At 68.8% G+C, this 57,374-nt stretch carries 49 protein-coding genes and 1 pseudogene (1 of these 50 running past the window's edge); 30 read left to right on the forward strand and 20 right to left on the reverse strand.

What is annotated here, in order from left to right:
* Positions 1-234, reverse strand: a 234-nt coding sequence (locus ACGF5O_RS07665; protein WP_393808995.1) for a helix-turn-helix domain-containing protein, incomplete at its 3' end; no start/stop codon positions are given.
* A 374-nt stretch (positions 235-608) separates the two neighbouring features.
* Between ACGF5O_RS07665 and ACGF5O_RS07670 the strand changes: the two genes are divergently transcribed.
* Entirely contained in the window at positions 609-1,097 is a 489-nt protein-coding gene (locus ACGF5O_RS07670) for a PPOX class F420-dependent oxidoreductase (RefSeq protein ID WP_393808996.1), read from the forward strand.
* Positions 1,098-1,857: 760 nt separating this feature from the next.
* Here the strand turns inward: ACGF5O_RS07670 and ACGF5O_RS07675 are convergent.
* Together ACGF5O_RS07675 and ACGF5O_RS07680 are read right to left on the reverse strand one after the other, a co-directional pair.
* On the reverse strand, positions 1,858-2,352 hold the full coding sequence (locus tag ACGF5O_RS07675; protein ID WP_393808997.1) for a MarR family winged helix-turn-helix transcriptional regulator: 495 nt from the start codon (positions 2,350-2,352) through the stop codon (positions 1,858-1,860).
* Between the two features lie 176 nt (positions 2,353-2,528).
* The gene (locus ACGF5O_RS07680; RefSeq protein WP_393808998.1) at positions 2,529-3,755 is read right to left on the reverse strand and encodes an acyl-CoA dehydrogenase family protein; all 1,227 of its coding nucleotides are present in this window, start codon (positions 3,753-3,755) and stop codon (positions 2,529-2,531) included.
* Positions 3,756-3,818: 63 nt separating this feature from the next.
* Between ACGF5O_RS07680 and ACGF5O_RS07685 the strand changes: the two genes are divergently transcribed.
* Positions 3,819-4,646, forward strand: a complete 828-nt coding sequence (locus ACGF5O_RS07685; protein WP_393808999.1) for an SDR family oxidoreductase — start codon at positions 3,819-3,821, stop codon at positions 4,644-4,646.
* A 1,862-nt stretch (positions 4,647-6,508) separates the two neighbouring features.
* A complete protein-coding gene (locus ACGF5O_RS07690; protein ID WP_393809000.1) occupies positions 6,509-7,102 on the forward strand; it encodes a TetR/AcrR family transcriptional regulator in 594 nt (197 codons plus the stop codon).
* Between the two features lie 64 nt (positions 7,103-7,166).
* Here ACGF5O_RS07690 and lpdA read toward each other — a convergent pair whose 3' ends face one another.
* Positions 7,167-8,579, reverse strand: a complete 1,413-nt coding sequence (gene lpdA / locus ACGF5O_RS07695; protein WP_393809001.1) for a dihydrolipoyl dehydrogenase — start codon at positions 8,577-8,579, stop codon at positions 7,167-7,169.
* 159 nt (positions 8,580-8,738) lie between these two features.
* On the reverse strand, positions 8,739-9,914 hold the full coding sequence (locus ACGF5O_RS07700) for a saccharopine dehydrogenase NADP-binding domain-containing protein (RefSeq protein WP_393809002.1): 1,176 nt from the start codon (positions 9,912-9,914) through the stop codon (positions 8,739-8,741).
* 91 nt (positions 9,915-10,005) lie between these two features.
* On the opposite strand from ACGF5O_RS07700, the gene ACGF5O_RS07705 reads away from it, so the two are divergent.
* From ACGF5O_RS07705 to ACGF5O_RS07745, 9 genes are all read left to right on the forward strand, one after another.
* Complete coding sequence (locus tag ACGF5O_RS07705; RefSeq protein WP_393809003.1) at positions 10,006-10,629, forward strand: TetR/AcrR family transcriptional regulator; 624 nt, start codon at positions 10,006-10,008, stop codon at positions 10,627-10,629.
* 51 nt (positions 10,630-10,680) lie between these two features.
* Positions 10,681-11,175, forward strand: a complete 495-nt coding sequence (locus tag ACGF5O_RS07710; protein WP_393809004.1) for a winged helix-turn-helix transcriptional regulator — start codon at positions 10,681-10,683, stop codon at positions 11,173-11,175.
* 811 nt (positions 11,176-11,986) lie between these two features.
* Complete coding sequence (locus ACGF5O_RS07715) at positions 11,987-13,081, forward strand: zinc-binding dehydrogenase (RefSeq protein WP_393809005.1); 1,095 nt, start codon at positions 11,987-11,989, stop codon at positions 13,079-13,081.
* A gap of 27 nt (positions 13,082-13,108) precedes the next feature.
* On the forward strand, positions 13,109-13,639 hold the full coding sequence (locus ACGF5O_RS07720; protein ID WP_393809006.1) for a 2,4'-dihydroxyacetophenone dioxygenase family protein: 531 nt from the start codon (positions 13,109-13,111) through the stop codon (positions 13,637-13,639).
* Between the two features lie 50 nt (positions 13,640-13,689).
* On the forward strand, positions 13,690-14,418 hold the full coding sequence (locus ACGF5O_RS07725; protein ID WP_393809007.1) for an alpha/beta fold hydrolase: 729 nt from the start codon (positions 13,690-13,692) through the stop codon (positions 14,416-14,418).
* Positions 14,419-14,546: 128 nt separating this feature from the next.
* Entirely contained in the window at positions 14,547-15,494 is a 948-nt protein-coding gene (locus ACGF5O_RS07730) for a 3-hydroxyacyl-CoA dehydrogenase (protein ID WP_393809008.1), read from the forward strand.
* A 53-nt stretch (positions 15,495-15,547) separates the two neighbouring features.
* On the forward strand, positions 15,548-17,065 hold the full coding sequence (locus ACGF5O_RS07735) for a flavin-containing monooxygenase (RefSeq protein WP_393809009.1): 1,518 nt from the start codon (positions 15,548-15,550) through the stop codon (positions 17,063-17,065).
* Positions 17,062-17,949, forward strand: a complete 888-nt coding sequence (locus ACGF5O_RS07740; RefSeq protein WP_393809010.1) for an alpha/beta fold hydrolase — start codon at positions 17,062-17,064, stop codon at positions 17,947-17,949. Before ACGF5O_RS07735 ends, ACGF5O_RS07740 begins: the two co-directional genes overlap by 4 nt.
* A 28-nt stretch (positions 17,950-17,977) precedes the next feature.
* A complete protein-coding gene (locus ACGF5O_RS07745) occupies positions 17,978-19,588 on the forward strand; it encodes a 4-coumarate--CoA ligase family protein (protein WP_393809011.1) in 1,611 nt (536 codons plus the stop codon).
* A gap of 49 nt (positions 19,589-19,637) precedes the next feature.
* Here the strand turns inward: ACGF5O_RS07745 and ACGF5O_RS07750 are convergent, their stop codons facing one another.
* On the reverse strand, positions 19,638-20,513 hold the full coding sequence (locus tag ACGF5O_RS07750) for a TIGR03620 family F420-dependent LLM class oxidoreductase (protein ID WP_393809012.1): 876 nt from the start codon (positions 20,511-20,513) through the stop codon (positions 19,638-19,640).
* A 91-nt stretch (positions 20,514-20,604) separates the two neighbouring features.
* Here ACGF5O_RS07750 and ACGF5O_RS07755 point away from each other — a divergent pair, with 91 nt between their 5' ends.
* The 4 genes from ACGF5O_RS07755 (at position 20,605) to ACGF5O_RS07770 (ending at position 24,972) form a co-directional block, all read left to right on the forward strand.
* Positions 20,605-21,177, forward strand: a complete 573-nt coding sequence (locus ACGF5O_RS07755; RefSeq protein ID WP_393809013.1) for a TetR/AcrR family transcriptional regulator — start codon at positions 20,605-20,607, stop codon at positions 21,175-21,177.
* 127 nt (positions 21,178-21,304) lie between these two features.
* Complete coding sequence (locus ACGF5O_RS07760; protein ID WP_393809014.1) at positions 21,305-22,321, forward strand: NADP-dependent oxidoreductase; 1,017 nt, start codon at positions 21,305-21,307, stop codon at positions 22,319-22,321.
* Positions 22,322-22,683: 362 nt separating this feature from the next.
* Positions 22,684-23,382, forward strand: a complete 699-nt coding sequence (locus ACGF5O_RS07765) for an SDR family oxidoreductase (protein WP_393809015.1) — start codon at positions 22,684-22,686, stop codon at positions 23,380-23,382.
* Positions 23,383-23,520: 138 nt separating this feature from the next.
* On the forward strand, positions 23,521-24,972 hold the full coding sequence (locus ACGF5O_RS07770; protein ID WP_393809016.1) for a DHA2 family efflux MFS transporter permease subunit: 1,452 nt from the start codon (positions 23,521-23,523) through the stop codon (positions 24,970-24,972).
* Positions 24,973-25,064: 92 nt separating this feature from the next.
* Here the strand turns inward: ACGF5O_RS07770 and ACGF5O_RS07775 are convergent, their stop codons facing one another.
* Positions 25,065-25,943 carry an alpha/beta fold hydrolase gene (locus ACGF5O_RS07775; RefSeq protein ID WP_393809017.1) on the reverse strand — a complete coding sequence of 293 codons (879 nt, stop codon included), beginning with the start codon at positions 25,941-25,943 and terminating at the stop codon, positions 25,065-25,067.
* Positions 25,944-26,017: 74 nt separating this feature from the next.
* Here ACGF5O_RS07775 and ACGF5O_RS07780 point away from each other — a divergent pair, with 74 nt between their 5' ends.
* On the forward strand, positions 26,018-26,626 hold the full coding sequence (locus ACGF5O_RS07780) for a CGNR zinc finger domain-containing protein (protein ID WP_393809018.1): 609 nt from the start codon (positions 26,018-26,020) through the stop codon (positions 26,624-26,626).
* A gap of 80 nt (positions 26,627-26,706) precedes the next feature.
* Here ACGF5O_RS07780 and ACGF5O_RS07785 read toward each other — a convergent pair whose 3' ends face one another.
* Positions 26,707-27,180: a winged helix-turn-helix transcriptional regulator gene (locus ACGF5O_RS07785; protein ID WP_393809019.1), complete on the reverse strand. Its 474-nt coding sequence runs from the start codon at positions 27,178-27,180 to the stop codon at positions 26,707-26,709.
* 349 nt (positions 27,181-27,529) lie between these two features.
* On the opposite strand from ACGF5O_RS07785, the gene ACGF5O_RS07790 reads away from it, so the two are divergent.
* The gene (locus ACGF5O_RS07790; protein ID WP_393809020.1) at positions 27,530-28,543 is read left to right on the forward strand and encodes an NADP-dependent oxidoreductase; all 1,014 of its coding nucleotides are present in this window, start codon (positions 27,530-27,532) and stop codon (positions 28,541-28,543) included.
* A gap of 416 nt (positions 28,544-28,959) precedes the next feature.
* Here the strand turns inward: ACGF5O_RS07790 and ACGF5O_RS07795 are convergent, their stop codons facing one another.
* The 3 genes from ACGF5O_RS07795 to ACGF5O_RS07805 are packed head-to-tail and all read right to left on the reverse strand — an operon-like array spanning position 28,960 to position 32,646.
* Positions 28,960-29,952 (reverse strand): enoyl-CoA hydratase/isomerase family protein, encoded by a 993-nt coding sequence (locus ACGF5O_RS07795; protein WP_393809021.1) that lies wholly within the window; start codon positions 29,950-29,952, stop codon positions 28,960-28,962.
* A complete protein-coding gene (locus ACGF5O_RS07800; RefSeq protein WP_393809022.1) occupies positions 29,945-31,462 on the reverse strand; it encodes a CoA-acylating methylmalonate-semialdehyde dehydrogenase in 1,518 nt (505 codons plus the stop codon). Before ACGF5O_RS07800 ends, ACGF5O_RS07795 begins: the two co-directional genes overlap by 8 nt.
* A gap of 23 nt (positions 31,463-31,485) precedes the next feature.
* The gene (locus tag ACGF5O_RS07805; protein ID WP_393809023.1) at positions 31,486-32,646 is read right to left on the reverse strand and encodes an iron-containing alcohol dehydrogenase; all 1,161 of its coding nucleotides are present in this window, start codon (positions 32,644-32,646) and stop codon (positions 31,486-31,488) included.
* Positions 32,647-32,774: 128 nt separating this feature from the next.
* Here ACGF5O_RS07805 and ACGF5O_RS07810 point away from each other — a divergent pair, with 128 nt between their 5' ends.
* The 6 genes from ACGF5O_RS07810 (at position 32,775) to ACGF5O_RS07835 (ending at position 43,159) form a co-directional block, all read left to right on the forward strand.
* Positions 32,775-33,737 carry a LysR family transcriptional regulator gene (locus ACGF5O_RS07810; RefSeq protein ID WP_393809024.1) on the forward strand — a complete coding sequence of 321 codons (963 nt, stop codon included), beginning with the start codon at positions 32,775-32,777 and terminating at the stop codon, positions 33,735-33,737.
* 922 nt (positions 33,738-34,659) lie between these two features.
* Positions 34,660-36,297 (forward strand): transporter, encoded by a 1,638-nt coding sequence (locus tag ACGF5O_RS07815; protein ID WP_393809554.1) that lies wholly within the window; start codon positions 34,660-34,662, stop codon positions 36,295-36,297.
* A gap of 225 nt (positions 36,298-36,522) precedes the next feature.
* Positions 36,523-37,434 (forward strand): alpha/beta hydrolase, encoded by a 912-nt coding sequence (locus ACGF5O_RS07820; protein ID WP_393809025.1) that lies wholly within the window; start codon positions 36,523-36,525, stop codon positions 37,432-37,434.
* A gap of 189 nt (positions 37,435-37,623) precedes the next feature.
* A complete protein-coding gene (locus ACGF5O_RS07825) occupies positions 37,624-39,513 on the forward strand; it encodes a propionyl-CoA synthetase (RefSeq protein ID WP_393809026.1) in 1,890 nt (629 codons plus the stop codon).
* A 94-nt stretch (positions 39,514-39,607) separates the two neighbouring features.
* Positions 39,608-41,800 carry a SpoIIE family protein phosphatase gene (locus ACGF5O_RS07830; protein WP_393809027.1) on the forward strand — a complete coding sequence of 731 codons (2,193 nt, stop codon included), beginning with the start codon at positions 39,608-39,610 and terminating at the stop codon, positions 41,798-41,800.
* Positions 41,801-42,091: 291 nt separating this feature from the next.
* The gene (locus ACGF5O_RS07835) at positions 42,092-43,159 is read left to right on the forward strand and encodes an alkene reductase (RefSeq protein ID WP_393809028.1); all 1,068 of its coding nucleotides are present in this window, start codon (positions 42,092-42,094) and stop codon (positions 43,157-43,159) included.
* Between the two features lie 286 nt (positions 43,160-43,445).
* On the opposite strand, the gene ACGF5O_RS07840 is transcribed toward ACGF5O_RS07835, so the two are convergent.
* Positions 43,446-43,946 (reverse strand): PaaI family thioesterase, encoded by a 501-nt coding sequence (locus tag ACGF5O_RS07840; protein WP_393809029.1) that lies wholly within the window; start codon positions 43,944-43,946, stop codon positions 43,446-43,448.
* Positions 43,947-44,039: 93 nt separating this feature from the next.
* Between ACGF5O_RS07840 and ACGF5O_RS07845 the strand changes: the two genes are divergently transcribed.
* On the forward strand, positions 44,040-44,507 hold the full coding sequence (locus tag ACGF5O_RS07845) for a winged helix-turn-helix transcriptional regulator (protein ID WP_393809030.1): 468 nt from the start codon (positions 44,040-44,042) through the stop codon (positions 44,505-44,507).
* A gap of 124 nt (positions 44,508-44,631) precedes the next feature.
* Entirely contained in the window at positions 44,632-45,204 is a 573-nt protein-coding gene (locus tag ACGF5O_RS07850) for a TetR/AcrR family transcriptional regulator (protein ID WP_393809031.1), read from the forward strand.
* Positions 45,205-45,315: 111 nt separating this feature from the next.
* Here ACGF5O_RS07850 and ACGF5O_RS07855 read toward each other — a convergent pair whose 3' ends face one another.
* On the reverse strand, positions 45,316-46,167 hold the full coding sequence (locus ACGF5O_RS07855; protein WP_393809032.1) for an alpha/beta fold hydrolase: 852 nt from the start codon (positions 46,165-46,167) through the stop codon (positions 45,316-45,318).
* 839 nt (positions 46,168-47,006) lie between these two features.
* Positions 47,007-47,858, reverse strand: a complete 852-nt coding sequence (locus ACGF5O_RS07860; RefSeq protein WP_393809033.1) for an alpha/beta fold hydrolase — start codon at positions 47,856-47,858, stop codon at positions 47,007-47,009.
* A gap of 517 nt (positions 47,859-48,375) precedes the next feature.
* Between ACGF5O_RS07860 and ACGF5O_RS07865 the strand changes: the two genes are divergently transcribed.
* The gene (locus tag ACGF5O_RS07865) at positions 48,376-49,011 is read left to right on the forward strand and encodes a TetR/AcrR family transcriptional regulator (RefSeq protein WP_393809034.1); all 636 of its coding nucleotides are present in this window, start codon (positions 48,376-48,378) and stop codon (positions 49,009-49,011) included.
* 383 nt (positions 49,012-49,394) lie between these two features.
* On the opposite strand, the pseudogene ACGF5O_RS07870 reads toward ACGF5O_RS07865, so the two are convergent.
* Positions 49,395-49,784 (reverse strand): annotated as a pseudogene (locus ACGF5O_RS07870) (amidohydrolase family protein); the annotation flags it as partial.
* 50 nt (positions 49,785-49,834) lie between these two features.
* On the opposite strand from ACGF5O_RS07870, the gene ACGF5O_RS07875 reads away from it, so the two are divergent.
* The 3 genes from ACGF5O_RS07875 to ACGF5O_RS07885 all read left to right on the forward strand — a co-directional run bounded on the left by ACGF5O_RS07875 (position 49,835) and on the right by ACGF5O_RS07885 (position 51,754).
* Positions 49,835-50,536, forward strand: a complete 702-nt coding sequence (locus ACGF5O_RS07875) for a GntR family transcriptional regulator (RefSeq protein WP_393809035.1) — start codon at positions 49,835-49,837, stop codon at positions 50,534-50,536.
* A gap of 45 nt (positions 50,537-50,581) precedes the next feature.
* A complete protein-coding gene (locus tag ACGF5O_RS07880; RefSeq protein WP_393809036.1) occupies positions 50,582-50,809 on the forward strand; it encodes a hypothetical protein in 228 nt (75 codons plus the stop codon).
* A 147-nt stretch (positions 50,810-50,956) separates the two neighbouring features.
* On the forward strand, positions 50,957-51,754 hold the full coding sequence (locus tag ACGF5O_RS07885; RefSeq protein ID WP_393809555.1) for an MFS transporter: 798 nt from the start codon (positions 50,957-50,959) through the stop codon (positions 51,752-51,754).
* A gap of 133 nt (positions 51,755-51,887) precedes the next feature.
* Here ACGF5O_RS07885 and ACGF5O_RS07890 read toward each other — a convergent pair whose 3' ends face one another.
* The 5 genes in view from ACGF5O_RS07890 to ACGF5O_RS07910 are tightly spaced (at most 35 nt apart) and all read right to left on the reverse strand, a layout consistent with a single transcriptional unit that may run on beyond the window.
* Positions 51,888-53,318: a family 43 glycosylhydrolase gene (locus ACGF5O_RS07890; RefSeq protein WP_393809037.1), complete on the reverse strand. Its 1,431-nt coding sequence runs from the start codon at positions 53,316-53,318 to the stop codon at positions 51,888-51,890.
* 35 nt (positions 53,319-53,353) lie between these two features.
* Entirely contained in the window at positions 53,354-55,954 is a 2,601-nt protein-coding gene (locus ACGF5O_RS07895) for a family 78 glycoside hydrolase catalytic domain (RefSeq protein WP_393809038.1), read from the reverse strand.
* Positions 55,951-56,847, reverse strand: a complete 897-nt coding sequence (locus ACGF5O_RS07900) for a carbohydrate ABC transporter permease (protein WP_393809039.1) — start codon at positions 56,845-56,847, stop codon at positions 55,951-55,953. The genes ACGF5O_RS07895 and ACGF5O_RS07900 overlap by 4 nt, the downstream gene beginning before the upstream one ends.
* A 6-nt stretch (positions 56,848-56,853) precedes the next feature.
* Positions 56,854-57,249 carry a carbohydrate ABC transporter permease gene (locus ACGF5O_RS07905; RefSeq protein ID WP_393809040.1) on the reverse strand — a complete coding sequence of 132 codons (396 nt, stop codon included), beginning with the start codon at positions 57,247-57,249 and terminating at the stop codon, positions 56,854-56,856.
* A gap of 11 nt (positions 57,250-57,260) precedes the next feature.
* Positions 57,261-57,374 carry the final stretch of a carbohydrate ABC transporter permease gene (locus ACGF5O_RS07910; protein ID WP_393809041.1) on the reverse strand. Its footprint extends 363 nt past the window's final position, so the window shows 114 of its 477 coding nt (coding positions 364-477); its start codon lies beyond the right edge, outside the window; its stop codon occupies positions 57,261-57,263.

Genomic DNA, 57,374 nt, shown 5'->3' on the forward strand with positions numbered 1-57,374 from the left:
GTCACTGGCGCCGACCTTCGGCCGCTTGGCCGGCCCGGAGGGGAGCAAGGCCTGTCGCCCTCCCTCGCGCCAGCACCGGCGCCACCGTTCCACCGGTCGGACGCTGACCCGCAGTTCTCTCGCGATCACCGTGTTCTTCTCGCCCCGCGCAAAGCCATCGACGGCCAGCATGCGCACCCGCTCCCGCGCGGCCTGGCCCTGCGGAGTAAGACCACCGCCCTGCGCATATCTCATGCCCACGGCGTACCGCAGGGATCCAGCAATGTCAGCCCCGACAACTGAACGGAAAGGTCAGTAGGCAGTTGACTGAACCGAAAATTGGGCAGTTGACTAAACATGGCGTCCGGCGCGGGGACCGGCCGGTGGCGGTGCGCCCTGAGAGCGGAGGAGCCCATGTACATGGACAACAGTTCTGGCGGATTCGTCGCCGTGTCGGCCGGGCCTCGATGGCCGGTCAACCACTGTGCCGCAGGGTGCAAGCCCATGGGCAGCCGGATCGAAGGCGACGCCTCCCCCACACGCCGGACGGACGGACCACATGCGTACACCGCCCCTTGCAGGCGACATCCAGATACGGGATCGCACTGGTCCAACCAGGGATCGCGACCGTGAGGGCATCCGGCCAGAACGCACTCTGGGAGATCGTCGTCAATGCCCGCGAGGGCGTACTCGCCACCATCGGCCCTGATGGTCGACCGCACCTGTCGAACGTGTACTACGTCCCCGACGACGGACCCGGGGACGGCCCGCGGACCATCCACATCTCCACGACATCGGACCGGGCCAAGGGCAGCAATCTGCTGCGCGACCCCCGTGCGGTACTACATGTCCATGGGCCCGACTTCTTCAACTTCGCCGTCGTGGAAGGCACCGTGAGCCTGGGCCCGGCCACCGCGCCGGGCGAGCCGGCGATCGACCAACTGTATGCAGTGAACACGGTGTTCAACGGCGCTGCGGAGCGGCCGGCCTTCGACCACCGCATGATCCGAGACCGGCGGATGGTCGTACGGATCCAGGTGACGAACCTCTACGGTCTGGTCCACAGGAGCGTACGCCGACGCGACACCCCCGAGTCCTCCACGGGCCAGACGGACTAGGGTCTGCGTGAAGTTGTGATGAGTCGGCGGCCTTCGAGAAGGTCCTGACCACGCTGCTGGACGAGGCGTGGCGCCGCGGCGAGCAGCCCGCGCCGTGTCACTGCTCGCCGACCCGCCCGGGCGTCGGCTGCACCGAGGCCCGGTGTCTGCCGTGGCGGGCCCGGTCCGGCAATCACCGTGCGGTCATCAGGGACTGCCCGATCAGGACGGAGCCGGAGCACTCGACGTCCGGCTCACCGCCCTCGGCATGCCCACCACCGCCAGGTGACGCATGCTTCCCGACAGGTCCACCCGTCGGTGTCGGTGTCGAGGGGTGCTCGGCGTCAAAGCGTCAAAGGCCACATCCGCCACAATGCCCAGATCGTCCCGGCCTCCCCTTTCTACCCAGCTGTCGAAGGCGACCATCAAGCACCCCAGCGCAACCGTCACGCGTGTACACAAGGCGAGAGAGGACGCGCCGGGAGATTCGGTGTCGACCCCGGAACGCCCGACCAGGTGCTCGGCCGGCCGGGAACGTCAACCGGCCTGATTCTCGTGAAGGCGCCCGCAACGGCGGGAAGCCACCAGGGGCAGAAGAGCCAGGCTCTCGCCCGGCTCACGCACGAGCAGAGCGATGGCCGGATCGATACAGCGCGCCGGCATCAATGAAGCCCGAGGACACAGACATCATGGTCAGTGCCGCCGCGACCACGGCGCGGGCGCCGCAGCGGAAGCCGGTGGATCCTGACAGCTCCGGCCCGGGAAGGCCTCTTCCTGCTCGTCAAGCCCTCTTCGCTCCGCCCGGCTCCCTGACAGCATCGAACATGAAGGTGAGAGCGGGACTCTCGGCGAGGCTGCCCAGCAGGGCGTGAAGCGAGTGCCGTTCAGTGGTGCCCAGGTCGGCGAGGATTTCGCTGTCGAGACCGACGAGTGTGCGGTTGAGATCGGCCAGAACCTTGCGCCCCTCGTCGGTGATGTCGACGGCGTACCGACGCCGGTCCTGCGGATCGCGAGTTCGCTCCGCGTAGCCCGCCCGCTCCAGGTCGTCCAGACTCGTCACCATCGTCGCCGGGTCGATACGCAGGAACGCGCCGAGCGCCAGCTGCGGCATCGCCCCGTTGTCCACCAAGGCCTGCAGGACGCTGTAGTGGCGCACTCGCAGGCCGGTTCCGCTGATGCCGGACTCGGCGATCCTGAACGCCACCTGCCCTAGCTTGACCAGCAGGCAGATGGTGTGCTCGGCCACTGTTCCCGGAACCAGCGGAGCCTCGGACATCGTTTTTCCCGCCTATGGTTAGTTCTGCATATGGTCCGGGTCCATCGTACGAGAGGGTCCGGGGCGGCCGGAGTACGGGCGGGATCGGGGTACCTTGGGCCGGCGCGCCGAGTTGCCCTGCCTCTTCCGGCCTGGCCACACGTAGCGGTTCCCTGCGTCACAGCATGTCCGGGCCGTCAGCCGACGATGCTCCGGCCGAAGATCTGCCGGGCTATGACCCACTTCTGGATCTCGTTGGTGCCCTCGTAGATCTCGCCGATCTTGCTGTCCCTGTAGATCGCCTCCACCGGACCGGGGCTGCCGTCGGCACCCAGTTCGCGCGCGAAGCCGAGGCCTCCGAATGCCTGGACGGCATCGCGTGCCATGTCCACCGACAGCTTGGTGGCGTAGTACTTCGCCATCGCGGCCTCGGGCTCCGGGGACAGGGTGCCGGCGTCCAGACGCAGGGCGGCCTTGGTGTAGAGGGAGCGGGCGTTCTCGATCTCGGTGGCCCGCTCGGCGAGCAGGAACTGCCAGTGCTGGTTGGCGGCCACCGGCTTGCCGAAGGCATGTCGTGTCGACAGATGGGCCACGCTGTGGTCGAAGGCGGCCTGCGCCATACCGACCGCGGCGGCCGCGATGCCGATCCGGCCGTAGGTCAGCGTGGACAGCGCATGACGCAGCCCGTGCCCCTCGGCGCCGCCCAGGAGGTCGCCGTCGGAAAGGTGCACACCTGTGAACCAGATGTCCGCGGTGAGCTGGCCGCGGTTGCCCATCTTGCGGTCGGCGAGGCCGACTTCGACGCCCGGAAGCGTCGTGTCGATGATGAACATGCTCAGCCGGGTGCCGGTCCTGGCGAGAACCACCACGAACCCGGCGACGGGCGAGTTGGAGATCCATCGCTTGTGCCCGTTGAGCACCCAGCCGGTCTCGGTGCGTACGGCTTCGGTCTGAATCGCCTCCGGGGAGAGGTCGCTGGAGGCGTCGGGTTCGGTGGTCGCGAAGGCACCGACCACCGTGCCCTCCGCGACCTTGCGCAGCCATCGCTGCCGCTGCTCCTCGGTGCCCTGCCGCAGGGCGTTGCCCGCCAGGATGCAGTGCACGTCGAAGACTGCCGCGACACTGCTGGAGAAGTAGGCCAGTTCCTCGATGGCCGCGGCGGTGGCACTGGCCGGGTGGGTCAGCCCGTCACCGCCGACCTCGCCCGCGAAGGGGATCCGGAAGACCCCTGCCGTCGCGAGCGCGTCGAAGACCTGCCGGGGGAATCCGTCCGTGCGCTCGTCACCTCCGGCGATCGCCGCGGCGTGCGGTGCCACTTCGTGTTCCGCGATACGGCGCACGGCGGCGCGGACGGACTGTGTCTCTTTCGGAGCGAGGAGTTCGTGGTACAGCCGGTCGCTCTGGCGCTCTGGGGCAAAAGTCATACGTGGACGATATCATTAGCACTGCATATGATTAGCTCGACAATCAACTTTGGAGGTTCGACCATGACACAGACGCTGGCCGGCAAGACCGTCCTGATGTCGGGAGGCAGCCGAGGCATCGGGCTCGCCATTGCCGTGCGCGCGGCCCGGGACGGTGCGAACGTGGTGATGCTGGCCAAGACCGCCGTACCGCACCCGAAGCTCGAAGGCACGGTGCACACCGCGGTCGAAGAGGTTGAGCGCGCCGGAGGCAAGGCGCTGGCCGTTGTCGGTGACGTCCGCAACGAGGAGGATGTGCGTGCCGCCGTCAACGCGGCGGTCAGCGGCTTCGGCGGTATCGACATCGTGGTGAACAACGCCGGCGCGATCGACCTGTCGCCGTCCGAGCATCTGGAGATGAAGCGCTACGACCTGATGCAGGACATCAACACACGCGGCACGTTCCTGCTGAGCAAGGCCGCGATCCCGCACCTGCGCAAGGCGGAGAACCCGCACATCCTCACGCTCTCCCCGCCGTTGAACCTCGCACCGCACTGGGTGGGCAAGCACCTCGGCTACACGCTGTCCAAGTACGGGATGAGCCTGTGCACCATCGGACTCGCCGAGGAACTTACCGACGACGGCATAGCCGCCAACTCGCTGTGGCCGCGGACCCTGATCGACACGGCCGCCGTGCGCAACGTGGTCGGCGGCGCCGGTCAGGCCCGCAGTCCGCAGATCATGGCCGACGCCGCGCACGCCGTTCTCACCCGCGATGCACGGAAGTGCACCGCCAACCTGTTCATCGACGACGAGGTCCTGGCGGATGAAGGCGTCGCCGACCTCTCCGTCTACAGCCCTGCCGGCCTGGAGGGTGAGCTCGCGCTCGACATATTCGTCGATCCGGCCTGATTCCGCTCAGTCGCGAGGCGAGGGGCGACCTCAGCGCCACTCGATGGCCTGCCGCCCGGCGGACAGTTCGCCCTCCGAGCACTCCGCACCGCTGATCACCCGCGACGGACGGGGCTATCCGCCGGCGAGGCCACGCAGGCGGACGGGTTAGACGGACTCCGGGCAGGCCGCGTCGAGCAGGTCGCGCGCCGCCCGATCGGCGGCCTCGGCGGCATGGCCGGCACGCTCAAGGGACAGGCGGAAGCATGTCGCCCAAAATGCGATCGACCACCTGCACGGCGGACGACAGCCCGCTGAGGGAGTCCAGTTGGTCGCCGCCGTTCCCTTCCTCTGGTCGCACCACAGGTGCTGCGCGCCCGAGCGACCCGGCGCCCGCGCGAGGCCGCTCACTGCCGTGGAGCAACGAATTTCGTCGGCTCCGCCAAACCGGCCGTCAACGCCGACCGTCGACCAGGACGGACGAACCCATCAGGCGCCGCATTCTCGCCTGCTTCGCCGCCGCCGGCCGCATCTCCCGCGCCCCTTCAGCATGCTCGACGGCGCCTCACCCCCAGGCAACCCGGTTCGCGTCAGCCCGCACGAGGGGGCGCGTCCGACGGCAAACGGTCCATAAGAACACGGACAATGACGACTTGTCAGGCAAGCCGTCGATCTCATCGCGCACGGGACGGTGTGGCCGCTGTTGGGCGCGGTGGCACGTGAGGCCAACTCGCCGAAGAGCAGCGCAAGCCGCTCACCAAGGGTTTCCGGGTCCTAGACCCCGGTCCGCCGCGAGATGTCCGTGAGACGGCAGGCGAACTCCCTCTTGCACATCACTGCCAGCTGATGGGCGGGACGCCCAGGATCCGGGACCTCGACGCCGATGTGCAGGAACGGGCATTCCCGGAAGAGAGCAATCGTGTCCGGATTCTCGTCGAAGACAGCAAGGATCTGCCCACCCGGACCCGCCACCGGCCGGCCAGATGTCGCAGGCACGGGCGGGAGAGCACCCCTGCGGGACTGCAGGCATGCCTGGATGACCTCACCCTTGTCGGGAAGGTGCACATACAGTGCGCGCTTCGACACGTTCGCCACCGAGGACAATGGGCCCATTCCGGTCGCCTTGATCCCCTGCGTTGCCAACAGGCCGGTCGGCACGCCTGCTACACCGACATACACGGCTGATTTAGATCAAGGCCTAAGGATATCTATCCTTTTACATAAGCTGGAGTGCCAGTCGCGGTGAAGCGCCAAGTGAACCGATCGTCTTCCTTGACCAATCCCGGCGCCACACTGCACGCGACGGGTTGGGTTCGCAGGCGCCGCGCCCGTCCAGGGCGAGTCCGGCTCCCGATCGCTCCAGCCCGGCCGCCGACCGACCCGGCACTTCGGCACAACCTGGGGTGCCTGGGCGGAGCCGGACGAGGCGCGCCGGATGTTCGACCGATTCACCGAGGCCGGCGCCGCCGAAACGGCCGCAGACACGAGGGATCACGTGCCGCGAAGGCCCCACCGACCGCCGCACGGTCATGTCGGCGACCATTCCGGCGACCTGCGCCGGGCCTGCGGACCACGAACGTCGCCAACCCGCTTCGGACTGCCCCCTCTTGCCGCCACCACTACCCATCGCTTAACATTATGATCGTACGTTAACGACATGTGAAGGAAGTGCGCGGCGCGGACGACGGGCTTGCCACGACAGCCTGCCGCCTCGCTCACGACTGCGGCACGTTCACCGGAGCCCTGCCCCCAGAACCCATCCATCTTCCCAGCGACCTCGCGCGCACGGCGGCCGATCAACCCCGACAGCACCTCCCGCCGTTCCAGCAAGGCGACGGTGCCCCCTTTTCCCACCACAGAACAACCTGGACTCCCTCTGCATCATGTCGAGCCATGACACACCCAAACCCGCCCGCGCGGACGCGACCCGCAACCGCGCCCGTCTGCTGGACGCCGCGCGCATCGCGTTCGAGTCCGGGACGCCGGTCTCCCTGAAGCAGATCGCGCGGGACACGGGCGTGGGGATCGGCACGCTCTACCGGCACTTCCCGACGCGGGAAGCGCTGGTCGAAGCGATCTACCAGCAGGAGCTGGACCGGTTGTGCGCCGGCGCCGGATCCCTCCTCGACGCGCTGGAACCACCCCAGGCGCTGCGCAGTTGGATGGACCGCTTCGCCGAGTACGTCACGACGAAACGAGAGACGGCGGACGCACTCCGCGCGGTTCTCGCGTCCGACGTCGCGACCGCGTCCCGGGCACGCGAACAGCTCTGCACCGCGGTGCAGGCCATCCTCGACGCCGGAACGGCCACCGGGACGCTGCGCGACGACGTCCACGCAGACGACATCGTCGTGACCCTCGTCGGGATGTTCGCGGCGACCTCGCCGACCGGCGGGCGCGACCAACTGGGCCGGATGCTCGACCTGCTGATGGACGCCGTTCGGTCCCCGGCACATGGCGCGTGGCGGAGCCCCTGACAACCCGAGGCGGCGACACCGGTCCGCGCATCAGGGGCTCCGTCGCCCGTCCGTTGCCCGCCCGCTACATGTTGATCATGTGGCCCGAGAGACCGTGGACGGCCTCCTTGACCGCTTCGCCGAGCGTGGGATGGGCGTGGACGTTGCGGGCGACCTCGTGGACGGTGAGGTCCCACTGCTGGGCCAGGGTCAGCTCGGGGAGCAGTTCGGTGACGTCCGGCCCGATGAGGTGGCCGCCGAGCAGTTCGCCGTACTTCGCGTCACTGATCAGCTTCACGAAGCCGGTCGCGTCGCCCAGGCCGTGGGCCTTGGCGTTCGCCGTGAAGGGGAACTTGGCGACCTGGACGTCGAACCCCTTCTCCCTCGCCTGGGCCTCGGTGTAGCCGAAGCTGGCGATCTGCGGCTGGCAGTAGGTGGCGCGCGGGATCATCGCGTAGTCGAGCTCCATGGTCTCCGCGCCGGCGAGGGTCTCGGCGGCGATCACGCCCATGGCCTCGGCGGTGTGCGCGAGCATCAGCTTCGCGGTGACGTCGCCGATGGCGTACAGGTGCGGAACGGAGGTGCGGCAGCGGCCGTCGACGTCGATGTTGCCGCGGTCGGTGACCTTGACGCCGGTGTTCTCGAGTCCGTAGCCGGTGACGTTCGGTGCGAAGCCGATCGCCTGAAGGACCTTGTCGGTCTCCAGGACCTGCTGGGTGCCGTCCTTGGCCTTGACCGTGACGCGGACCTGCGGACCGGACTCGTCGATCGACTCGACACGGGTGGAGGTGAGCACGTCGATGCCCAGCTTGCGGTACTGCTTGGCCAGTTCCGCGGAGACCTCGACGTCCTCCAGCGGGGCGACGCGGTCCAGGAACTCGACGATCGTGACCTTCACGCCGTAGTTGTTCAGGACGTAGGCGAACTCGACGCCGATGGCTCCCGCGCCGGCGATCACGATGGAGTGCGGCAGGTCCTCCGCGAGGATCTGCTCCTCGAACGTCACCACCCGGGAGGTACGGCGGGTACCGGGCAGCAGCCTGGGAGTCGCTCCGGTGGCGATGATGCAGTGGTCGAAGCCGATGGTGCGGGTGTTGCCGTCGTAGCCGGCCACCTGAAGGGTGTGCGGGTCGAGGAACGTGCCGCGACCGCTGATTTCCGTGATCCTGTTCTTCTTCATCAGGTAGTGGACGCCCTTGACGCGGCCGTCCGCGACCTTCCGGCTACGACGGAAGGCCTCCCCGTAGTCGAAGGAGACCTGCCCGTCGACCCTGATGCCGAAGGTCTTCGCCTCGCGCGTGAAGATGTGTGCCAGCTCGGCGTTGCGCAGCAGGGCCTTGGTGGGAATGCAGCCCACGTTCAGACAGACACCGCCCCAGTACTTCTCCTCGACGACCGCTACGCGCTTGCCCAGCTGGGCGGCGCGGATGGCGGCCACGTAGCCGCCGGGGCCCGCGCCGAGTACGACGACGTCGAAGCGCTCACTCTGCTCGTCCATGGACGGTTCCTTTCTGCGGGGCGGCCGGCTCCCGCGTGGGGCCGCATCCCGCCCGATCGAACAATCTGTTCATCAACTCGACGACATCGACCTGAGCCGCCGCCCGTCGCCGGGGACGCCGAGGATGCGCGAACCCGCGAGCTCGTGCTCGCGCATCGGTCACCGGCGGCGGCCCGGTACCTCGTCGGCCTCGTGTACTCCGGCCTCGGCGGCCCCGGCCCCGAGCGTGTCGAGTCCGAAGGCGGCGACCGGACCGTGCGCGCCAGGGGGGAGGACGGTGTCCGGTGCCGCCGCACGGACGGCGCCCCACGCCAGGAGGGACCCCGTCATCTCGTAGGGATCGGGTCCCGTGAGGGCCGTCCCGGCCAGCGGTCGGCCCGACTTGTCACGGGCGACGGCGATCACCAGGGAACGGCCGTCGCCGTCCGGCTCGCGCCGCGATCCCGGCAGCCGCCCGGACATCCAGGTCACCGCGGCCCGTGCCCTCGCCGACCGCAGCAGGGGTGCCCGGATCGCGGCAGCGATCTGCACCGGACGCGTCCACCGCCCGAGCCACCCCAGGCCCACCTCCACACTCTCCAACCAGGGGAAGACCTGCGGCAGTCCGAGGTGTTCCGAACCGGGGACGGTCATGGCCGAGCGCTTCACACCGGCGAGGCGGAACACCCGGACGCGCTTGGCGGCACGCTCGTCGACCAGTCGGGACGGAGCCCCGGGACGCGGGGGCCGGTAGGCGAACCCGCTCTCCGCAGCCGCGCCGACCAGCGTCTGCCGGGTGCCCGCCGTACTCAGGGTGTACGCGTCGCGCAGGGTGCTCCGGTAGAGCAGTTCCTCCCCGTGTCCCGCACGCGTGATGAAGTAGCCGATCTCGACATGACGGGCACGTTCCCCCGCCCGTGACAGGACGAGCGCCCCGGCGAGGTTGCCCGGCACATAGTCGTAGCCGAACGCTGGCACGAGGGTCGCTCCCCGGCGGGCCGCGACGGAGTCCAACTCGAAGACACGCCGGACGAAGGTTCCCTCGCCCGTGGAGTCGAGATAGTGGGCGCCCGCCCGCGCCGCCGCGGTGACCGTCTCCCTGCCGAGTCGCATGAACGGGCCCACCGTGGAGACGACCACATCGCTCGGCTCCAGGAGCCGCGAGAGACCCGTGGCCGAGGTGACATCTGCCTCCGTCACCGGGAGATCCGCCGCAAAGCGGTCCGCCGCGGCGCGCAGTCGGGCGCGGTCGCGCCCGACCAGCGTCGGTTCCGCGCCCCGTCTCAGGAGCTCCCCGAGCACCCGCTGTCCGGTGTGCCCCGTCGCACCCAGCAGCACGATCCTGCGACTGTCCACGCGTGCGCCTTCCCGGTGGGTTGACATGGCGTCCAGTGGATGACCAGAAGTCATTCACTGACCTCAGGTCAACGAATATACGATGGTGGACATGAGAGGGCCAAACCGGCGACAGATGTACGCGGAGCAGACCCGGGCGGACCTGACGACGGCCGCCCGCAGGCTGTTCACGGAAAACGGGTTCGCCGACACGTCGGTCGAGGCCATCACCGGGGCGGCGATGGTGAGCAAGGGCACGTTCTACCACCACTTCCCGGACAAGAAGGCGATGTTCGCCGAGCTCTACACAGAGCTGCTTCAGCAGGTCGCCGCCCTGGGCGACGCCACGGCGGACGCGGTCGGCAGCACACCGGGCGCTCCCGCCCTCGACGAGGCCGGCGCCCTCGCACGCACGTTCCTGCGGCGGAGCATCGACGATCCGCTGCACCGCGAACTGATGGCGCAGGCACCTTCGGTCCTGGGCGAGCAGTACCGGCACATCAACGAGACGGTCGCCCAGCCGCCGATCGAGCGGCTGCTCACCGCCATGGCCGAACGCGGCGACCTGAAGCCGGACGTGCCCGTCGCCACCACCGCCCGACTGCTCCTGGCCGGGCTGTGCGAGGGCAACCACATCATCGCGACGGCGACGGACCCGGAGGACGCCCTGATCCGGACGGGCCGCGCACTCACGCTCCTGCTGTCCGGGCTGGCGGCCGACGGCTCCCCCGACTGACGCACGACCGACACCCGCCGGGCACCGGGGCGCCGACCATAGACTTCCATCATGGAACGGAAGAGCTTTCAGGACATGACCTGCCCGGTCGCACTCACCCTGGAGCGGGTCGGCGAGTGGTGGAGCATCCTCATCCTGCGCGATGCGACTCACGGCATCACGCGGTTCGACGAGTTCCAGAAGAGCCTGGGCATCGCACCGAACTCCCTGACCCGCCGGCTCGGCGCACTCGTCGAGGCCGGCCTGCTGGAGCGACGCCGCTACAACGACCGCCCCCCGCGGTACGAGTACGTCCTCACCGAGGCCGGGCGCGCGTTCCAGCCGGTGCTCACCGCCCTGTACGCCTACGGCATCGAGCACTTCCCGCCGGAGGCGCCGAACGTCCGCCTCGTGGACAGGGAGTCGGGCGTCGACGTCGAACCGCTGCTGATAGACCGCTTGACCGGCCGACCCATCGACGAGGAGCACACCATGTTCCTTCCGGGACCGTCCGCGGACGAACGACTCCGGGCGCTGCTCGAGCGGAGAAACGCGCAGACCGCGTGAACCGAGGGTGACCTCCATCACCACGGCCAGTTACTTGCATGATGATAGCTACCCTCCTACTGTTAGCGCCTGAGCCCGCGGAACAAGCGTGAACACGCGGGTGATCCGCTCGGACGACTTGGCCGGGCACCGCTCCACCGGCCGCCGCCGAGGCGGGGGCAGTCACACGACGAGGTGTGCCATGAGCGCTTCAGCAAGCATCCGAGCCGTCCGGCACCATCGCACGACGATCACGGCGAGCCGCCGAAGTGATCGGTTTCGATCCGGCCGAAGTGAACTGCCTGTCATCACACGGCAGTTCCTTCGCACCGTGGAAAGCGCCGAAAGGACCCGCACCGGGAACACCGCAGCCCGGGTCCGGCAGGTTCCCGGCGATCGGTCCCACACGCGGGCGCGGAACGGCTCGGACAGCCGTTTACCCGTACACCCCCTCCACCCCGGCCGCACCACGCCGGACAGCCGATCGCTCCCGCACCGGCACTCGTGGACATCTCACCTGCCCGCAGTGACCAGCAGGGACGACGTCAACGCCGCGACACGTCGGCATTGACAGGTAATCAACTTTCTTATCAAAGACAGTCGTTGAACGCGCCCCGCGCCAGGACCGGCTCGCTGCCGCTGTAGGTCGCGCAGGCGTGACACGCGGTCCTGCCCTGCTTCGGCACCCGCCCGGATCACCGGTCGTGGAGTGACCCGCGTTCCCCGGACACCACGGGCCGGCCCGGCGGGCAGCCCTGCCCAACGGCCGTACCCCACCGCCCCGTTCCTGCGGGGCACCCACCCGAACAACGTCAATCTGAGGGAATCACCGATGACGATGAGTGCCGTTGTCATGCGCAAGGGCGGGCTCGAACTGATCGAGACACCGATCCCCCGGCCCGGCCCGGGAGATGTCCTGGTCAAGACCCTCGCGAACGGAATCTGCGGCAGCGACCTGCACGCCGTCACCCATGGCGCCGAACTGGTCGACGGCTTCCGGGCGGTGACCGGAGCAGACCCGTTCGACCTCAACGGACAGGTCGTCCTGGGGCACGAGTTCTGTGCCGAGGTCGTCGAGAACGGCCCCGGCACGCGCGGAACGCACGCACCCGGCACCCGAGTCGTCTCGGCGCCGTTCCTGCTCAGAGAGCCGCAGCCGGTGCTGCTCGGCTTCGGCGGAGTCGACACCCCCGGCGGATACGCCGACTACATGCTCCTGTCCGAGGACCTCCTCATCCCGGTGCCGGACGAGGTGCCCACCGACACCGCCGCACTGACCGAACCACTGGCGGTCGCGCTGCACGCCGTCAACCGCGGCTCCCTCGGATCCGACGACGTACCCGTCGTCATCGGCTGCGGTCCGATCGGACTCGCGGTGATCGCGGTGCTCAGGATGCGGGGCATCGGCCCGATCATCGCCGCGGACTTCTCGCCCGCGCGACGGGCGATGGCCGCCACCCTAGGCGCCGACATCGTGGTCGATCCGCGCGAGACGTCGCCGTACGACTCCTGGCGCTCGGTCGCCGCGGTCTCCGACCCGGCGCGGTTCGGCCGCCAGACGGTGTCGTTCCCGGGCTTCGGGTTCCGTCCGTCGGTCGTGTTCGAGTGCGTGGGTGTTCCGGGAGTCATCCAGCAGATCCTCGGCGGCGCCGCCCCCTGCACCAAGGTCGTCGTCGCCGGCCTGTGCATGGAGCAGGACACCTTCTACCCCACCTTCGGTGTCCTGAAGGAGATCGACCTGGTCTTCTCCATCTCCTACACCCTCGAGGAGTTCGGGCAGGCCATCGGGCACCTGGCCGCGGGCGAACTGCGGGTCGATCCGCTGATCACCAGTCGCATCGGGCTCGCCGAAGTGCCCGACGCCTTCGCCAGGCTGGCCGACCCCGAGCAGGACGCCAAGATCATCATCACCCCGAACGCCCGCTGAACCCCGCCCATTCACCGGAGGAACTCCATGACCGCCACACAGACCGCCGACAAGGTCCCCGTCGTCTCGCTCCCGCAGACGGAGTTGCTCACGCTCAACGTGAACGACATCCCGCTGCTGAAGGACGCGCTCGGCCCGGGCATCAGCTTCCAGCCGCTGTTCCTCGACCCCGAGATGGGCATCTGGGCGATCATCGGCACCTTCGCTCCGGGTGTGGAGCTGCCCATCCATCTGCACACCGGTGGAGTGCACGGATACACCCTCAAGGGCGAGTGGATCTACAAGGAGTACCCCGACCAGCCGCAGACCGCGGGGTCGTACCTCTACGAGCCGGCCTCGTCGGTGCACACGTTCGCGGTGCCCGGGACGACCACCGAGGACACGGTCGTGCTGTTCATCATCAACGGCGCGAACGTCGGCTTCACCGAGGACGGCCAGTTCCATTCCGTTCTCGACGCGGTCACCGTGCAGGCGCTGGTCAAGCAGTGCGCGCAGGCGCAGGGCCTCGGCACCGTCAAGTACCTGACCGGCGGCACGGCGAAGTACACCACCGACTAGCCGAAACCCCTGAGCACCCACGAAGCAGAAAGACCGATCGGAGAAACCCCGTGCCCGCCGTATTCGTTCATGGAGTCCCGGACACCCACCATGTCTGGGACGACGTCCGCGCGCACCTGGCGCGGACCGACGTCGTAGCACTCGCCCTGCCCGGCTTCGGAAGCCCCGTGCCGGAAGGCTTCGCGGCCACCAAGGAGGAGTACGTCGGCTGGATCATCGGCCAGTTGGAGGAACTGGCCGGCCCGGTCGACCTCGTGGGTCATGACTGGGGTTACATCCTCACCTCCCGTGTCGCGGCGCTCCGTCCCGATCTGGTGCGGACGTGGGCCGGCGGCGGCGCTTCCATCGCCGGCCAGGTCGAATGGCACCCCATCGCGAGAACCTGGCAGACCCCTGAGGTCGGCGAGCAGTGGATGGCCGAGTTCAGCGCGCCGCAGTTGAACGCGCTGCTGCAGGCGAACGGCGTGCCGGCGCACCGCGCCGAGGAGAACGCCGGCCGGATGGACGCCGTGATGAAGGACAGCATCCTTCGCCTGTACCGCTCGGCGGTCAACCTGGCCGCGGAGTGGGAGCCCGGCCTGGTGAACATCACCAGCCCCGCCATCGTGTTCTGGGGCATCGCCGACCAGTTCGACCCGGTGGAGCGCGCCGACTTCGTCGCCAAGAGCGTCAGGGCCACGCGCCTTCTGAAGCTGGACAGCGGACACTGGACGCCGCTCCAGCAGCCACGGCAACTCGCCGACGTACTGACGCAGCACTGGGAAAGCGTCCCGGCGTAGCACGGGCACGGAGCGAGTGCGCCAGACCGGGCCGATGTGACCGGCGAACCCTGCCGGCCCTCGTCTCCGTGGATCCGTGGACCCCAGCCGCATACGAACGGAACAGACCGGCCCGAAGAAGGAGAGTCATGTCCCGACTCGACAGAGTGACCGTCCTGGGATCCGGTGTGCTGGGCGGACAGATCGCCTGGCACAGCGCGTTCAAGGGCAAGAGCGTCACCGTGTACGACATCTCACCGGACGCCGTCGAGCGCTGCCGGGGTGTGCACCACCGGTACGCCGCCCTCTACCGGTCGGACGTCGGTGCCGACGACGCGGACATCGCCGCCACCCGGAACCGCCTGACGTACGGCACCGACCTGGCCGCCGCAGTCGCGCAGGCGGACCTGGTGATCGAGGCGGTACCGGAGATCCCCGCGGTCAAGACAGCCGTGTACGAGGAGATGGCCCAACTCCTGCCGCCCGACACCCTCGTCGCGACGAACTCCTCGACGTTCCTCCCCCGGGACTTCGCCCGGGCCACCGGTCGTCCGGCGAAGTTCTGCGCCCTGCACTTCTCCAACACCATCTGGGCGATGAACTTCGTCGAGATCATGGCGCACCCGGGCACGTCGCCACAGACTCTCACCGAAGTGACCGAGTTCGCCGTCGAGATCGGCATGCTGCCGATCCCCTTGCGCAAGGAACAGAACGGCTACGTCGTCAACACGTGGCTGGTTCCCTTCCTCAATGCCGCGCAGACGCTCGTGACCAACGGCGTCGCCACCCCCGAGGACGTGGACCGTACGTTCCTGTACACCGGTGCCAGGTTCGGGCCGATGGGCATGATGGACATGATCGGCATGAAGACGGTGTTCGACGTCCTCTCCCACTGGGGGAGGACGGGCGGCGATGCCCAGATGATCGCCAACGCCGACTACGTCAAGGAGAACTTCCTCGACCGCGGACGGCTGGGAGTGCAGACCGGCAGGGGCTACTACGACTACCCCGACCCGGCCTACCGGCGTCCCGGCTTCCTCGACGTCCCCGAGATCTCTGCCGTACCGAACCTCGTGTCCGTGTTCTCGCCTCGGTGAGCAGGTCATCTCCCGGCCGGTCACCGACCACCCACACATCGAAGGAAACCGACATGAGCGCAGCCGCAGAGGTGGCACGGAGATTCGACCACGTCGACGTGCTGATCGTCGGAGCGGGCATCTCCGGCATCGACCTGGCGTATCACCTGAAGAAGAAGCAGCCGGGGCGGACCTTCGTCATCGTCGACGGCCGTGACGCCATCGGCGGGACCTGGGACCTGTTCCGCTACCCGGGCATCCGGTCGGACGCCGACATGCAGAGCTTCGGTCTCGGGTTCAAGGCATGGACCAAGGACAACGCCATCGCCGACGCCCATGAGATCCTCGACTACCTGCACGAGGCGGTCACCGAGAACGGTCTCGACCAGCACCTGCGTCTGGGCCACAAGGTGCTCCGCGCGGACTTCTCCTCCGCCGAGACACGCTGGACCGTCACGCTCGAACGCACCAGTGACGGCGAGCAGTTCGACGTCACCTGCGGGGTGCTGTTCTCCGCCGCCGGCTACTACGACTACGCCGGCGGATACACCCCCCGTTTCGAAGGGCGCGAGGACTTCCGCGGCCCGGTCGTCCACCCGCAGCAGTGGCCGGAGGATCTGGACTACACCGGCAAGAAGGTCGTCGTCATCGGCAGCGGCGCCACCGCCGTGACGCTCCTGCCGTCGATGGCCGAGAGGGCGGGCCACGTCACGATGCTGCAGCGCTCGCCGTCGTACGTGCTGCCGGTCCCGCGCCGGGACCCGATCGCCAACACCCTGCGCCGACTTCTGCCCGACGCCACCGCGTACCGGATCAGCCGACGGCTCAACACCAGGCGCCAGGGCCTGATCCTCGCCCTCAGCCAACGCTACCCACGGCAGATGCGCCGTCTGATCCGCAAGCTCAACGCCCGTGCACTGCCCGAGGGTTACGCGGTCGACACCCACTTCAACCCCCGCTACAACCCGTGGGACCAGCGGTTGTGCGTGGTCCCGGACGCCGACATGTTCAAGGCGATCTCCAGTGGCGCAGCGTCCGTGGTCACCGATCACGTCGTGCGGTTCACCGAACACGGCATCCTTCTCAGGTCGGGTGCGGAGCTGGAGGCCGACGTCATCGTCACGGCCACCGGCCTGAACATGCTGCCCTTCGGCGGGATGGCCCTGCACGTCGACGGAGAGGCCGTCGCACTCAACGACCACTTCATCTACAAGTCCATGATGGTCAGCGGCGTGCCCAACTTCGCGTTCGCACTCGGCTACACCACCAACGCATGGACCCTCAAGGTCGACCTGGTCGTCGATCACCTGTGCCGGCTGCTCGCCCACATGGACCGCCACGGCTACGCCACCGTCACCCCGGTCGCCGACGACCCGTCACTCACCGGACGGCCGTTCCTCGACATGGACACGGCCTACATCAACCGCGCCATGCACCTGTTCCCGCAACAGGGCTCCCACGGCCCGTGGACGGTGAGCCAGGACTACGCACTGGACCGTGCCCGGCTGGGCGGCCCGGTCGAGGACCCCGCTCTGCACTTCACCGCCGCCGCGGTGGACGCGCGGCCGGCACCCAGGGAAGCGGCGGCATGAGCTCCCCCGCCTTCCTCTCCGTCGACGGTCGCCGTACCCGCGTCCGGACAGCGGGCGACCCGGCAAACCCGCCTGTGCTGATGCTGCACGGCATCGGCCGCAGTCTTGAGGACTGGGCCCCGCAGTACCCGCGTCTCGCACGAGGTCATCGGCTGATCGCCCTCGACCTTCCGGGCTTCGGGTTCTCCGCCCGCTCCCCCGAACGCACCACGCTGAAGGTCCTGGCAGGCGCGGTTGTCGAAACGCTCGACGCCCTCGGCGAGCAGCGGCCGCTGTTCGTGCTCGGCAACTCTCTCGGCGGCGCGGTCGCGCAGCAGCTGCTCGTCCTCGATCCGGCGCGGGTGGCCGGTCTGGTGCTGGTCAACAGCGCCGGCTTCGGCGCCGAAGTCGCGCTCCCGCTAAGGCTGCTGGCCGTACCGGGCCTCGGCCGCATCGCCACGCGCCGCACCACCCGGGCCGGCGCGAGGATGGCCGAACGCATGCTCTTCGCCGACCCGGGGTCGGCCACGAGGGAGCGGATCGAGCACGCCCTGGCCATCGCCCGCCGGCCCGACCTGGGCGCCGTGCTGCTGGAGACCGTGCGCGAGCTCGCCACGCCACGCGGCACCAGGCCCGGATGGCGTGCCGAGTTGACCGCCGCGGTCGCCGGGCATCCCCGCCCCACCCTGATCGTCTGGGGCGACCGTGATCGTGTCCTGCCCGCCCGCCACCTCGACTCCGCCCGTCATCTCCTCCCGCATGCCGAGACCCACCTGTTCACCGGGATCGGTCACATGCCGCAGATCGAATGCCCCGACGAGTTCGCCGCCCGCGTCCTGACGTTTCTCACCGACACGGAACGTGCCCTGGGCTCCCTCCCGCGGAACACCGCGACCACTCCCTGATCGCTGCACGAGTAACGGAGATCAATTCATGTTCGCCAGCCCGTTCCCCGACGTCGACATCCCCGAAGCGAGCGTCTTCGACTTCCTCTTCGCAGACGTCGACCAGGATGTCCTGGATCATGTCGCGCTCATCGACACCGTCGGTGGTGCGCAGACCACCTACGGGGAGTTGATCGAGCGGGTGAACGCGTCGGCGGGCTGGCTGGCCGCCCGCGGGATCGGCGCCGGGGACGTGGTGGGCCTTCTGGCGCCGAACTCGTCCCTGTTCGCCGTGGCGTTCCACGGCATTCTGCGGGCCGGAGCCACCGCGACCACGATCAACGCCTTGTTCACCGCCCAGGACATCGCCAAGCAGCTCACCGATGCGACCGCGACGATGCTGATCACCGTGAGCGCCTTGCTGCCGCAGGCGCGGGAGGCGGCACGCACGGTCGGGATCACACCGGAGAACCTGGTCGTCCTCGACGGCGACGGCGCTTCCGCCACAGGTCATCCGAACCTCGACGACCTGCTCGCCCCCGGCGCCCCGGCCCCGCAGGTCGACTTCGATCCCGCCACACACCTGGCGGTGCTGCCCTACAGCTCCGGAACCACCGGCAACCCCAAGGGCGTCATGCTCACCCACCGGAACCTGGTGGCCAACATGGCGCAGATCCGGCTGTTGTTCGCGATGAGGTCCGACGACAACGTCCTCGCGGTGCTGCCGTTCTTCCACATCTACGGCATGACCGTGCTGCTCAACGCCGCGTTGCAGGCACGCGCGACACTCGTCGTCATGCCCCGGTTCGATCTGACCGCGTTCCTGGACACCATCCAGGAACACCGGGCCACCTACGGCTACATCGCGCCGCCGGTCGCGGTGGCGCTGGCCAAGCATCCTCTGGTCGACGAGTACGACACGTCATCGCTACGCGTCCTTCTGTCCGGCGCCGCGCCGTTGGACGCCGAGCTCGGAGCCGCGGTGGCCGAGCGGTTGGACGTACGGGTGCTCCAGGGCTTCGGCATGAGTGAACTGAGCCCGGTCAGCCACGCGATGCCCGTGGACGGCGGCCAGGAACACTTCGGTGAGGTCGCGCCGCTGAGTTCCTGCGGGTGGCCCGTCGCCAACACGGTCAACAAGATCGTCGATCCGGCCGACGGCAACGAGGTCGCCTACCCCGCGGAAGGGCTGAGCGAGCCGGGCGAGTTGTGGGTCAAGGGCCCCAACGTGATGGTCGGCTACCTCGGCAACGAGGAGGCGACCTCCGCCACGATCGACACCGACGGCTTCCTGCACACCGGCGACCTCGCCCGGGTCGACCACGCCGGCCGGGTGTTCATCGTCGACCGGCTCAAGGAACTGATCAAGTACAAGGGCTACCAGGTGCCGCCCGCCGAACTGGAGGCCCTGCTGCTGACCCACCCGGCCATCATCGACGCCGCGGTCGTCGGGGTCACCGACGTCGACGGCGAGGAGATCCCCAAGGCCTTCGTCGTCCGCCGGTCCGACGCCGACCTCACGGGGGACGAGGTCATCGATTTCGTCGCGCGCCAGGTCGCCCCGCACAAGAAGGTCCGGCGCGTCGAGTTCATCGACGTCATCCCGAAGTCCGCGTCGGGCAAGATCCTCCGCAAGGATCTCCGCTCCCCGACCGCGTGACCCGCACGGCCGGGCAGCTCCGACGGATGACGGATCAGGCGCTGCCGCCTCAGGGCAGGAGCGCCTCGCCGAGCATGCGCCAGTACGGCACGGCGGACTCGCCCGGCTTGATCCCGATGACCTGCACGGCGACATGATCGGCGCCGGCCGTGACATGGCCGTGGAGCTTCTCGACGACGGTGTCGAGGTCGCCCCAGAACACTAGGTCGTCGACGATGCGGTCGCTGCCGTCGGCGATCTCCTGCTCCGTGTATCCCAGTCGACGGAACTTCGCGATGTTGTAGGGCGAGTTCAGATAGATGTGCAGATGCTCACGCGCGATCGCTCGCGCCTTGTCGGGGTCGGACTCGAACAGCACCGCGTGCTCGACGCCGAGGAACGTGTCCGGCCCGAGGATCTCGCGTGCCTGGGCGGTGTGGGCCACGTTGACGTGATAGGTCTGCGCGCCGCCGGTGCGTCGGCCGGCCAGTTCGAGCATCTTGGGTCCGTAGGCGGCCATGATGCGGCGCATCGGGGTCCTCGGCAGAGGGTTGGGCGTCTGGAGCGCGTCCATCTCGTCGAGATAGGCGGTCATGGCGGCCAGGGGCTTGGTCCCCGGCCCCTGCCCGCCGCCGAATCCCAGCCCGAGCACATGCCGGTCGGGGTAGGCGTCGGCCAGCAGCAGACCGGCACCGTAGGCCCACCGGGCTCCGCGTGACCAGATCTGCGCGATGCCGTTCACGACGCGCAACCGCTCCGTGGAGGAGAGCAGGTAGCCGGCGTGCGTGAACGCGTCCCGTCCGAGGAGTTCGGGAATCCACAACGCCTGCCAGCCCTGCTCTTCCAGCTCCAGGACCGATGCGCGGACCTGCGCGGCCGGCTGGACCTCGAAGTCGAAGGTGTAGATCCCGAACTTCCCGAGATCCAGACCGTCAATGCTGCCCATGAACATCTCCCAGTGGTGGATTACAGACATCGGACAGACAGGTCTGTCTTTCCCTTGCCCGCAGACAGACCTGTCTGTTAACTTACACGCCATGAGCACCGCAATCGAGCGACGCCCGGCCAGGGAGCGCATCCTCGACACCGCTCGCGAGCTGTTCTACGCGCACGGCATCCACGCTGTGGGTGTGGACCGGCTGATCGCCGAGTCGGGGGTCGCCAAGGCCACGCTGTACAAGCAGTTCCCCAGCAAGGACGACGTGGTCGCCGCCTACCTGAGGCAGATGGACGACAGCTGGCGGCGCCAGTTGCGTTCGGCGGCACTGGCGGCCGGGGACGACCCGCGCGAGCAGCTCTTCGGTCTCTTCGTCGCCATGGAACAAGCGGCGCGAGCAGGATCATTGGGCTGCGCGTTCATCAACGCGGCGGCCGAGTACCAGCCCGGCAGCACCGCGCACGCCATCACCGCCGAGCACAAGGCCGCGGTCCGCGCCTGGGTGCGCGACCTGGCCGCCGCAGCCGGCGCCACGGACCCCGACACACTCGCATACCAGCTCACTCTGCTCATCGACGGCACACTGGCGGCGACACGCGTCGAGCATGCCGACGTCGCCGCCGAGGCCGCCAAACGAGCGGCGCGCCTCCTGCTCGACTGCGCCTGCCCATAGAGCCATTCCCCTCGTCGGCCCTGCACTGACCGAGGACCAATATAGACAGACCTTTCTGTCTGCCAGACAGACCTTTCTGTCTGGCAGGTAAAGCACTACGCACACCCACTGAAGGGACTTGACCCACATGTCCGAGCAGATCCTGCCCACCACCGCACACGCATGGCACCTGGACGTCCGCCCCGCGGGCCGGCCGGAGGCGTCCGGCTTCTCGCTCCGCGAGGTGGAACTCCCCACGCCCGGCCCCGGACAGCTCCTGGTCGCCAACGAGTACCTCTCGGTCGACCCCTACATGCGCGGCCGGATGAGCGACAAGAAGTCCTACATCGAGCCGTACGAGGTGGGCGCACCCATGGACGGCCCCGCGGTCGGCCGCGTCCTGGTCTCCAACGCCGAGGGCTTCGCGCCCGGCGACCATGTGGTGCACGTCCTCGGCTGGCGTGACTACGCGGTCGTCGACGCGGCGACCGCCCAGAAGGTGGACCCGGATCTGGCACCGCTCACCGCCTACCTGGGCGTGCTCGGTGTCACCGGCATCACCGCGTACATCGGACTGACCCGTTTCGCGAAGGTCAATGAGGGTGACACGGTCTTCGTCTCCGGCGCCGCGGGAGCGGTCGGCAGCGTGGCCGGCCAGATCGCGAAGCTGCAGGGTGCCGGACGGGTGATCGGCAGCGCGGGATCCGAGGAGAAGGTCAAGCTACTGGTCGAGGAGTACGGCTTCGACGCCGCGTTCAACTACAAGAACGGGCCGGTCGCCGAGCAGCTGGCACAGGCAGCACCCGACGGCATCGACGTCTTCTTCGACAACGTCGGAGGCGAGCACCTGGAGGCGGCGATCGGCGCCCTCAAACTGCACGCGAGGATCGTCCTGTCCGGCATGGTCTCCCAGTACAACGACGAGAAGGTCGTGGGGCCACGCAACCTGTGGAACCTGTCCGTGACACGTTCGGACATCCTGTCGTTCATGGTCACCGAGGAACTGGACCTCCAGCCCGACTTCGTCCGCGACGTCGGCGGCTGGCTCGCCCAGGGCAAGCTCCACTACCGCGAAACCGTGAAGGAGGGCCTCGACAACGCCCTCGACGCCTTCCTCGCGATGATGCAGGGCGCGAACATCGGAAAGATGATCGTCAAGCTCTGAGCCCACCCGCGTCAGACCGCGCGAGGGGCCTGCCGTCCGCACGGCAGGCCCCTCGCGCGTTGAGTGGCGGCCCCGGTCGCGATGGGACCCGGAGGCGGAGTGCGTCACAACCACCCGTACCGGTTGTGATCAGCCACCTCCGGCACTTAGTATTATGATCATAATTCCAAGTCGCGAGTCCTCATCGCTGATGACTCGACCGGCCGCCCCCTCGGACAGGCCACGCCACCGGCCGGATTCTTCTTCCGACCCTCGCCCGCGTTGCCCGGTGACCGCCCCGGACGCCCGAGGCTCGGTCGACCCGCTCAGCACGCCTTCAACGCCCCCACTCCTCCATTCCTCTACTCCGCCAGGAACTTCCCATGGACCTCACCACCAGCACCGCTCTGGTCACCGGAGCCAACCGCGGCTTCGGCCGGGCCCTCGCTGCCGAGTTGCTCAGCCGCGGCGCCACCGTCTACGCCGCCGCCCGCAACCCCGACCAGGTCGACCTGCCCGGCGCCAGACCGATCGCACTCGACATCACGGACCCCGCCTCCGTCGCCGCCGCCGCCGAGGCCACCGGCGACGTGACCGTCCTGATCAACAACGCGGGGTCCGCCACCGGTGCCGACCTGCTGGCATCCGACCCGGATGACATCCGGCTGGAGATGGACACTCACTGTTTCGGCACCCTCTCGGTGGTCCGGAACTTCGCACCCCAGATCGCGGCCAACGGCGGTGGGGCGATCCTGAACGTCCTGTCCGGCCTGTCCTGGGTCAGCTTCCCGGAGATCGGCGCCTACTGCGTCGCCAAGTCCGCGGAGTGGGCGCTCACCAACGCCCTGCGCCTGCAACTCGCCGACCAGGGCATCCGCGTGGCCGGCCTGCACGTCGGCTACATGGACACCGACATGGTCCGGGACGTCGACGCGGCCAAGTCCGACCCCGCCGACATCGCCCGGATCGCCGTCGACGGCATCTCCGCCGGCGCCTACGAGATCCTCGCGGACAACGCCGCCCGCCAGGCGCAGGCCGCCCTGTCCGGCGGCGTCTCCGCGCTGTATCCGCAGCTTCCCTGAGGGCTCGCCGTCCGGGACCACCCTGGAATCCGCACCGGCCCGGTGGTTACCGGCGCCCGGTGTCACATGCCGCGTCCCCGCGTACCGGTGCCCAGATCCACTGATCAATCGTCAAGTACATCCGTCAAGGGAAACGTTATGCACGAGCACCGCAAGCCACCGGCTCGGCGCGGCAGCGCCGTCTGGGCCGTGGTCATCACCAGCATGGCCGGATTCATCACCGCACTCGACAACCTGATCGTCACCACCGCTCTCCCCTCCATCCGCAAGGACCTCGGTGGTGGCCTCGAAGACCTCGAATGGACCGTGAGCGCCTACACCCTCACCTTCGCGGTCCTGCTCATGTTCGGTGCCTCCCTCGGCGACCGCTTCGGCCGCCGAAGACTGTTCGCCACAGGACTGGCGATCTTCACCGCGGCCTCGGCTGCGGCCGCACTCGCCCCCGGGATGGGCGAACTGATCGCCGCCCGCGCGGCGCAGGGCGTCGGAGCCGCGATCGTGACGCCTCTGACGCTCACCCTGCTGGCGGCGGCCGTGCCCGCCGAACGGCGCGGCGTGGCCTTCGGCGTCTGGGGAGCGGCCAGCGGCATCGCCGTGGCCACCGGACCGCTCATCGGCGGGACGCTCACCGAACACCTCTCCTGGCAGTGGATCTTCTGGGTGAACGTTCCGCTCGGCCTGGCGCTGATTCCGCTGGCCCTGCTGCAGTTGGGCGAAAGCCACGGCCCGCACCCGAGCCTCGATCTCGTCGGCACGGTCCTGGTGAGCCTCGGCCTGTTCGGCATCGTCTACGCCCTGGTACGCGGCAACGCCGACGGCTGGACCAGCACCCCGGTGCTGGGCGGTTTCTTCGCGGGTACGGCCCTGCTCATCGGCTTCGTCCTCTACGAACTGCGCGCCAGGCACCCGATGCTGCCGATGCGCCTGTTCCGGCACCGCTCCTTCAGTGCCATCAACGCCGCCAGCCTGCTGATGTTCCTGGGGATGTTCGGGGCGATCTTCCTGCTCAGCCAGTACCTGCAGACGGTCGGCGGCTACTCGCCGATGGAAGCCGGCGTACGGATGCTGCCCTGGACCGCCATGCCCATGATCGCCGGGCCGCTGGCGGGGGCACTGTCCGACCGGATCGGCGGCGCGCCCGTCGTCACGGTGGGCATGGCCCTGAACGCCGTCGGCCTCGGACTCTGGGCGCTGGCCGTCGAGCCGCAGGTGTCGTACACCTCGCTGTTGCCGGCACTGATCGTCTGCGGAACCGGCATGGGCATGTTCTTCGCGCCCAGCGCGAACCTCGTCATGAGCACGGTGCGCCCGGAGGAACAGGGCATCGCCTCCGGTGCCAACAACGCGATCCGCGAGGTCGGCGGCGCCATCGGTGTCGCTTCGCTGGCGGCGGTCTTCTCCGCCCAGGGCGGCTACGGATCCGCCTCGCTCTTCGTGGACGGGCTCCGGCCGGCACTCTGGGTCGGGGCCGGTGCGGTCGGCCTGGCGGCGGCCGTGGCCTTGCTCATGTCCCGCGACCGCACGGTCGACGGCCCGGCCGCGGGCCTCGCCGCGGGGGACGCTCCGGCCGGCGCCCCGGTCGCGACCTGAGGCCCGCACGGAGGGGCGCGTCCCAGCCGGTTGCGACTGGGACGCGCCCCTCTGCCGTATCCCGCTGCCGGGCTCGTCGCCGGCCGCGGACATCACAGCGCGGTCGAAACCCCGCCGGCGAGGAAGGGCCGCAACCGAGCCAGCAGTGCCTCCGGCTGCTCCTCCGGTATGAAGTGGCCGCATTCCGGAATCTCCGCACCGGTGACGTCGTCCGCGTACGCGCGCCAGATCTCCAGCGTCGGCAGCCGGGAGGGCAGTCCGTTCGAACCCCAGAGCGCGAGTACCGGCATGGCGAGGCGACGGCCCTCGGCGGCATCCAGGTCGTCGAGGGCGACGTCCTGCTCCATGGCACGGTAGTCGTCGAAACTCGCCCGCATGGCGCCCGGGCGGGAGAAGGCACGGACATATGCGTCGACCGCTTCGGGTGTCAGGCCGTGGCGGTTGTAGGTCCACCGCTCGAAGAAGTACTCGAGATACCCGCGGATGTCGGGCCCCACTAGACGCTCGGGCAGATCGGGCTGCATCTGGAACAGCCAGTGCCAGTACCCGGAGGCAAGCGAGGCGTCCAGTCGGCGGAACATCTCCCGGGTGGGCACGATGTCAAGTACCGCCAGCCGTTCCACCTGCTCCGGGCGGTCCAGCGCCCAGCGGTGTCCCACCCGGGCGCCGCGGTCGTGGCCCACGACCGCGGCCTTCTCGAAGCCGAGCGCGTCCACGAGGCCCGCCATGTCAGCGGCCATCCGCCGCTTGTCGTAACCGGTCGTGGGCTTGTCGCTGAGGCCGTAGCCACGAAGGTCGGGTGCCACGACGGTGTGGTCGGCGGCGAGATCCGCCAGCACGGGCCGCCAGCAGTCGGAGGTCTGCGGCCAGCCATGGAGCAGCACGAGCAGAGGGCCGGATCCCGCTCGGAGGTAGTGCAGGCGGACCCCGTCCACCTGTGCCACGCCGGTCGTCGCTGTCGGCTGTCCCATGGATGTGCCTCCTCGATGCCCGCCAACCACCACTAACCCCCTTAGAGGGTTAAGCTAACGTGCAGAATGGAGGCGTGGCAACAGACGACGACATGTGGATCTGGGACGGCGGACGGGCCTGTCTGGACTTCGTCAACACCCTGCGCAGCCGCTGGCGTACCACGCCTGTGGAAACGCTCCGCAGTTCGGGCGACCTCACCCTCTGGCTCCAGAAGGCCGGCCTGCTCGCACCCGGCGTCCAGGCCCCCGCCGCAGCGGCGGCCCTGGCGACCGGACGGCGACTGCGTGAGGCGGTCGACCGGGCCGCACTCGCGGTCGCGGACGGCCTGTTGCCCTCATCGGCCGACATCGCACTGCTCAACGTGTCAGCAGCTGTAGCCCCTCACCCCGCCCCGCAGATCGTCCTCACGGACGGACACCTGACGCGCGCCGGCACCGCGAGCCTCGCCGCCGACCCCGCGGCGGCCCTGGCTCTCGTCGCCCAGGACGCCGTCGAACTGCTTCTGTCCGCCGAGATCCGGCGGGTGCGCGTCTGCGGCTCGGACACCTGCGCCCTGCGCTTCGTGGACCGATCCCCGGCCCACAACCGCCGCTGGTGCTCCATGTCCCGCTGCGGGAACCGCGCAAAGGTCCGCCTCCACCAGGCCCGGGCCCGGCGGGGCGAGCCCGCCCCGGAAGGCTGAGCCCCTCACGCGAGACCGGAGAAAGGCTCGCGTCGGTCAACTGACGCGAGCCTCTCCCAGCCCGCCCAACGGGCTTCATGTCACTCGGCGGACCTCATGCGAAACGCGGGACCTGGGACACTCTCGATGCCCTCCGCCTCCACGGAGTGGCCTTGTTCGCAGCGCACCTGCACGTTGACGTGCGCACCGCATTCCCGGTGCCGCGCCAGCATGGCGGGCCCTTCCGGGTCGGCGAGGTATCGGTCGCCCCACTGCAGGAGCCCCAGCACCGCCGGCACCAGGTCCATGCCCTTGGGGGTGATCACGTACTTCGGCCGACCCCGCGAGCCGGGCTCCCGGTAGGTCTCGGTGGCCAGGATCCCCTCCTCCACGAGCATCCGGAGCCGGGTCGCGAGGAGGTTGCGAGGACAGCCGAGGACGCGTTCGAAGTCGCTGAAGCGGGACGAGCCGTACCAGACCTCGCGCAGGATCAGGATCGTCCACTTCTCGCCCACGACCTCAAGAGTCCGCCCGATGGAGCAGTTCGACGTGTCCCGGTCGAGACGGGGATCCATACCGGCAATCCGAAAAGCTTCGGTCCGCTCATCCATGCCGGTGATTCTAACCTCACCTGAGTTTACTTTTCCATACTCAGCCAGTAGCGTCATGTCCGCGCATCACAACGGGCCACCCATGCGACGCGGCCACGCTGGCTTCGACGTCACTTCCCAGGTCCGTCCGCCACCCGAAGGACAGCGCTCGTGCGCCTCGGGGCGCGGACCGCACCCCGGGGTCGACCAGGCCGTCCGGCAGACGGACCAGCCGCTCTGCCGACAACCCGGCGGGTGAACAGAAGCACCGCACCGAACCACCACCCCGACCACCGAGAAACCACCGCGAAGATCACACGGAAGGCTGGCTGACATGAAGGCATTCGTCGTCGAGAAGTACGGCAAGGACGGCGCACGCGCCGCGGAGGTACCCGAGCCCACTGTCGGAGACCGCGACGTTCTGATCAGAGTGAGCGCCGCCAGCATCAACCCGCTGGACAAAATGGTCCGCAACGGGGAGTTCAAGCAGCTCCTCAAGTACAAGACCCCCTTCGTGCTCGGCCACGACGTGGCCGGCGTGGTGACCCGGGTCGGCTCCGCCGTACGCGCCTTCAAGGTCGGCGACGAGGTCTACGCCCGTCCGCGCGACCTGCGGATCGGGGGCTTCGCGGAGTTCATCGCGATCGACCAGGACGACGTCGCGCCCAAGCCGGCCTCGCTCACTCCCCAGGAGGCAGCCGCGGTGCCGCTGGTGGCCCTGGCCGCCTGGCAGATCCTCGTCGACCGTGGTCGTGTGAAGCCAGGTCACAAGGTGCTCGTCCACGCGGGTGCCGGCGGCCTCGGATCGACGGTCGTCCAGCTCGCCAAGCATCTCGGTGCCACGGTGGCCACGACGACGGACACCGACACCGAGAAGCTGGTACGGAGCCTCGGCGCCGACGTCGTCGTCGACTACACCAAGGAGGACTTCTCGAAGGTCCTGTCCGGCTACGACCTGGTGCTGGACTCCGTGGGCGGGGCGAACCTCGAAAAGTCCCTGACGGTGCTGAAGCCCGGCGGCCTGGCCATCGGCGTCGTCGGCCCGCCGGACGCCGGGTTCGCCAAGCAGCTCGGCGCACCCTCGCTCCTCGGCCTGGTCATGAACACACTCAGCCGCAAGATCCGCAAGCAGGCCAGGGCGCTCGGCGTGCGCTACCAGTTCTTCTTCATGCAGGCCAACGGCTCTCAGCTGCGCAAGCTCAGCGCCCTCTACGACAGCGGGAAGCTCCGCCCCGTCATCGACAGCACCTTCCCGTTCGACCAGACGCTCGAGGCGATGGCATATGTCGAGCAGGGCCGCACCAAGGCGGGCAAGGTCGTGGTTTCCATGACGGACGACAACGGCTGAGATCAGGTCGGCCGTATGCCTTCCGCCCGGCGTGGTTGCCCGAGGGACGACGACGCCGTCGGCGACCGGTGTCGCTGGCTGCTGCGCTGTGGGCATCGCGCGTGCCCGGGCCCAGCCGGGCCGAGTGGTCCAGAGGTGAGCCCTTGGTCCACCCCCAACGCACATCAGCGCGCCGGAACCGTTCCTTCCCGCGCGCAGGTCGAACAGCTCCCCCGGGCCACGGCACCGGCGCGGGCGCACGACGGCAGGGAAGCGCTGTGGCAGGCCCCTCAAGAGCAACGGTTTCCGGCCCGGCGTGACGACGGTCGTCCTCGCATCGCCGTACCCGACGAGATCGGACGCTGCACGGCCACGAACGGACAGGCTTGCAGGGGCACACGGCTGAAGCGAGTCCTCGCTCAGGCCGGCAGCCGTCCTCAGCCCCTCGACGCGCCCTGCCATACGGGGCGTCGGTCCTTGTCGACCAGGGCCGCTCGGACGCCCTCCAGGAAGTCCGGCGTGCGGATGGTCGTGCGCGTGAGGGCGAGCTCGGTGTGCAGACACTGGCGCAACGTGTGCTGCCTGCCTCGGACCAGCAGGGCGTGGGTGATCTCCAGACTCTGCGGCGAGACGGCCTCCCAAGCCGCCAGCGCGGCCTCCGCCCACGGAGTGCCGAGCCGGCGCAGGCGCTTCTCCATCTCGCCGAGGTCAGGGGCGCCGAACACCCGGTCCAGGTCCCCACGGACCGCGGCCAGCGCGCTCCGCGCCACCGGGGACCGGCCGCCGAGACGGTTGAGGACCGTGTCCACCGGGTCGCCGGGGCTGTCGGCCAGAGCGTCCGCGACGGCGTGGAGCCCGTCCGCAGGGACGAAGTGCGTGGCCAACCCCGTGTACAGAGCGTCGGCCGCGTCCAGCCGGTACCCGGTCAGTCCCAGGTACATGCCGATCGCGCCGGGCAGCCTCGGCAGGAAGTAGCTGGCCCCGACGTCCGGGAAGAACCCGATCGCGGTCTCGGGCATGGCCAGGACCGCGTGCTCGGTGACAACACGAAATGCCCCGTGGACGGACAGGCCGAGGCCGCCGCCCAGGCACAGGCCGTCGATGAGCGACACGATCGGGACGGGAGATTCGGCGATGCGGGCGTTGAGCCGGTACTCGGAGGCGAAGAACCGTTCACTGGCCTCGGTGTTCCCGGCGAGGCTGTGCTCGCGGACCGTGCGGATGTCTCCGCCGGCGCAGAACGCCTTCGTGCCGGTGCCGGCGAGCACCACGGCGGACAGCGGCTCGTGCTCCCACGCGGCGAGCGCACGGTCGATGGCGGCGATCATGTCTGTCGTCAGAGCGTTGAGCGCCCCGGGGCGATTCAGCAGGATCCGGCCGACGCCCCGCTGGACGTCGGCGAGAACCTCGGCCGGGGCCGCATCAGCCATGGGTGGGCATCGCGTAGTCCGCGCGGACCTGGCTGTCGTTCGGCCAGCGCGTGGTGGCGGTCTTGTAGCGGGTGTAGAACCGCACGCCTTCGGGGCCGTGGATGTGATGGTCGCCGAACAGGGACCGCTTCCAGCCACCGAAGGAGTGGAAGGCCATGGGCACCGGGATGGGCACGTTGACGCCGACCATGCCCGCCTTGACCTCGGCCAGGAAGGTGCGGGCCGTGTTCCCGTCGGCGGTGAAGATCGCCGTACCGTTGCCGAACTCGTGGTCGTTGACCAGCTTCAGCGCCTCGGCGAAGGACTGGGTGCGGACCATGGCCAGCACCGGTCCGAAGATCTCCTCACGGTAGATCCGCATCTCCGGGGTGACGTGGTCGAAGAACGAACCGCCCAGGAAGAAGCCGCCCTCGTTCCCCGGGAAAGCGGTCTTGCGGCCGTCGACGACCAGGTCGGCACCTTCCGTCGTGCCCACATCGAGGTAGCCGGCGACCTTGTCCCGGTGGATCTTGGTTACCAGCGGGCCCATCTCGACTCCGGCCGCGGTGCCGGGGCCGACCTTGAGGTCGGCGAGGGCTGCGACGAGTCGCTCGCGCAGGGCGTTCGCGGTGTCCTCTCCGACGGGGACGACCACCGAGATCGCCATGCAGCGCTCACCTGCCGAGCCGTAGGCGGCGCCCAGCAGCGCGGCGACGGCCTGGTCGAGGTCGGCGTCGGGCATGACGACCATGTGGTTCTTGGCGCCGCCGAGCGCCTGGACGCGCTTGCCGTGCGCGGTGGCGGTCCGGTGGACGTACTCGGCGATGGGGGTCGACCCGACGAAGCTGACGGCCTCGACGTCGTCGTGCGCGAGGAGTGCGTCCACAGCGGTCTTGTCTCCGTGGACGACGTTGAAGACGCCCTTGGGCAGTCCGGCTTCGGCGAGCAGTTCGGCGAGTTCGACGCTGAGGCTGGGGTCCTTCTCCGACGGCTTCATCACGAAGGTGTTCCCGCAGGCGAGCGCGACGGGGAACATCCACATCGGCACCATGGCGGGGAAGTTGAACGGCGAGATGCCCGCGACCACGCCGAGCGGCTGGCGCAGGGACACCGCATCCACCGCGCGGGCGACGTTCTCGGAGAACTCCCCCTTGAGCTGCTGAGGGATGCCACAGGCGAACTCCACGACCTCCAGCCCTCGGACGATCTCGCCCCGGGCGTCGTCGAGGACCTTGCCGTGCTCGGCCGTGATGATCGCGGCCAGCCGGTCCGTCTCCCGTTCCACCAGGTCCCGGAACCGGAACAGGATGCGGGCCCGGATGTGCGGCGGGGTGACGGACCAGGTCCGGAACGCCTCGGCGGCCGCCCTGACTGCCGCGTCCACGTCCTCGGCGGTCGCCATCGCGACAAGGCCGGTCACCTGGCCGAGGGCGGGGTTGTAGACCTCGCCGCGGGTCTCGGCGCCGCGGCCGTCGACGCGACCGTCGATGTAGTGGTCGATGTGCGCCGGAGCGGCGACTGCCGTGACCATCAGGACTCCTTGCTCGCCCGGTGTCAGGCGTAGATCTGCGCGTAGAGATCCTGGATCTCTTCCGCGGTGGGTACGACGGGGTTGTTGGCGGGGGAGCCGGACGCGAGCGCCTGCTCGGCCATGAGAGGCGACAGACGGAACCACTCGTCCTCGCCGATGCCGTGGGCCCGGGGGGTGGGCACCCCCAGGTCCTTGCACAGGGTGCGCAGCGCCGCCACGAACTTCTCGGCGGCCTTGTCGTCGCCGTCGGTCTCGGTGGCGGCTCCGAGTGCGCGGGCGCAGTCGGCATACCGGCTCTCGGCCGCGTGGACGGAGAACGCCGTCACCGCGGGGAAGAGCATCGCGTTCGACAGGCCGTGGGCGACGTGGAAGTGAGCGCCGATGGGGCGGCTCATGCCGTGCACGAGGGCCACGCTGGAGTTGGAGAAGGCGATACCGGCCTGGGTCGCGGCGAGCATCATCGCCTCGCGGGCCTCGGTGTCCCCGCCGTCCGCGTAGGCGCGGCGGAGGTGCTCGCCGATGGTCCGGATCGCGTTCAGCGCAAGGCCGTCGGAGAACGGATTGGCCTTGCGGCTCACGTACGCCTCGACGGCGTGCGTGAGCGCGTCGACTCCGGTGTCGGCGGTCAGCCTCCGCGGCATCGACAGGGTCAGTTCGAAGTCGACGACGGCGGCGACAGGCAGGAAGGCCGGCCCCGGGCAGAGCATCTTCTCGTCCGTGACGCTGTCCGTGATGACGGTGAACTGCGTCGCCTCCGAGCCGCTGCCCGCGGTCGTCGGGACCGCGATCACCGGAAGCGCCGGACCGATGTTGACGCGCGGGGCCTTGTAGTCCCGCATCCGCCCACCCTGGACGCCCAGCAGGCCGAGCGCCTTGGCGGTGTCCATCGGGCTGCCGCCGCCGAATCCGATCACCGAGTCCGCTCCGTGCTCCCGCAGGACGGCCAGGCCCTCGCCGAGCGAGTCGGTCGTCGGATCCGGGACGGTGCCGGCGAACAGGCGCGGCTGGAGCCCGGCGCCCCTCAGCGTCTCCATCAGTCGTTCCGCCGCACCGGTCCCGGCGAGGAACGCGTCCGTCACCAACAGGGGGCGGCGCAGGCCCAGTCCGGCGACGACGTCGCCCAGCTCGCCGACGGCGCCGCGGCCGACGCGCATGATCCTCGGGAGGGAAAGGTTGGCAGTCATGGCGGCCCTTCGGCATGAACGGCGGGGCATGTCGCACCCGGTGACCCGACTGTGCGACCCACCATCGTGTGCAATCAACCACCAATGATGCACACCAGATGTGCAGAAATGCAGATACGGTGGTGTCCGTGCACCCCGATTCCCCGGAGGAAAGCTCTGCCCCGCGGCCGACCGGCACGCGCCGGGCCGTCGATCCGCGCAGACTCCGCGCGGACGACCTGCGCTACCTCCTCGCGGTCTCCCGTACCGGGCGTCTGGTCACCGCCGCCGACGCCCTCGGTGTGGATCACACCACTGTGTCACGCCGTATCGCCGCACTGGAGAAGACCGTCGGCGTGCGCCTCGTGGAACGCGGCACGGACGGATGGACGCTGACGGACATCGGACGGGCCGTCTCGGAGGACGCGCGCGCGATCGAGGAGGCACTCAACCGCGTCGTCGACCGTGCGGCGGGCCAGGACTCGCCGTCCCTGCACGGTACGGTGCGCGTCAGTGCGCCCGACGGATTCGGCACCGTCTTCGCCACGCCGGCCCTGGTGCGGGTGCGTCGCCGACACCCCCGTCTCCAGGTCGAACTCATCACCGCGACACGACAGCTCGCGCTGCACCCGTCCGGCTTCGATCTCGCTCTCGTCATCGGCGTTCCCTCAAGCAGCGGCCTGGTGACCGAGCACCTCACCGACTACACGCTGGGGCTCTACGCCTCCGACGACTACCTCGCCCTGCACGGCCGGCCGAGGACGGTGGCCGAATTGCGGGAGCACTCGCTCATCTTCTACATCGAGTCCCTGCTGCAGGTCGGCGACCTCGGCATCGAGCGCCACCTTCCAGGCATGTCCCCGGCGTTCTCCTCGACGAACGTCTTCGCGCAGCTCGAAGCCACCTGCCAGGGGGCCGGTATCGGCGTCCTGCCCGCGTTTCTGGCCCAGCGGGCACCGTTGCGCCGGCTGCTCGCCGACGAGATCGACATCCGGCTCCCCATCACCGTGGCCGTCCGCCGCGAGGCGGTGACACACCCCGCCGTAGGTGTCGTACGGGCCGCTCTGCGGCATGAGGCAGCCGAGCGGGCTGCCGAACTGACGCCGGAATGAACGCCACGGGATGTCCGGTGCCGTGAACGCCCGGCACGGGTCTCGGCACAGAGGACACTCCCCGACTCGGATGGCCCGTCAGGCAAACGGTGCCGCGGTGGTGTTGCCATCACGGACGTCCGCACCGGGTGCGGCACCCCTGGGTTTTCGGTGACTTGGCACACACACCTCACAGGCTGTTGACAGGTCATCACGGACACCGCGATTCTCTTGATCGCGACATCGCGTATCACGGCGACAGCGGCTCGTGAGCGCGTGTGCACTTCTGCGAGGTACTGCCGCGGTTTCGCGGCCTCTGCTCAGCCTCGCGTCCACCATCGTTCGCAAGCACCCGACACAGCACCCTGTGCATCGAGTGGCGACAGTTGCGAGCAGTGCATCCCCGTACCCGCACTGCCTGCGGTGCTCCGGCTGGGCGTCCACATCCCCTGGGCCTCTGCTCATCACCGCCCCCGTGCCGTCGGTCTGATCCCCACCCCCGCGTCACCGCGCGCTGCGCCGTTCCCGCCCTCACTGCCTGGAGGTTCCGTGCATCCGCAGTTCCCCCCGACTCCGCCCGGCCGCCCACCGACGCCGCTCCCCGCACGTGATACCGCGCAGTTGAAGGGCATCGACGCACTTCGCGAGACCACCCATCGTGAGCAGCGCGTCTTCCTCGTTGTCAACGCGGTCCCTTTCACTGTCGGCGCTGCGCTTTCCTGCTTCACCGATGTGCCCGCGGTGGCGGTACCCGGGAAGTTCACGCTGGGCATGGTGTGGGGCACCCTGCAGTGCGCCCTCTTCGTCGCCACCGCGTGGTGGTACGAGATTCGAAGTACACGGACGTCCGATCCCATCGAACGGTCCTTGACATCCGACATGCCCTCCGCCGGAGTGCCGTGGACAGCCCCCGTCAACGGGTCTTGGCGGTGAAGCGGTGACGATGGACATCCTGGGCTCAGGCGCGCTCGACCCCATCGGCCCGGACGGGAGACGCCCGGTGATCGTGGCCTTCCTGGTCTTCATCGGAGTGTCTCTGCTGTGGCTCTTCACGCTCGCCACGGCGGAGGAGGAAACCCCGGAGAAGCTCTATGTCGCCGACCGGTCACTCACCCCGCTCCTCAACGGATTCGCCCTGGCCGGCGAGCAGATCTCGGTCGTCACCCTGTTGACGGTCTCCGGAGGCGTCGCCCTCTTCGGCTACGACGGGTTCGCCTACGCCCTCGACGGCCTGATCATGCTCGGCGTACTGCTGCTTCTCGCACAGAAGATACGCAACAGTGGCCGTTACACCCTCGGCGACCTCTTCTCCCTGCGGGCGTCGGGTTCGGGCCCGCGCATCGCCGCGACCGCGGTGACCCTCGCCATCACGATTCCGCTCCTCATGATCCAGCTGCGTGCCGCCGGCATCAGCACGGCGCTCCTGATCGGCCTGTCGTCCGACGGCGCCCAGGTCCTGTGCACGGTGTTGATGGGCTGCCTCGTCGCCTGCTTCGCCGCGGTGGCGGGCTTGAGGGGCAACAGTTTCCTGCACGTCGCCAAGGTACCGATCACCTTGGCGGCGCTTGCGGTGATCACACTGCTGGCCCTCAGACGGTTCGACTGGAATCCCGACTCCCTGCTCTCGGCCTCGGTGGCGAACAGCATGGCGCCGGACGCCTACCTGAGGCCGGGGCTCTGGCCGTACACGGCGAGCCTCGGATCTCTCAACACATTCGGCAATCACATGGTCTTCATCCTCGGTACGGCCGTGATGCCACACCTGATCCTGCGGGTCGGCGCCTCCCGGACCGGACGAGCGGCCCGGCGGTCCATGAGCATCGCCGCGAGCCTGGTCGGGGTCTTCGTCCTCCTCCTGGTCACCACCGGCTTCGCATCGGCGGCCTTGGTAGGCGCGGCAGGCATCACCACGGCCGACACCACCGGGCAGTCGTCCTCGGTCCTGCTGGCCTCGGACGTACTGGGCGACGGTTCGACGGGGCGCGTCGTGCTCATCACCCTCATGGCGTGCGTCGTCTTCCTCACCGTGCTCACCACCGTGACCAGCGTGACCTTCGCTGCCGCGGTCTCCTTCACCCACGACGTGTACGCATCGGGCAAGCGCCGCCGCACCGACGCGGAAGAGGTGCGGGCACTGCGTGTGGCCGCCGTCGTCCTGTGCACGGTGGGCCTGTCGCTGGCCGCCGCCGTCCACAGGTATCCGACCGATTTCCTGGTCTCCTTCTCGATCAGCGTCGCGGCTTCATGCATCTTCCCCGCACTGGTGTACTCGTTCTTCTGGCACCGGTTCAACCGCAGAGGACTGCTGTGGTCCGTCTACGGGGGACTCCTCCTCTGCACCGTCCTCACGGTCTTCTCACCCATCGTCTCGGGGACCGAGTTCGCGGTGTGGCCGGCAGCGAGTTTCGACTGGTACCCGTACCAGACTCCAGGGCTGGTCTCCGTGCCTGCGGCGTTCGTCCTCGGATGGCTCGGCAGCATCACCTCGCCCAGGGATTCCGAGCACGCACTTCGGCGCCTGCAGTACACGATCCTGACGGGACGAACAGCCGGATCCCCCGCCACCGATCCGCAGCGGTAGCAGTTCGGGCCGCCGACTTACCTCACCGGCGCGTCGCCCCGGCGGCGACCATGCGGGCGGCCCGGCCGACAGCACCCCGACGAGCCTCGGTCCACACATCCGCGGAGTGATTCCACCCACCTGAGTTTACTTTCCAATACTCAGCCAGTAGCGTCACGGCCAGCACATCGACCCGCCCGCCGCACGGGAAGCCGTGACGGCACCCATCGTGTAAGGAGCGCCATCATGGGAGTCAGCCCAGAGGCAAAGCAGTTCGCGGAGTTCCTCGCGAGCGTGAGCGCCAAGTCGTCGACACCGGGGCTCGACCTCGCCATCATCCGCGACATCGTCGACTCGAACCACAAGGCTTCCACCGAGCCGGAGGGCGTCACCTACGCCGAGGTGGACGCGAACGGTGTCCCCGCCCTGTGGTGCATCCCCGAGGGCGCCGACCCCGACCGGGCCCTGCTCCACTTCCACTTCGGGGGCTCGGTCACCGCGTCGATGCACTCCGACCGCAAGGCCGCCGGCCACATCGCGAAGGCGGCCGGTGCCCGCTCGCTCGTGGTCGACTTCCGTCTGGCGCCCGAACACCCCTACCCCGCGCAGCTCGACGACGCCGAGACGGCTTACCGGTGGCTGCTCTCCCAGGGATACGAGCCCCGGAACATCGGCAGCACGGGCCACTCGATCGGCGGCACCCTCGCGGTGCTGCTGCCGCTGCGCCTGCTCGCGAAGGGCGAGGCGACCCCGGGTGCGATCGTCAGCGTCTCACCGTGGACCGACCTCACCATCCAGAACGCGTCGGTCGACGAGAACGAGGACAACGACAAGATGCTCAGCAGGGGCACCCTCGAACTCTTCCGGGGGGCCTGGCTCCAGGACCCCGCGGTGGACTTCGCCGACCCCGAGGTCAGCATCGCCAACGCCGACCTGACGGGTCTGCCGCCCACGATCGTCTTCTACGGCGCGTACGAGACCCTCGCCGACGACGGTGCCGAGCTGGGGCGCCGGCTCGCGGACCACAAGGTCACCTCCCAGGTCCACTCGGTGCCCGAGGGACAGCACTCGTTCGTCCTGGGCGCGGGCCGTGTGCCCGAGGTCGACGAGGCGATCGGGCAGATGGGGCAGTGGCTCCGCCGGCACCTCGGCGCCTGACCAGCACCACCGCTCGTTGACGCAGGGGTCCGGCAGATCCGGCCGCAGCCCTGTCCAGCAGCAGCCGGTCGGGCAGGGCTCCCCGGAATCCTGCCCGCCCATGGCGGCCGACATGGAGTATGCGTACCCGACACCGTTCCGCAGGCCGCCGCCGCAGCCAGGTCCCCCGATGAGACAAAGGAGTCCGCGATGGGAATCTACGAGGATGTGTTCCGCGCCAGTACCGACGACCCGGAGAGCTTCTGGCTGAAGGCGGCGGAGGGCATCGACTGGGATGTCGCTCCGCGACGCGCCCTGGACTCCTCGGCCGCACCCTTCTACCGCTGGTTTCCCGACGGACGGCTCAACGTCTGTTTCAACGCCCTCGACCGACACGTCGAAGCCGGCCGGGGCGAACAACCCGCACTCGTCTACGACTCACCGGTGACCGACAGCCGACGCACCTACACCTTCGCGCAGCTGAGGAACGAGGTCGCGGCCTTCGCCGGAGCGCTCGCGCAGCTCGGCGTGGTGCACGGCGATCGGGTGGTCATCTACATGCCGATGGTGCCCGAGGCCGTGGTCGCGATGCTGGCCTGCGCACGCATCGGCGCGGTCCACTCGGTCGTCTTCGGCGGGTTCGCCCCGCACGAGCTGGCGGTCCGTATCGACGACGCGGCACCCAAGGTCATCGTCTCCGCCTCCTGCGGCATCGAGGGCAAGCGGGTCATCGCGTACAAGCCCCTGCTCGACCGGGCGGTCGAACTCGCGGCTCACAAGCCCGAAAAGTGTGTGATCCTGCAACGCCCGCAGCAGACGGCCGCGTTGGGGCCCGGCGATCTGGACTGGGACGAACTGGTCGCCGCCGCGACGTCGGCCGACTGCGTGCCCGTCCCCGCCACCGATCCCCTCTACATCCTCTACACGTCCGGAACGACCGGGAAACCCAAGGGAGTCGTGCGTGACTGCGGCGGCTACGCGGTCGCCCTCCACTGGTCGATGGGAGCCGTCTACGACGTGGGCCCGGGCGAGACGATGTTCACCGGATCCGACGTCGGCTGGGTCGTCGGGCACTCGTACATCGTCTACGCACCCCTGCTGGTCGGCGCCACGACGGTCCTGTACGAAGGCAAGCCGGTCGGCACGCCGGACGCCGGCCAGTTCTGGCGCGTTGCCGCCGAGAACCGGGTCAAGACCATGTTCACGGCGCCCACCGCCTTCCGGGCCATCCGCAAGGAGGACCCGGAAGGAACACTCACCGCGGACTGCGACCTGACCGGCCTGCGCCACCTCTTCCTGGCCGGCGAGCGCCTCGACCCCGAGACCTATCACTGGGCGAGCCGTCTTCTGGGAGTGCCCGTGATCGACCACTGGTGGCAGACCGAGACCGGCTGGCCCATCGTCGCCAACCCCGTGGGCATCGAACTCGCTCCCCTCAAGCCCGGCTCCCCGACCCGCCCGCTGCCGGGCTGGGACGTCCGCGTCCTCGACAGCTCGGGCGGTCAGATGCCGGTGGGCGTCGACGGCGCGATCGTCGTGAAGCTCCCTCTGCCGCCCGGCGCTCTCCCCACCCTCTGGAAGGACGACGACCGCTACGTCGCCTCCTACCTCTCCGCCTACCCGGGCTACTACCTCACCGGAGACAGCGGCCACATCGACGAGGACGGCTACGTCTTCGTCATGGGCCGCACCGACGACGTCATCAACGTCGCCGGACACCGGCTGTCCACCGGCAGCATGGAGGAGGCCCTGGCCGCCCATCCCGATGTCGCCGAATGTGCCGTCATCGGCGTGGCCGATGCCCTGAAGGGACAGATCCCGCGCGGCTTCGTCGTTCTGAAGGCCGGCACCTACCGCGAACCGGGCGAGGTCGAGGCCGAACTCGTCCGGCTCGTGCGCGAACGCATCGGCGCCGTCGCGTCCCTCAAGGACGTCACCGTCGTGGCCGCCCTGCCCAAGACCCGCTCGGGAAAGATCCTGCGCAAGACGATGCGCGGCATCGCCGACGGGCACGACGAACCCATCCCCTCCACGGTGGACGACCCCCGCGTGATCGATGTCCTGCGCCCTGTTCTCCGCCGCCCCGGCCACACTCAGTGAGCGGAACGCGTACGTACTGTCGCCGAAGGGCGGGCACGTCCGTCGCGCTGTGCGGAAGACGGCCCACCCACCGGGGTGGGCGTACCTTTTCACTATGGGGACCGACACCCATGCCTACCTCAGCGAAGTCGCTCGGGGCCTCGCACCCCGAGCGGATCAGTTGGTCGACGTCGTGCTGCAACACCTGCGCGCCGAGTTTCCCGAGGTGTGGAAGTACGAGGACATCGCCGCCGCCGCGCCGGTGTCGCTGTCCCAACACATCACCACCAGTCTGGATTTCCTGGCACGCGGTCTTGATTCGACCGAGGTCAGGACACCACCGGCCGCCATTGACTTCGCTCGGCTCCTGGCCGAACACGGGGTTCCGATCAGTCAGCTCCTGCGGATCTATCGGCTCGTCCACGCGGATCTGCTCCAGCACCTCAATGCGGAGACAGCTCGTGTCGCCGGGTCCCAGGAGTTGATCAACGAGATGACGGTGACGCTGAGCGCGTTGGCCTTCGAGTACGTCGATCGCACGTCGGAACAGACCGTCGCGGCGTACCAACGGGAACGCGACCGCTGGCTCCAGCGTCGCCTTCTCACGATCAACGAGGCCGGGACACGGATCGGGACGACCCTGGACACCACCCGCACCGCTCAGGAACTGGCGGACGTCGGTGCCGACCATCTCGCGGATCTTGTCACCGTCGACCTGCTTTCCTGCGCTCTCCAGGAGGACGAGACCCACCCGGCAGCCGGTTCCTTGACGCTCCACCGAGTCGCCCGGGCGGTCTCGGACACCTGGACGGACCCGACGGTCGACCCGGGTCGGACACATACGCACCCGGAGGGCTCCGAACCGGCTCGCGTGCTGGCCACCGGACAGCCGGTGCGGCTCCGCATCGCGGCCGACGACGTCCCCACCTGGCTGGCGATGTCGACGGACCGCGGGCTCGCCGAGCACGCCCCGGGCCCGCGTTCCATGTTGCTGGTCCCCCTCTGGGCCCGCGGAAGCCCACTGGGACTGGCCCAGTTCGTCCGCAGCCACACCGCGGAACCCTTCGACGACGACGAACTGCTGCTGGCCAGGGAGATCGCGTCCAGAGCGGCGGTGAACATCGACAACGCCCGTCGCTACACCCAGGAGCGTGCCACCGCGCTCACCCTGCAACGCAGCCTGCTGCCGCAGGACGTGCCGGAGGAGTCCGCCGTCGAGACGGCATCGCGCTACCTGCCCAGTGGATCACGAGCGGGCGTGGGGGGCGACTGGTTCGACGTGATACCGCTCTCCGGGGCCCGCGTCGCCCTCGTCGTGGGCGACGTGATCGGCCACGGCCTGCACGCCGCGGCCACCATGGGACGCCTGCGGACGGCCGTACGTACCTTGGCGGACATCGACCTGACCCCCGACGAACTACTCACACACCTCGATGACGTGGTCATCCGCCTTCAGCGCGAGAAGGAGCGGGGCGCGGACGAGATCAGCGCCACCTGCCTGTACGCGGTCTACGACCCCGTCTCCGGCACGTGCGCCCTGGCCAGCGCCGGACACATTCCGCCGGCCGTGGTGACGCCCCTGACCGGCGACGGCGATGCACCCGCATCCCGCGCGGTCGACTTCCCGGAAATGCCGATCGGCCCGCCCCTGGGGCTGGGCGGACTCCCTTTCGAAACCGCCCAGTTCGAAATGCCACCGGACGGCCGGCTCGTGCTGTACACCGATGGTCTCGTCCAGAACCGCTCACGTGACGTCGATACCGCCCTCGACCTGCTGCGCGACGTCCTGACCCGGGCACCGGCATCGCTCGAGGAGACCTGCGACGAACTGCTCGCCGCACTGCTGCCCCAGCGCCCCGCGGATGACGTCGCCCTTCTCGTGGCACGGACCGAAGCTCTCGATGCCGAGCACGTCGCCACCTGGGACGTCCCCTGCGACCCGGCGGTCGTCTCCGAGGTCCGCGCCCACGCTTCCGCCCAGCTGGCCGCCTGGGGTCTGGAAGAGCTGGGCTTCACCACGGAACTCGTGGTCAGCGAGCTGGTGACGAACGCCATCCGCTACGGCAGGAGCCCCATCCTCCTGCGGATGATCCTGCAATCCACCCTGACGTGCGAGGTGTCCGACACCAGCAGTACCGCCCCGCACCTGCGCCGCGCCCGGGCCTGCGACGAAGGCGGTCGGGGCCTGCTCCTGGTCGCCCAACTCACCGAACACTGGGGCACACGGCACAATCCCGAGGGGAAGGTCATCTGGGCGGAGCAGAAGATTCCACCGTCCCTTGCCGAAGTGCCGTCCGGATCTGGATGAGCTTTCGCGGGGCGTACCGGCGCACCGGCGCCCCATGCCCCGCATACACGATCCAACGCCGCGAACTCTTGGCTTCCGGGGTACTCACTTGCGGCCGACCGCCGTCCAACATAGTATTATGATCGTAATTCAACAAGCTCACACGGCCACCCATTCGGCCGGCAGGGGCTGCAAGCGCGCACCACCAGGCCGGGAAGCACGAGCGCACCGGCGTGCGCCCGGCCGACCGTGCGCACGAGGTGTCCGCCCCTCCCCTGAGCGATCCACCACTCATCACCCTAGGAATCACCCATGCTCAACGCCCTGTGGAACCCGACCACCGTCGGAGAGATCGCGCTGCCGCACCGGCTCGCCATGGCCCCCTTGACCCGCAGCCGCGCCACCGTCGACGGCGCCCCGACCGAGCTGAACGCCGAGTACTACGCCCAGCGCGCCTCGCATGCGCTCATCATCACCGAGGGCACCCAGCCCTCCGCGGACGGTCAGGGCTACCCGGTGACCCCGGGCATCTACACCGAGGAACACATCGCCGGCTGGCGCAAGGTCACCGACGCCGTGCACGCGGCCGACGGGCGCGTCGTCATCCAGCTGATGCACGCCGGGCGCATCTCCCACCCGGACAACACGCCCCACCACCGGCAGCCGGTAGCACCCTCTGCGATCAAGCCGTCGGGCCAGACGTTCACGGCGACCGGACTCCAGGAAATGCCGGAGCCGCGCGAACTGTCCACCGAGGAGGTCGCCGCGACGGTCGACGAGTTCCGGCACGCCGCTGGGGCAGCCATCGCGGCCGGGGCTGACGGCGTCGAGATCCACGGGGCCAACGGCTACCTGGTCAACCAGTTCCTCTTCCCCAGCGCCAACCAGCGCACCGACCGGTACGGGGGTTCCCTCGACAATCGCATCCGTTTCGCGGTGGAGGTCGCCACGGCCGTGGCCGACGAGATCGGCGCCGGCCGCACCGGCATCCGGATCTCTCCCGGCAACCCGTTCCAGCTCAACGACCTCGCGGAGAGCGACCCCCACGAGCTCTACCCGCACCTTCTGCGCGCCCTGGCCCCCCTCAACCTCGCCTACCTGCACGTGGGCCACGGCGGCGACGAGGAGTTGCTCTTCACCCTCCGCAAGCTCTGGCCCACCACACTGATCCTCAACCGGGCGGGTGCCGACATCACGACCCGCGCCAAGGACATCGAGGACGGGCTGGCCGACGTCGTCACCGTCGGGACCATGGCCCTCGCCAACCCCGACCTCGTGGAGCGCGTCCGCTCCGGCGCACCCCTCAACACCCCGAACCCCGAGACCTTCTACGGCGGTGGCGCGGCCGGCTACACCGACTACCCCGCCCTTTCCGCCTGACGAAGAGTCCGGCGCCCGGGGGAATCAACAACCGTCGGGCACCTCTACACGCCTGCGGCGCACGGCGGCCCGGCACCCCGAAGAAATACGGGGCGCCACCGACGTGCGCCGCAGCCGTTTCACCTCACACCCCGGCGTCCTGCGCCTAGGTCGAGGGAGTCCGGCATCACCGCACCGACATCACTCCCGGCCGGTCAGTGGCGAAGAAGGAAGAAGGGGGACATCGAAGGAGGACGAGACGTGGTACTCGGCGACGGAGGTCCGCTGCACAAGCCGCCGACAAAGCTCACTCTTCAGCCGAAGGCGCCGGGAAGAGCAGGCAACTGCTCGTGGCGTGTGCGAGCAAACGGTCCTCCGGGTCAACCAACTGCGCCTGGGCAAGGGCAGTTCGACGGCCTTGGCTGACAACCGTGCCGATGGCACGCACCGTGCCCGTGTCCACGGTGATCCGTCGCAGGAACTTCACCGTCAGGTCGAGTGAGGTGTAGGCCATGCCCCGCGAGAGGGTGGACTGGACGGCGCAACCCGCCGCCGAATCGAGCAGGGTGGCGAAGATGCCGCCGTGCACGCTGCCGATCGGGTTGTAGTGCTCCTCGCCAGGCGCAAGGGAGAAGACCGCCCTGCCGGGCTCCACCTCGTCCAGGGTGAAGTCGATGGCGTAGTTGATGGGCGGCCCGGGCAACCGTCCGGCACGCACCTCGCGCAGGAAGTCGATGCCGGCCATGCGCCCGGCGGCTTCCGCAAGGATCGCAGGATCTTCCCAACGATACGAACGCGTTCGTCCCACGATCGAGGCACCTTCCATCTGACTTTTACCAGCGAAGTTAGCTTCCGTCGCATCTGACTGTCAATATCGAAGTCAGACCGTTACGATGACGGAATGGAGTGGCTTGAAGCGAGCACCGAAAACTGCCCCGTCCAGCGCACACTCGACGTGGTCGGAGAGAAATGGACGCTGCTGATCCTGCGTGACGCCGTCAACGGAGTTCACCGCTTCGACGACTTCCGCCGGCACATCGGGCTCTCGGAGTCCGTGCTCAGCAGCCGGCTCCGAAAACTGGTCTCGGCCGACATCCTCAAGACCGTCCCCTACCAGGAGCCGGGCAGCCGATCCCGCAACGAGTACCACCTCACCCGTAAGGGCTGGGACCTGTGGCCCGTCTTCATGGCACTGAGCCAGTGGGGCGAGGCATACGCCATCGGTCCCGAGGGTCCCCCGTTGGACGTCCGCCACACGGGCTGCGAAGCTCCGGTCCGCGTAGTCGTGGAGTGCTCCGCGGAGCACTCCGCCCTCACACCCGCGGACGTCACCGCCCGACTGGGAGCAGGAGCCCGCCACCGGCCATAGGGAACGCAACCGGAGAGAGGGATCGACCACAGGTTACATATCGGTCGTAATATTACGCACATCAGGCCATGGTTTAGGATGGTTCGGAAAGGCAACGACCCCATGAGGCGACTGGAGGAACCCGGTGGCGCGTTACGACAAAGAGCACAAGCAGGTGACGCGGCAGCGGATCATCGAGAAGGCCGGCCATCGGTTCAAGCAGGACGGTATCGACGGCTCCGGCATTTCCACACTGATGTCGGACGCCGGGCTCACCAACGGAGCCTTCTACGCCCACTTCGCGTCCAAGGACGACCTCGTGGCGCATGTCGTGACCGAGGAACTGCGCACTCAGATCGCCCAGTACGACACCCTGCGGCCCGGCCGCCCCGGACTCGAGGATTTCGTTCGCGACTATCTGTCGGCCGAGCACCGGGACCACCCGGGCCTCGGATGCCCTTCCGCCGCGCTGCTCGACGAGATCGGCCGCTGCGGGGACGGCACCAAGCAGGCCTACACCGACGGGGCCCGGAAGATCGTGGACGAGATCGCCGCACGCCTGACACCCGAGGATCCGCAATCCGCTCGCAGTAAGGCCATCGGGCTGTACACCATGATGGTGGGGACGTTGCAGCTGTCCCGCGCCCTGTCCGATCGAAAATTCGCCGACGACGTCCTCGAGCGGGGAATTGAGAACGCCCTCGCATTCATGCGCTGAGGGAGCTGCCACACCCCGGCGAGGCGGGCCACTCATCTCCGCCACTCGGCACACGGGCAGATCGAGCGCCTACCCGCATCCTCGGACCAAGGGACGACGGGCACTTCACGCCTACTGTCGTTCCAGGAACTCGACGGCCGTCTCGACGAACTGCCGGTGGAACTGGAAGATGCCACCGTGGCCGGCGTCCGGGTAGATCACCAACTCACCGTTCGGCACTCGCCGCTCCAAGTCGTACGAGTTCTTCGTCGGAACCATCCTGTCGCTCTCGCCGTTCGCGATGAGCACGGGCTGGTGAATGACGGAGAGGTCCTGGGGCTGCTCCAGTCCCCAGCGGTGAATGGCCTTGAGCTGGGACCTGTACGCGCCGAGGGAGATCGCCTTGTCCCTGTCCTGGGTCCGTTCCTTCAGTCGGGCCAGGAACTCCTTGCCGGCCCGGCGCCCGTTGGCAGTGCGGGTGAAGAAGAGGAACTGCTTCGGATCCTGCATCGTGAGCAGCGCCCGGACGGTGTCGATGTTCGACAACCGGGTCACGTCCTTGATGCCCTCTCCACCCGCGGGGCCGGTACCAGTGAGGATCAGCTTGCGGACGAGGTCCGGTTCGTCCTGCACGATCACCTGGGCGACCATGCCGCCCATCGAGAATCCATGGAGATCGACACGCTCGAAGCCGAGCGCCCGGATGAAGGTGACGGCGTCCTTGGCCATCTCCTGGATGGTGCGCGGCGTCGAGCCGCTGGAGGCGCCGACCCCTCTGTTGTCGAACGTGATGACCCGGCGCCCGGCGGCGAAACCGTCGACGACCCGGGGGTCCCAGTTGTCGAGGACCCCGGCGAGGTGGTTCAGAAAGACCACCGGGATGCCGGACCGGGGACCGAGATCACGATAGGCGAAGGTCACTCCCCCGGCGGTGACGGTGCTCGTCGGCGCATTCTTGTACGACGCCGTCGCGTCGCCTCGCACTCCTTGCGATTCCTTCACTGTGCTGCCCTTCAGCATGGTGGTTTCCGCGAACGCGACGCCCCCTCCTCGAAGGAGGGCGGCTCGGTGCAGTCACCTGTGTCTCCCGGCTGCGGCTGCAGTCTGCGGGGTCGGTGAGCGGTGACCCTGGGCATCGCAACCTTGAGCGATCCTTCAGCGCCATTCGCAACGACAATTAAAGTATGACCGTAATTCTATCGCCTCGCAAGCCGTCACCTGTCGTGGCGGCTGCGCAGGCGAGCCGGAGGCAGCCGCCACGACGAGGGGATGCCGGTTCGACGGTTCCGGTCGGGGTGCGGGTCCCGTGATGCCGACGGACCGGCCGACCGTGCTGCTGCCCCTGCAGCAGGTCCTCGTCGAGCCGAAGAGGAACACGGCCTCCGGACGCACGCCGCGTTCGATGGCCAGATCCTCGCCCTGAGTCTTCGGGTCGAAGTTCCGGTACGTCCGCCGAGCAGCATCCCCTCGGTCGGCGTTCTGGAGGAACCACCTCTCACCGGCCTGATCCGCCCGGTCGCCGTGGTGTCGGTCGAGCGGAGTGCCACATGATCCGTGGCTCGCTGTCACGTGGACCGCAAGCTCCTCGCCAGGACCCACCTCCACTCGATCGCATCAGAAGACGCCCGAGACCAGCCTCGCCACCGAACTCACCCGGTAGTCACAAATCAAGATCACCGGGTGGCCCTCGGTGCACCGCTGCCGTGATCGCGGCCTCCCGCAGTCGTGCGAACGCCGCCCCACAGGACTGCGAGGCGGCATCATGCCCGCAAGCCACCAATCGCCCTTGTTGCTTCGAGGTCGGCTGGTGGGGTCCGGCGCGATCAGGCGGCGAGGAAGTCAACCACCTGCTTGGTGAAGGCCTTGGCGTACTGGAAGAGGAAGGCGTGGCCGGCGCCGGTGTAGAGCACGAGCGTCGCATCGGCGAGGTGTTGGACCGCCACATAGGAGTTGTGGGCGGGGATCATCACGTCGTTCAGACCGTTGGCATAGAGGACGGGATGCCGGATGGCCTCCAGTTCCGCCACCACCTGGTCGAAGGGCGCGGCCAGGAGCGTGGCCGCCGCGGTGAGCATGCCCTGTGCCGCCGTCTCGGAGACCGCGGGGCCGCCGGCCGCGAGCCGGGTCGAGACGTGGTCGAAGTGCTTGTGCCCGGCGGCACGAGCCGCGTCCGTCTCCGGGTAGAACAGGAACAGCATGTCCTCGAGATCCGCGTCGGGCTTGGCCATGATGCCCAGGACCTTCTCACTGAACGGCGGAGCATCGGGCACCCAGCCGGCCGGACCGCTGCCCGCCACGACGAGCTTGCGCACCAGTTCGGGCCGCCGCACCGCCACGCGCTGGGCCACGATGCCACCCAGGGACCAGCCGAGCAGGTCAGCCTGCGGAAGGCCGAGCGCGTCGATGAACTCGATGGCCCCCTGGGCGAATCCTTCGAGGGAGTCGCGCGGCTCTCCGTCGGTGTAGCCGACACCGACGTTGTCGAACACGATCACGTCGCGGTCGGCGGCCAGGTAGTCCAGGAACTCCGGGTCCCACCAGTCGATCGTGCCGCGGAAGCGGTTCAGCAGGACCAGCGGAACGCCGCCCTGCGGACCCATCCGCCGGTAGGTGAACTTCGCGAAGGGGCCATCGACGGTGAGGTCTTCGGCCTTGTCTGCCAGATATACGCTCATGGTGTCCTTCTCCTGTTGACGGTTCAGCGGCTGTACAAGCCGCCTCCCCGGTCCGGTCACGCAGTGCGGGCCATCCCTACGGACAGGCTTCTGTTCCGCGGCTCAGATGGGTCGATCCGAGGTCGCCGACCAGGGCACGCGCAGCTCGACTCCGCCGATCCCCGGCTCGACCACCCTGTTGACCTGCGTCGACTTGCCCTTCGACAGGCCTGAAGTACCTGCATCCGCGACGGGTGACCACGCGGTGCGACTCGCTTCGATCACCTCGCGCCCGCCTTGCCGAGCGCGAGGGCGGCGCCATCCGGCGCCATTGAATTACGTTCGTAATGCTATGCGGTTGGGTCCGACCGCGCAAGCAACCTCCCGATTCGACCGCAGGCGGCAAAGCGGCGGCCGACGGGGTCCACCGCTGGATGGCCACCCACCACCCCGTCGGCATTGAATTACACTCGACATACAATATGCCCAGGAAGTCGATGGAGGGCAAGCGACTCCCCTGGCCAGCGAAGGAGCGTGCGTGCGATACGGGAAAGAGCACAAGAAGGCAACCAGGCAGCGGATCGTCGAGACGGCCGGCCGCCGCTTCAAGAGGGACGGCATCGACGGGTCGGGTATCACAGCCCTCATGAAGGACGCAGGCCTCACGAACGGCGCCTTCTACACCCACTTCGCATCAAAGGAAGAGCTGGTGGCCACCGCGATCGCCGACCAGCTGCACGCACAGAACGCGAGCGTCGTCGAGCAGGCGGCACCAGGCCGCGCAGGACTCGAACAGATAGTGCGGTGGTACCTGTCCGTCCAGCATCGGGACAACCCCGACGACGGCTGCCCCTCCGCCGCCCTGCTCGATGAGATCCGGCGCTGCCCGGACATCGTCAAACGGTCTTACACCGACGGCGTACTGATCGTCATCGAGGGCATCGCAGCCCGCCTTGCGCCCGACAATCCCCTCTCGGTCCGCACCGAGGCACTCACCGCCTACGCCATGATGGCCGGCACTCTGCAGCTCGCTCGCGCCCTCGCCGACAGCGACCTCGCCGATCAACTCCTCGATCAAGGCATCCGCAACACCCTCGCGCTACTGAGCGTCGAAGCCGCGCCGACCTCCCCCGCAAAAGCGGGCCCACGTACGACCCGCGCATCGACCACTTGAGGGTTGCCGCCAAGCAGCCTCAGCCCGGCGCAACCGAGGAGCCCGTCGGCGCCGCCTGCGTGCGACGAGGAACTCACACTCGGGCGAGCCGAAGTCGTGATGCCGCCCTTCGGGCAGAACGGTTCGAAGCTCGGCCTCCGTCGCCCAGCGGGCCGGCACCCGCCGGCCCGGATGCCCCTCGACGCACCGCCGGAGCAGGTCCTGCTGGGTCCCCGGTCCGGCACGACAGCACATCTGCTCCCACCGCTGGAGCTCTGCCGCCCTCCCGGACATTCCGTGCGGACGGCACGCGCACGGTCACCCGACATGCCGCGGCCGCGAGTTCGTAACGAGCCATTGACAGCGGCTTCGGCCAGAGGGCACCCTCATCTCCACGCGGTTGACTAAACGATTAGCCAACCCGGAATCAACAAGTGCAGGCCACGGGAGGCCAGTTCGCGGGCCAGTCGCTGCCACTGCCGGTCTCCCAGCGGAGGCACCGGGCGGCCGATCAGGTTGAGGCGGATTCCGCACACGCCCGCTGCCGTGAGCCGGTCGAGTTCTTCGCCGGGCGTCACCGGATCAATGACGGCGACCCCACGAAGGCGTTCCGGCGCCTTGCCGAGCGCGTCCAGCAGGTACGAGTTGTCTGTTCCGAGGAAGCTCGGCTGCACCAGAACTCCGCCGGCCAGGCCGTGCGTGTCGAGCAGCGCCAGGTAGGCGTCCACCCTGGCGTCGTAATCCGGGGTGTACCTCCGGTGGTGCGCCAGCCGCAGACCGCGCGTGAAGACGTGGGCATGGGTGTCGAGCGGCCGACCTCGCCCGGACCGACCCGCGTCTGCCCTTGCACGCCCGGCTCCGGGAGGTGTTGGTCGAGCGCATCCGCACCGGGGAGTGGTCTCCCGACCAGCCGCTACCCGCCGAGTCCGCCCTGGTCGAGTACTACGGGGTGTCTCTGGGGACGATGCGGCGCGTGTTCCGCGACCTCGTGGATGAGGGTCTGCTCGAACGGCACCAGGGAACCGGGACGTTCGTCCGAAGAGCGTCCCTGGACGCCTCCCTCTTCCGCTTCTTCCGGTTCGGAAGCACAGGGAGCGGTTTTCCCGAGAGCCGTATTCTCTCCGCCGCGCGGCAGGTGAGTACGCCGGCCGTCGCGTCCGCCCTGCGCACCACCACCGGCAGCGAGGTCCTTCACCTGCACCGGCTGAGGCTCTACGACGGGCAGCCCGTCCTCGTCGAGGACATCTGGCTCCCGCTGCCCCTGTTCGAAGCGATCGAGCGGATCAGCCCTGACGAGCTCGGTGACCTGCTGTATCCGACGTACGAACGCCACTGTGGACAAATCATCGCGGCCGCCATGGAAGAACTCACCGTCGAGGCCGCCGACGCGGCCGATGCGGCCGATGCGCCGCTCCTCGGCTGCGCGCGCTCCGAGCCCGTCGTCGTGGTCGCACGGGTCGCCCGCTCCCACGACGCCAGACCCCTGGAGTACCGCCGCTCACGCGGGCTGGCGCACACCTTCCGGTACCGCATTGACATCCGCTGACCCCATTTCCCCGTTCACGTTGCCGCATACGAAGAGAGCCGCCTCATGTTTGCCTGGTACAGGGACACCGACACAGCCCAGAAACGGGCGTTCTGGGCCGCCTTCGGCGGCTGGACGCTCGAAGCCGCCGACGCCCAGAAGTTCGGGGTCGTCCTGCCGACCCTGCTGGCCGCCTGGCACCTGAGTACCGGGGCAGCCGGAACTCTCGCCTCCGTCACCCTCGTCTTCACCGCGTGCGGCGGTTGGCTCGCCGGCCGGGCCTCCGACCGATAGGGACGTGTCCGGGTCCTCCGGTGGACGATCATCGTCTACTCCGCCGCCACCGTCCTCATCGGCTTCGCCACCGGCTACTCCGAGTTGATGGTGCTGCGCAGCATCCAGGGTTTCGGCTTCGGTGGTGAGTAGGCAGCCGGCGCCGTCCTGTTCAGCCTGCTCCCGGAGGAGTGGACCTGGCGGTCGATGTTCTGGCTCGGCGCGCTGCCGGCCGCCCTGGTCATCGTCATCCGCCGCAAGGTCACCGATCCCCCGCTCTACCGGCAACGGTCCGCGAAAGCCGAGGACCGGGCGTCCCTGCTGCGGATCTTCAAACCGGACCTCCTGCGGGTGACCCTGCTCGGCGCTCTGCTGGGCCTGGGCAGCCACGGCGGCTACTACGCACTGACCACCTTCCTGCCCACATACCTTCGCACCACCCACGGCCTGTCAGTCCTCAGGACCAGCGGCTACCTTGCCGTCTTCATAGCCGCTTCCTTCTTCGGATACCTGGCGTCCGGGATCCTGGCCGACCGCATAGGCCGCCGGAAGAACATCATGTTCTTCGCGGTGATGTGCCTGGGCTCTGTCGTCAGCTATCTGTTCCTGCCGATCGACGACACCCAGATGTTCTTCCTGGGCATTCCGTTCGGCTTCTTCTCCGCCGGCATCCCCGCGAGACCCGGAGCGCTCTTCGGCGAGCTGTACCCGACCGCGATCCGCGGCACCGGGCAGGGCTTCTGCTACAACTTCGGACGCATCGTCCCGGCGGCCTTCCCCGCGTTCGTCGGCTTCCTCAGCGACAGGCTCGGCATGGGTACCAGCATCGGCCTGTTCACGGGGAGCGCCTACGGCATCGCCGTCCTCGCCGTGGCACTCCTCCCCGAGACATCGCACAGGGAACTCGACACCGGCGCAATCCCCGCGGACGAGACGCCCGCCCCGCCGGTCGCGTCAGCCCAGTGAACCGGCGCACGGCATAGGACACCCTCCGCGCCCCGGTGATCGGCGCGGAGGGTGCGCTCTCCCTCTGGCTTCCGCATCAGGAATCAGGTCCGGCCGGCAGAAGGGTCACACGATGGTCCGGGGATGTGGCGCGTCAGACGACCATCCACTGCTGGTTCGCGCCGGCGGTGCAGGCTGCCTGGTCGAGGGCAGCGCCGTTGGCGGTCGACGCACCGGCGACCTCGAGGCACTTGCCGCTGTTGACGTTGGTGAAGGTGACGTAACCGCCGATCACCGCCGTCCTCGTCCACAACTGATGCGAAGCTCCGGTGCACGTCGACTGGACGGCCACGGCTCCGTCGGCCGTCGAGGCGCCGGAGATCTGCAGGCACTTGCCGCTGTTGACGTTGACGAGTTCGTGGTCGGAGCCGACGGCGGTGGGCACCCACTGCTGGTTGGCCCCGGAGTTACAGTTGCCGGAGTTGACCGCGGCCCCGTCCGCCGTGCTCAGGTACCAGACGTCCGCGCACTTGGCGCTGTTCCGGTTCAGCAGGTGGTTGTTCGCGGCGCCGAGCGGGCCGGCGATGACCGGCCAGCCGCCCGCGAAGGTCACCTGTCGGATGTCGAGCGTCTCCTGCCCGGAGTTGTCGCCGCCGTAGTAGTGGTAGGCGAGGAACTTGGAGGTGCCGTCGTCGTAGGCGTCGGCACCACCCGCCGCCACCCTGGGGTAGGCACCCGTGAGAACGGTGGTCCCGCCGCCGGAGGCCATGTCCGTGCCGTTCTGGTAGAGGTAGGGGCCGGTGATGCTGGTGGATCGGCCCACCACGGTGTAGTAGGTGCTGTTGACCCCGCTGCAACAGGTGCCTTTGGAGCCGAAGAGGTAGTAGTAGCCGCCGTTGAGGATGATCGTGGGGTTCTCGATGCCGACGGCGATGTGCCAGAGGTTGTTGTCGGTGGTGGACAGCTTGCCGGTGGTGGTGTCGAGGACGTGCATGTAGGTGCCGCTGCCGGTCCAGGAGCCCCAGGAGATGTACAGCCGGCCGTCGGGTCCCCAGTCGACGTTGGGGTCGATCGGGTAGTCGACGTCCGTGACCATGCCCTGGTCGGTCCAGGGGCCCTCGATGTTCGTGGCGGTGGCCAGACCCATCACCGCGTAGTTCGTGCCCCAGAGCGAACCGGCGTAGTACAGGTGATAGGTGCCGTTGAAGTACTTGATGTCCGGGGCCCAGATGTTCGGCGGTGTCGACCCGAGCTTGCTGGTGATCCAGGACGGGGTCGACTCCCATACGTTGCCCACCTTGGTCCAGCCGGAGGCGGGGGTGGCGTCGCAGGTCCTGCGGATGGTGATGGATCCGCTCGGGTTGAGCGAGTCGTGCTCGAAACCGGTGGAGAAGCCGTAGTAGCAGCTGCCCACCTTGATGACGCTCGGGTCGTGCATGCGGATGTCCCCGCTGAGTGCTTGCGCCGGGGAGGCGGTGACCAGGCCGAGAACGGTCAGCAGTGCGACTGCGATCGCGGCGAGGACGGAATGCCCGTGCCTTCTGCGTCTTCCGGGGCAGGTCGCTTCGGTGTGGTGATTGGTCACGCGAGACGCCTTTGTGTCGCGGGGTGTTGGAACAGTCAGGTGCCGGTCGGGACGGCTGCGCGCGAAACGGTGCTGGTCCCGGTCGGCAGGTCGGTCACGTCTCCCTCAGGCCACTCGATCCGTCCTGTCGCTCCGGTGGGTACGGTCGTCTCCACGACGAGATCCGTCTCCCCCAGCTCCCACCGGATCGCCACGCGGCCGTACGGCGATTCGTGGGTGGCGCTCGCCCAGGTGATGCCGCCGCCCGGTCGTGGTCGGAAGACGATGTCGCGGTAACCGGGTGCGCCTGGGTTCAGCCCGGCGACCCTGGTGTGCAGCCACTGTGCGACCGCGCCGAGGGCGTAGTGGTTGAACGAGGTCATCTCGCCCGGGTTGACCGTACCGTCGGGCAGCATGCTGTCCCAGCGCTCCCAGACGGTGGTGGCGTCGTGCTTGAGCGCGTACAGCCACGAGGGGCACTCCTGCTGGAGGAGCAGCGCGTACGCGGTGTCGTCGTGGTTCGTGGCGCTCAGCGCGGGTGCCACCAGCGGCGTGCCGATGAAACCGGTCTGGATGGTGTGCCCGCCCGCCTCGACCAGTTCGGCCAGGCGATGTCCCGCCTCGTCCCGGGCCGCCGCGTCCGGGAGAAGGTCGAACTGCAGGGCCACGGCGTAGGCGGTCTGGGTGTCGCTGGTCATCCGGCCACCGGGCAGCACGTACTCGTCGACGAACGCCTGCCGGACCCGCCGCGCGAGTTCCTCGTAGCGGCGCCGTTCGTCCACGCGCCCCAGCACGTCGGCGGTCCATGCCACATGCCGCAGGGACCATGCGTAGTACCCCGTGGCGATGAGGTGCCGGTCCGTACGGCCGGCACCGGGGTCGTCCGGTGGAGCGAACGGGTCGAGCCAGTCGCCGAGTTGGAAGCCGCGGTTCCACAGGCCCGACGGATCGGCGAGACCGGTGACGAGGTCGACCCACCGTCGTGCGCTTTCGTACTGCGCGGCCAGCAGTGCGGCGTCCCCCGAACCCCGATAGAGATCCCACGGAGTGAGTGCGACCACGTCGCCCCAGCCGGCGCCGGGTCTGGCCGGGGTCCACTGCGAGCCCCCGGGGATCTCGGGTACGTACCAGGGGACGGTCCCGTCGGCATGCTGTTCGACGGCGACGTCGCGCAGCCAGGACGCGAGCATGCCGTGGCAGTCGTACAGGAAGGCGGCGGTGGGGGCGAAGACCTGGATGTCGCCGGTCCAGCCGAGCCGCTCGTCACGCTGCGGGCAGTCGGTGGGGAGGTCCACGAAGTTGCCGCGCAGGCTCCACACCACGTTCTCGTGGAGTCGGTTGACCTGCTCGTCGGAGCAGGCGAACCAGCCGGTGCGTGCCATGTCGGTGTGATGGACGCGGGCGACGATGCCGCGGTACGGGTCGCCGCCGCGCCAGCCGGTGATCTCGGCGTACCGGAAGCCGTGGAGGGTGAAGCGTGGCTCCCAGGTCTCGGGGGCGCCGCCTTTCAGGGTGTACCGGTCGGTGGCGACGGCGTCACGCAGGGGGCGGACACACAGTTCTCCGTCCTGGAGCACCTCTGCGTGGCGGATGACGACGGTGTGCCCGGCCGGGCCGGCGACGGTGATGCGCACCCGGCCGACGAGGTTCTGCCCGAAGTCCACCAGGAGCCGGTCGGCGTCGAGAGGGGTCACCAGAACCGGCGTGATCTCCTGCGTGCAGCGCACCGGCGGGCCGGTGGGTGCCACCAGGGTCGCGGGGTCTCGGGCGACGACGTCCACGGGCGACCAGTCACCGGCGTCGAATCCGGGACTCGACCAGCCGGACGGTTCGTACCGCGCGTCATAGGTCTCGCCGTCCAGGAGTCCCGAGGAGAGGAGAGGCCCGTGGCCGGCACGCCAGGAGGTGTCGGTGCCGATGACGGTGACCGATCCGTCGCGGTGGACGACCTCCAGCTGGGCGAGGAGGGCGAGCCGGTCGCCGTAGACGTCGGCGTGGCCGCCACCGAAGCCCAGCCGTCCGCGGTACCAGCCGTCGCTCAGCCACCCGCCGATGGCGTTGTCACCTGCGCGCAGGTGGTCCGTGACGTCGTGGGTCTGGTAACGCAGCCGGTGGTGGTAGCTGGTCCAGCCGGGCGCGAGGGCATGGTCGCCCACCCGCCGGCCGTTGATCTCGATCTCGTACAGGCCGTGGGCGGTGACGTACAGCCGTGCGCGTTCCACCTCCGTGCCGACGGCGAACTCCTTGCGCAGCAGCGGCGGGCGGCGCTCGCGGGCGCACCCCTGCGGCTCGTGCGGGGAGACGGTGAGGGCTGTCCAGTCCGCCGGTACCAGCAGTCCGGCCTCGATCCGCAGCGGCGGGCTCCACTCGCTGACCGTCCGGTCGGCTCCACGGACCCGCACCCGAACTTCGCAGATCTCCCGGGACAGCAGTGGTGCGAGGGGCCAGGGCACGAGCACCGAGTCATGGGAGGCCGACCAGTCCGTGACGTGCGTACCGTCGGCGCGGGTGGCCTCGACCTGGTACGCCTGCTGCCTCCAGCCGGCGGGTGCTGTGGTCTTCCAGGAGATCCGGGGCGACGACTCGCCGATGCCGAAGGGCTCCCGGTGGTGTTCCGCGGTCGGAGTGGCCACCGTGGGTATCCCCTCGCGGCTCATCCCTTCACCGCCCCCGCCGTCAGACCCTTGATGATGCGCTGGTTGATCAGCAGATAGAGCACCAGGGCGCCGACGACGTTGATGCTGATCGCGGCGAACAGCGGTCCGTAGGCCGTCTCTCCGTACTGGCCAGTGAAGTTGAGCAGACCGACCTGGATGGTGCGCAGGTCGTCATTGGTGGTGAAGGTGAGTGAGATGAGCAGGTCGTTCCAGATGAAGAAGAACTGCACCAGCGCGACCGTGAAGACGGCGTTGCGGACGACGGGGAATCCGATCCGCCAGAAGGCGGTGAGCATGCCGGCCCCGTCGAGGGTGGCGGCCTCGAAGATCTCGCGCGGGACGGCGCGGAAGTAGGTGGCCATCATGAAGACGGTGAGCGGGAGGCCGACCGCGGTGTAGGTGATGATCAGGGGCCACATCGTCCCGGACAGCCCGGTCTGGAAGTACACCCGGAACAACGGGAGCAGGATCATCTGGCTCGGCACCATGATGCCGACGAGGAAGACGAGGAGGACCTGGTGGCGGCCGCGCCAGATCATGACCTCCAGGGCGAAGCCGGCGGCGGTGCCGAGCACGATGATGAGCGCGAGCGAGGGCACGGTGGCCAGGAGGCTGTTTCGGACGTAGAGGGCGACGTGCCCGGTCGTCCACGCCTCGGCGTAGTTGTGGAAGTCCCACTTGCCTGGAAGCGACCAGGCGGGGTCGTTGACGAACTCGGACTGGGTCTTGAAGGAGCTGAGCACCAGCCACAGCAGCGGCGTCACTTCGACGGCCACCAGCAGGATGACGAGCAGATTGCGCGTCAGGCGGCGGGCGTACGCGCGCCCTTGCAAGGTAGTGGCCCGGGGGCGGGCGAGGAGTTCTCGCGACGGTGCCGTCAGGGAGTCGGTCATGGGAGTTCAGCCCTTGGTCAGGTCGCGGCGCGAGAAGCGGAAGATGACGAGGGTGACGCCGAGGCAGACGACGGTGAGCAGCGAGGCAATGGTGGTGCCGTAGCCGTAGTCGCCGTAGGAGAAGGCGGTGCGGAACATGTAGAGAGTCAGGGGCGTGGTGTCGCTGCCCGGGCCGCCGTTGGTCAGGGCGAGGACCGAGTCGAACACCTTGAGGGTGCCGTTGATGCTGAACACGACGGACGACAGCAGCACGGGCGCGGACAGCGGCAGGACGATGTGCCGGATCAGGCGCCATCCGGTGGCGCCGTCCAGCCGCGCCGATTCGAGGGTCTCGTCGGGCATGTCGAGGAGCCCCGCGAAGATGAGGACGCCGTAGAAGCCCATGGAGCGCCAGACGTCCATGACGACGAGGACTATGAAGGACCCGCCCGAGCCGGCGAACCAGTCGTCGTGGTGGATGCCGAGGCCTTCGAGGGCGATGTGGCCAGGCCGTTCTGCGGCGCGACGGCGAAGAGCTTCTGGAACAT

This window comes from Streptomyces sp. NPDC048291 (genome assembly GCF_043201715.1).
Taxonomy (GTDB): Bacteria; Actinomycetota; Actinomycetes; order Streptomycetales; family Streptomycetaceae; genus Streptomyces.

What these genes read in the sequence shown, in the direction of transcription:
- ACGF5O_RS07675 (WP_393808997.1), bottom strand. Translation starts at nt 2,352, where the DNA reads ATGTCCGAGGCTCCGCTGGTTCCGGGAACAGTGGCCGAGCACACCATC.
- ACGF5O_RS07680 (WP_393808998.1), bottom strand. Translation starts at nt 3,755, where the DNA reads ATGACTTTTGCCCCAGAGCGCCAGAGCGACCGGCTGTACCACGAACTC.
- ACGF5O_RS07685 (WP_393808999.1), top strand. Translation starts at nt 3,819, where the DNA reads ATGACACAGACGCTGGCCGGCAAGACCGTCCTGATGTCGGGAGGCAGC.
- ACGF5O_RS07690 (WP_393809000.1), top strand. Translation starts at nt 6,509, where the DNA reads ATGTCGAGCCATGACACACCCAAACCCGCCCGCGCGGACGCGACCCGC.
- lpdA (WP_393809001.1), bottom strand. Translation starts at nt 8,579, where the DNA reads ATGGACGAGCAGAGTGAGCGCTTCGACGTCGTCGTACTCGGCGCGGGC.
- ACGF5O_RS07705 (WP_393809003.1), top strand. Translation starts at nt 10,006, where the DNA reads ATGAGAGGGCCAAACCGGCGACAGATGTACGCGGAGCAGACCCGGGCG.
- ACGF5O_RS07710 (WP_393809004.1), top strand. Translation starts at nt 10,681, where the DNA reads ATGGAACGGAAGAGCTTTCAGGACATGACCTGCCCGGTCGCACTCACC.
- ACGF5O_RS07715 (WP_393809005.1), top strand. Translation starts at nt 11,987, where the DNA reads ATGACGATGAGTGCCGTTGTCATGCGCAAGGGCGGGCTCGAACTGATC.
- ACGF5O_RS07720 (WP_393809006.1), top strand. Translation starts at nt 13,109, where the DNA reads ATGACCGCCACACAGACCGCCGACAAGGTCCCCGTCGTCTCGCTCCCG.
- ACGF5O_RS07730 (WP_393809008.1), top strand. Translation starts at nt 14,547, where the DNA reads ATGTCCCGACTCGACAGAGTGACCGTCCTGGGATCCGGTGTGCTGGGC.
- ACGF5O_RS07735 (WP_393809009.1), top strand. Translation starts at nt 15,548, where the DNA reads ATGAGCGCAGCCGCAGAGGTGGCACGGAGATTCGACCACGTCGACGTG.
- ACGF5O_RS07740 (WP_393809010.1), top strand. Translation starts at nt 17,062, where the DNA reads ATGAGCTCCCCCGCCTTCCTCTCCGTCGACGGTCGCCGTACCCGCGTC.
- ACGF5O_RS07745 (WP_393809011.1), top strand. Translation starts at nt 17,978, where the DNA reads ATGTTCGCCAGCCCGTTCCCCGACGTCGACATCCCCGAAGCGAGCGTC.
- ACGF5O_RS07750 (WP_393809012.1), bottom strand. Translation starts at nt 20,513, where the DNA reads ATGGGCAGCATTGACGGTCTGGATCTCGGGAAGTTCGGGATCTACACC.
- ACGF5O_RS07755 (WP_393809013.1), top strand. Translation starts at nt 20,605, where the DNA reads ATGAGCACCGCAATCGAGCGACGCCCGGCCAGGGAGCGCATCCTCGAC.
- ACGF5O_RS07760 (WP_393809014.1), top strand. Translation starts at nt 21,305, where the DNA reads ATGTCCGAGCAGATCCTGCCCACCACCGCACACGCATGGCACCTGGAC.
- ACGF5O_RS07765 (WP_393809015.1), top strand. Translation starts at nt 22,684, where the DNA reads ATGGACCTCACCACCAGCACCGCTCTGGTCACCGGAGCCAACCGCGGC.
- ACGF5O_RS07770 (WP_393809016.1), top strand. Translation starts at nt 23,521, where the DNA reads ATGCACGAGCACCGCAAGCCACCGGCTCGGCGCGGCAGCGCCGTCTGG.
- ACGF5O_RS07775 (WP_393809017.1), bottom strand. Translation starts at nt 25,943, where the DNA reads ATGGGACAGCCGACAGCGACGACCGGCGTGGCACAGGTGGACGGGGTC.
- ACGF5O_RS07785 (WP_393809019.1), bottom strand. Translation starts at nt 27,180, where the DNA reads ATGGATCCCCGTCTCGACCGGGACACGTCGAACTGCTCCATCGGGCGG.
- ACGF5O_RS07790 (WP_393809020.1), top strand. Translation starts at nt 27,530, where the DNA reads ATGAAGGCATTCGTCGTCGAGAAGTACGGCAAGGACGGCGCACGCGCC.
- ACGF5O_RS07795 (WP_393809021.1), bottom strand. Translation starts at nt 29,952, where the DNA reads ATGGCTGATGCGGCCCCGGCCGAGGTTCTCGCCGACGTCCAGCGGGGC.
- ACGF5O_RS07800 (WP_393809022.1), bottom strand. Translation starts at nt 31,462, where the DNA reads ATGGTCACGGCAGTCGCCGCTCCGGCGCACATCGACCACTACATCGAC.
- ACGF5O_RS07805 (WP_393809023.1), bottom strand. Translation starts at nt 32,646, where the DNA reads ATGACTGCCAACCTTTCCCTCCCGAGGATCATGCGCGTCGGCCGCGGC.
- ACGF5O_RS07815 (WP_393809554.1), top strand. Translation starts at nt 34,660, where the DNA reads ATGGACATCCTGGGCTCAGGCGCGCTCGACCCCATCGGCCCGGACGGG.
- ACGF5O_RS07820 (WP_393809025.1), top strand. Translation starts at nt 36,523, where the DNA reads ATGGGAGTCAGCCCAGAGGCAAAGCAGTTCGCGGAGTTCCTCGCGAGC.
- ACGF5O_RS07825 (WP_393809026.1), top strand. Translation starts at nt 37,624, where the DNA reads ATGGGAATCTACGAGGATGTGTTCCGCGCCAGTACCGACGACCCGGAG.
- ACGF5O_RS07830 (WP_393809027.1), top strand. Translation starts at nt 39,608, where the DNA reads ATGGGGACCGACACCCATGCCTACCTCAGCGAAGTCGCTCGGGGCCTC.
- ACGF5O_RS07835 (WP_393809028.1), top strand. Translation starts at nt 42,092, where the DNA reads ATGCTCAACGCCCTGTGGAACCCGACCACCGTCGGAGAGATCGCGCTG.
- ACGF5O_RS07845 (WP_393809030.1), top strand. Translation starts at nt 44,040, where the DNA reads ATGGAGTGGCTTGAAGCGAGCACCGAAAACTGCCCCGTCCAGCGCACA.
- ACGF5O_RS07860 (WP_393809033.1), bottom strand. Translation starts at nt 47,858, where the DNA reads ATGAGCGTATATCTGGCAGACAAGGCCGAAGACCTCACCGTCGATGGC.
- ACGF5O_RS07880 (WP_393809036.1), top strand. Translation starts at nt 50,582, where the DNA reads ATGTTTGCCTGGTACAGGGACACCGACACAGCCCAGAAACGGGCGTTC.
- ACGF5O_RS07895 (WP_393809038.1), bottom strand. Translation starts at nt 55,954, where the DNA reads ATGAGCCGCGAGGGGATACCCACGGTGGCCACTCCGACCGCGGAACAC.
- ACGF5O_RS07900 (WP_393809039.1), bottom strand. Translation starts at nt 56,847, where the DNA reads ATGACCGACTCCCTGACGGCACCGTCGCGAGAACTCCTCGCCCGCCCC.
- ACGF5O_RS07905 (WP_393809040.1), bottom strand. Translation starts at nt 57,249, where the DNA reads ATGGACGTCTGGCGCTCCATGGGCTTCTACGGCGTCCTCATCTTCGCG.